Genomic DNA, 41,917 nt, shown 5'->3' with positions numbered 1-41,917 from the left:
CCCCGGCTTCGGCCTCCGCTGGCGACCCCGTCTCGGTCGCGGCGGAGGGTCGCCCGTCGAAACCGGTGCTCCCGCAACGCCGATCGCCCCGCAAGGCCGCGCTCGCCGAGAAGGCTCCGCCGCCCGCCTTGCCATCCGGGAGCCCGCCCGCGCCGCCGCCGTCAGCCGACGAGGCCGGAGCGTTCCTCGCGGCGATTCTGAGCGCCGCACCGGACGCCGCTTGCGCTGGCGACGTCTCTGACACGGGCGACCGCACCCCGCCCCCGGCCCCACTCACTCCCGCAGAGGACACGGAATGACCGGCGATGCCACCGGCACGCTCCACACCGACCACTGGCGTGGGATCGACGCCAACCGCTGGATGGTGGAGGACATCGAGACGACGCAAGGCGTACGGCACGCGTTCGTCTTCACCACCGATGGCTTCGTGACCGCCGTCTCCAGCAGCATGGACCGCGACGGCGCTGAGAAGCTCGCCGCCGCGTGCTCGGCCATGGCGTCGCTGGGCAGGGCGGTCGCCGCGGAACACGGTGCGGGTGGCATTCCCAGCCACGTGGTGTACGAGCTCAACGGCGCCAAGCTGATGTTCCGCGGCGCCGGCGAACGCACCTACCTGGGTGTGATCACCGAGGCCGTGATCGACCCGGCGCTCGTCGCCCACCAGATGACCACGACGGTACGCAAGATCGGCGAGAAGTCGTTGAGCTCCGCCGAGCGCCCGCACTGAGCCGTGGTCGACCCCACGGACTATCTCGGCCCGATTCGACCGTATGTGCTGACTGGTGGCCAGGCGCGCCCCAGCCGCAACACGGTCCGGCCGGAGACCCTGCTGGTGGCGAACGCGGACGCCAGCCTGCCGCCCTCGGCCACGCGTCAGCATCGGTCCCTGGTGCAGCTGTGCCGAGGAATGCTGTCGCTGGCCGAGGCCGCCGCCCATCTGAAGATTCCGGTGAGCGTCGCGGCGGTCATGGTCTCGGACCTGGTCGACACCGGCCATCTCGCCGTGCGCACGGTGGGGGCCGATCCGGATACCCCGAACCACGAGCTTCTCGAAAGGGTCCTGCATGGCCTCCGTAGTCTCTGATCACCGCGGGGCCGATCGTGACGAGGCGGACCGATACGTCTCGCCGACCGTGCGCCAATCGGTCAAGATTCTGGTCTCGGGCCCGTTCGGCGTCGGCAAGACCTCGTTGATCGACTCGGTGAGCGAGATCGTACCGCTGCGTACCGAGGAACAGATGACCCGGCAAAGCCTGGGGGTCGACTCGCTGATGGGCGTCGAGCGCAAGACGTCGACGACGGTCGCCCTGGACTTCGGTCGGATCACCCTCGGGGGCGACATCGTGCTGTATCTCTACGGCACTCCGGGGCAACGACGATTCTGGGACCACTGGGCCGGGCTGGCCGAGGGCGCGATCGGCGCCCTGGTCCTGGTCGACACGCGCAGGCTGGAGGAGAGCTTCGAGGTCTTCGACCAGATGGAACTGAGCGACACGCCCTTCGCCGTGGCGGTGAATGTGTTCCCCGATACGCCGGATATCCCGCTGGACCAGGTCGTCGTCGCGCTGGATCTGCCCACCGATACGCCGATGACGTCCTGCCGGGCCCTGGACAAGGAGTCCTCGATCCAGGCCCTGATCACTCTGGTCGAGCACGCGATGGGATCCGCCCGGCTGGCAGGGGCGCAGCGATGATTTCCACCCGCCATTCGCTGTCCGACTTCACGGGTCTGACTCCGCTGTCGGAGACCACCACCTGCGTCGACCCCCAGGCCGCCTACCGGGTGCTGCGGGAGCGGTGGGGGCAGGTCGCGCCGGTGGAGCTCGAACCCGGTGTACCGGCCTGGCTGGTCATGGGCTATCCCGAGATTCTTCACGTGGTGCGCAACGAGCGCCTGTTCGCCCGCAATCCCCTGCACTGGCGGCTGCTGTCTGACGGCGTCGTTCGCCAGGACTCCGGACTGGGCCCGATGATGTTCCCGCGGGACAACGCCTACTTCGCGGACGGAGTACGGCACCGCCGGCTGCGGGCCCCGCTCGACGAGGGCATCGCGGGCATTGACCAGCACGCCCTCGTGCGCTCGCTGCAGGCGACCTGCCGGGACCTGATCCGCGGGTTCGCGGAACGCGGCGAGGCCGACCTGGTCACCGAGTACGCATCGGTCATTCCCATGCTCGCGGTCTCCAGCCTGTTCGGAATCTCCACCGAGCACGGCCATCAGCTGCGGGCCGGCCTGATCGCCCTGTTCGGCAGCGGCGAGGACTCGCAGGAGGGCAACCGCACCTTCGAACGCATCCTGACCGAGGTCATGCAGTCGCACGCGGCCAGCCCGGCCAAGGACCTCACCACCGCCTTCCTGACGCACCCGAACCTGCACGACAGCGACGAGGTCGTGCAGTCCATCGTTCTGATGATCTCGGCCGGCTACGAGACGACGACCTCGTGGATCGCGCAGACCATCCGGCTGATGCTCACCGATCCTCGGTTCGCCGGGCGCCTGCACGGCGGCCGCCTGGGCGTGGACGACGCGCTCGACGAGGTGCTGTTCCGCGATCCCCCCATGGCCAACATGCCCGCCCGGTACGCGCTCGCCGACACCGAGCTCGCCGGGCAGCCCATCCGCGCGGGCGACGCCCTGATCCTCGGCCTGGGCGCGGCCAACGCCGACGCGCGCATGCACACCGACGACCCCTGGCTGGAGACCGGCAACCGTTCGCACCTGGCGTTCTCCGCCGGCCCGCACACCTGCCCGGCCCTGGATCCCAGCCGTCTGATCACCCGCACAGCCGTCACGACCGCCTTGACAGAACTGCACGACCTCACCCTGGCCATTCGTCCGGAGGAGATCGAGCTGTTGCCCTCGCCGTGGACCCGCTGCCCGGCGAGCCTTCCCGTGCGTTTCGTCGCATCCGACGTGCCCATCGTTGAGCAGGAGGTCTCGCATGGCTGACCCGACCACCGTCCCGCTGGTACCCCTGGACCCCTTCGGCGCCGATCACCACGGCGAACAGCGCCGGCTGCGGGAGGCAGGTCCGGTGGCGCAGGCTGAGCTGCCCGGCGGCATCCGGGTGTGGGTGGTCACCGACCACGCCCTGCTCGCCGAGCTGGTGGCGGACGAGCGGGTGAGCAAGAACTGGCGGAACTGGAGCGCCATCCAGGACGGGACGATCACCGACGACTGGCCGCTGGTCGGCATGATCAAGGTGACCAACATGGTGACCAGCGACGCCGCCGCGCACTCCCGCCTGCGGCGGCCGGTGACCCGGGTGTTCACGCGCGGCCGGGTGGAACAGCTCCGTCCGCGTATCAACCAGATCGTCGCCGAGCTGCTGACCGAGCTCCCCGCCCAGGCCGGCCCCGACGGGTCGGTGGATCTGCGGTCGCAGTACGCCTACCCGGTGCCGATGCAGGTGATCTGCGAGCTGTTGGGCGTCCCGCGGGAGTGGCGCTCCGAGCTGCGCCGGCTTGTCGACAGCATCTTCCGCACGGACACCAGCAGCGAGGAGGCGGTGGCCACCGAGCGGCAGCGCCTGGCCCTGCTCGCCGAGCTGGTGCGGCTGCGTCGCGACGAGCCCGGGGAGGACCTCACCAGCGCGTTGATCACGCTGCGCGAGGAGGACGAGGCGGCGCTGAGCACCGAGGAGCTCATTGACACCATCTGGCTGCTGCTCACCGCCGGTCACGAGACCACGCTGAGCCTCATCACCAACGGCGTACGCGCCCTGCTCACACATCCCGATCAGAAGGCCATCGCCGTCGCCGGTGACGCCACGACCTGGTCCGGTGTGGTCGAGGAGGTGTTGCGCTGGGACGCGCCGATCGGGAATTTCCCCGCCCGCTATCCGCTCGAGGATGTCACGATCGCGGGCGTCACGATCGCGAAGGGCGACGCGATTCTCGCCGCGTACAGCGGTGTCGGGCGGGACCCCCGCCAGTACGGCCCCGACGCCGACCGGTTCGACGTCACCCGCTCCCCCCAACGGCATCTGTCCTTCGGCGGCGGGCCGCACGTGTGCCTGGGAGCCCACCTGGCGCGCCTGGAGGCGGGTATCGCCCTGCCCGCCCTGTTCGCCCGGTACCCGGACCTGCGCCTGGCGGCCGACCCCGCGACCCTGCCGCCGGTTCCGTCGTTCTTCTCCAACAGTGCCGCCGTGCTGCCGGTCCAGCTCGGCCAGGCCGCCGCGACCCCGCCCTCCGCTATCTGAGCGGGGCTCGGGCTCCGAGCGATACTCGGAAGATCGCGTCCTGGACCGGCGCCAGACCAACATCCGCCGCCCGGCCCAGGACGCGACCCCACGGACCCGTTCGTGCAGGCGCCGCGCGGCGACGACAAAGAGCTCGAAACCGCGTGTGTCCTGACCCGCCGGCCACTCACTTCACCCGGCGGGGTGTCCGCGGATCGCCACGGCCGGGGTGCCGGGCGCAGCCCCGGCCCACGGCCCGACGCGTCGGGCCCACTGCGCGCCGCTACCCAGGTCGGCGGCCGTCGCCGGGCGGGCTGGAGCTCGATCGCCGAGGCCGGGGTGTTCCTGGACTCGTCGGGCGGTTTGCTGTGGACGGTCGCTTGGACGACGACTTGTTGACGGTTCCGCGGACGGCTGTGATGCTTGATCCGGCTCGGTCGTCGAGATGGCGGTGGAGCGCTGGGATGTGAGTCACCGGTCCTGCGTCATGGGATCTGCGTCGTCGCTTATGCGTCATCGCTTAATGGCCGGTGGTTGACACCACATCGTTGCGCCGCCCGACCGGTGTCGAGCCATGTCCAAATGGCTCTTTGCGGAAGGTCGGCAGGCGATGAACATCGCTTTCGTGGGTGACGTCCACGGTTGTGTGCTGCATGTGTTGGGTGCGGCGGTACTTCTCCAAGAACGTCGCGGAATCCGGCTCGACGCCGTGATCCAGGTCGGGGATCTGGGCGCCTATTCGTCGGCGGAACGGCTCGACGAGTCCAGCCGCCGTTTCGGGCGGGACCATCCCGCCCAGGGCGACTTCCTCCGACTGCTGGATCCGTCGCCGTCGTTCGCCGAAGGCGTGCGCCTCGCGCTCGAACGGATCCCCTCGGTGCTGTTCGTCAGCGGCAACCACGAGGACCACGACTGGTTGGCCTCGCTGCACGAGGCCGCGGCGGGCGCCGCGGTCGTGCCGGTGGACCCGCTTGCCGCCTACCACCATGTGGCCTGCGGGAACGTGGTGACGGTCGCCGGAGCGCGGGTGGCGTTCCTCGGGCTGATCGAGTCCGCCGGGGAGGTGGATCTGGACGACGGCGCCTGCACCCGGCTGATGGACGCTCGCTCAGGCAGCGTGGACGTCCTGGTCACCCACGACGGCCCGCACGGGATGTCACGCGACCGGCGCGGGAGCGTGCAGGGCTCGCCGAAGCTTTCCCGGCTCATCGAGCACCTGCAGCCGCGGCTGCATGTCGGCGGCCATTATCACCACGCCAACGGCCCGCGCCGCTACGGCCGGACGACCTCCTACGCGCTCGACCAGCTGGTGCGGCCCAAGGCCACCCGGTGGGATCCGGAACCGATCAACCCCGAACAACGGGTGACGGCCGGCAGCATTGGTCTGTTCGACACCGAGACCGGCGACTTCGCCTACATCCGCGACGAGTGGCTGGCCGAGGTGAAGGGAGACGCGCTCGACCTCGCAGACCTCGTCGCCGCCGGCACCCGCTGATCGACCTTCGCCGTCGGTACGACGGCTCCGACCGGCCTGGCCTTCGGGGCGTCCTCGCCGCGGGCCACCCGACCGTGGTGTCGGCAGGAGCCAGCGCCAGGGCCTGCGCGAGTGGACCGGCAGCGCGATGTTGACAGCGGGACCAGCCCGGATTGAAACGAGTTCTCGTCTTGCGCGATCTCCGCGACGAAGGAGAGCTCCGTGAGCACGCCGATTCCCGACGCGCGTGTCCCCGACGTGTTCTCCCCCGCCCGGCTCGGCCGCCGGCGCCGGATTGACAAGAAGGCGCGTGAGCAAGACCTGCTCCATCAGGCTCGGTGGAGGCCCACTCGGGGTCTGACCTTGCCGTCGCCACCGGCGTCACGCCTACGCTCGGCCCGCTGGCCGCGAGCTACGTGCTCCCCATAGCCATCGCCGGCCTTTTGCCGCCCGGTTCGTCGCACCTGTTACCCGCCACGTTCCGCGCCGCCGGCAACGGACCGTCCGCCGCAAAAGCGGACGGTCTACCAGTCTCGATCTTGATCATCGTTGCAGGTCATGACGCCGACGCGACCAGGCCGGCCGAGCTCCGTTGCCATACGAGGCCCGTACCCTGTGGCAACGTCCGTGAGCACAGGCCTCGTGACCTCCCACCCGGAAAGCGGAGGTCAACTCCACCGTTCTCGCAGGTCAACAGGAGTCCGAGACAGGCCGTCACCGAGATCGTGTGACGCCGTTGCCACACTCGTTGCCATATAACGATCAACCGGTGATCGACAAATCCTGCTATTTCCGCAGGTCAAAAGGGTGGGCAGGGGCGGGGTCGAACCGCCGACCTTCCGCTTTTCAGGCCGAACTGACCGTATTTCCAGCGTCCGTGCCCGTGTGTTTTCGTCCGTGGAGCGCCGCCGAAGTACCCACTTGATCGCCAACGTTGCTACACCCGCTGCTACACCTCCGGCCAACGGGCCGCAGATCAAAGCATGGCGACGAACTCCTCGACCGACAGCCCCATGTCACGAATGATCCGACGCAGTGTCCCGACCGGGAGGTCGCGGCCCGGATGAACTGGTACGACTGTGAAGCGACCCTCGGCGTTCCTCATCATGTGGTGACTGCCCTTGATGCGGATCACCTCGAAGCCGAGCTTCTCGAGGACCTTGACGACCTCCCCGCCGGGCAGGACGGGAAGTGGTGGCATCAGGCGACGTCCTGCACGATCGTCAGGACCGGTGGAACGCCGAACTCCTCGATGACCAGACTGACGGCCTCGTAAAGATCCGCAACAGCGTCCTCGGGGGTGTCACCGAGCCCGTGCGCACCACCGCTGGGGAACGACGCATGGGCCGCCCAGGTGCCGTCCTCGGTCTGCTCCAGCTCGTACGGGATCTGGACCATCCGCTTCATGCCGCCGACTGTACGCCGCCAGCCCGCATGGTTCGGGGCCTCCGCGTGCTCCACCGGGCGGCCGTGGCGGACACGTCGACGTTCCCCCAACCATGGAGTCCGTCATGATGATGATCAGGATATCCGCGACAAGTCGTCCACCACCGACCTCACCCAGCATCCCCACCAGCGGATTGCCTGGATTGTCCGGTCGAACGGATCCTGCTCGGTTCCGACTGGCCGCATGCCGAGGGCGTCACCCAGCCCAGGCAGTTCCTCGACGACCTGGCCGCCGGACGCGGTCACCGCGAGCTGCCGGTTGCGCACCCGGTCCTCATACGACGCCATGAACCATGGGATGACCGAGAGCGACCGGCGCCGAAGCCGGATCGATCCACATTCCTGGATGGCCGGCCGGATTGAGCACGTGAAGTGCCCCTTTGCCAGCGACACGCGTCCCGCACGGTGTCCCGACCGGCAACCCTCACGATCAGCGCCGATCCGACAGGCCGGGTGAACCGGTCAATCCTCAAACACGCCGAAGCCCTGCTGGTCCCTCCCTGTCAGACTCGTGTGAGACACCCCAGCGGGTGCAGGTTGGCTACGGAGCGGTTGTGGGGCTTGCGGTTGCGATAGAGCAGTGAGCGCCGCACGGTGAGGTCGGCGGGCGGCAGCGAGCAGGCGACCCAGGTTTCGTCGAGCGCCACCTGGGTCGCGAAGCGCTCGTCGTGGGCGCTGGAGTCGACGAGGAACTCCAGGCGCACGAGGTCGTCGGATCCGAATTCGTCGGTCAGCGGACCGACCAGGTGGTGGTCTCCCCCCGCAGGTCCGCCGTGGTCCTTTCGCGAACAGTAGTCGCACCCTACGACACACACCGCCCCTGGTTTTCGGCCCTCGAGCGGCGGTGACTGCGTGGATGCGGCCGGCCCGCGGAAGCTCGGCTCAGGCTCCGATGCCCTGCACCGGTGCCTCGTCGTCATCTGGGTGCGGTGGTGAGACAGATCCGCGGCGTATCAGTTCGGTGGGCAGGGTGAGGACCATCTCGTCGTCGGTGGCCTCGCGGCCGTCGATGACGTCGAAGAGTAGATTCGCGGCCTGGAACCCCATCTCCCGCGCCGGCTGGCGGACGGTCGTGAGCCCCGGGGAGAGGAGCCCGGCGACGGTGATGTCGTCGAACCCGGCCACGCTGACATCCTCCGGAATGCGCAAGCCGGCCTCGCGGCAGTAGCGGTAGACGCCCATCGCCATGAGGTCGTTGACGCACAGTAGCGCCGTTGGACGGTCGGCGCCGGACTCCGCGAGCAGTTGGGCGGCCGCACGGGTGCCAGACTCCTCACGGTGGTCGCCGACGAAGTGGGGGACGTCCTTCGGCGGGATCCTGAAGCCGGCCAACGCCTCGCGGTAGCCGGCCAGGCGCTGCTCGGAGGTCCACAGCGCCTCCGGCCCGCCGACGATGGCGATCCGGCGGTGGCCCTGTGAGAGGACGTGCTCGGCGATCTGCCGTGCGCCGCTGCGACTGTCGGCGACCACACTGGGGACGTCGAACCCCCGGATGCGCTCGTCGACCATCACCACCGGGCCGGCCTCCGCGAGTGCCAGCGCCAAGTTCAGTGTCATGCCATCGCCGCCCGGCAGGTAGACCAGTCCGTCCAGCGACTGGCTCCGCAGCAGCCGCACGTAGTACTCGGTGGTCCGGTCAATCGCCTCGGGTGCGCAGAGGACCACCAACGCGTCCCGGCTCGCCGCGGCCGACTCGACCCCCTCGGCGACCAGTGCGAAGAACTGGTTGCTGAGGTCGGGAACGATCAGGCCGATGGTTGCCGCGCTCTTGGTGCGGAGCCTGCGTGCCGACTCGTTCGGGGTGTAGCCCAACACGCGCACCGCGTCCAGCACCCGTGCTCGTCGTGCCTTGCCCACCGGGCCACTGTCGTTCAGGACGTAACTGACCGTGCTCAGCGAGACGTTGGCATGCTGCGCGACGTCCTTCATCGTTGGTCGTCGAGGAGGCGAGCTCATATTCACATTGACCTCATCGCTACCGGACCTGTCACCGCTGATGTTCCGACTCACCCAGGCTAGCGGAGCACACACGTCGATCGGGGACATTGAGGACGGGTGGGCCGCGCGGTGCGGTCGATCGCTCCAGCAGCCGGGCCTGCGCTCAGGAGCTCACATCGATGACGACACCGGCGCGGAGCCAGGGGACGCGTCGTGGGGCACGCCGCCGTTGCTCGTCGGCCCGATGGGCAGGTGAAGACGGTCGCTGAGGGGCCTGGGGAATCGGCGCCGCTCCCGACCCTGCGGATGGGTCTCCTCCCGCGCGTCCCACCCGGTCACGATGGTCGGTACGATCTCGAAGTTACGCCGGCCAGCCCACTGCCCGAACTCGACGTAGGCCTCGAGATGCGGATGGCCGACGTAGAAGTACTTCTCGAGCACCAGCTGCGGGATCCTCTCCACAAGCTCGCTCTCGGCCACGGGCCTGACCTCTCCCTGGATCCTCAGCCCGTGGAGCGAGCGGTAGTCATCGCCCTCGTCCACGACGGCCGAGAAGGCGCGACCAGCTTCAAAGTTGTCGCGGTGCGGCGTCGCGTCGTCGACGATGAAGAGCCGCTCGCCGATTGTCACGAACCACACTGGCGTCAGGTGGATGGAGCCGTCGGCGTTGAGCGAGGCGACCCGCATGGTCCGGGCCCGCGCGAGGAACGCCCACTGCTTGGCAGGTCCGAAGCCTGTGGACCGAATCCGGTCGAGTGTCATTCTGCGCCGCCACCCGTCCCTCGGGAGGCGACCAGCTGGGCGCCGTACTCGCGTGCGCTCAGGCCGACGGGCGCAGAGGGGCCGCTCGTCCACAGCATCGTGGTCCGACGTCCGGTCGGCACCCAGCGGTACTGGTATCCGGCAGGCAGGAAGAGGTGCTCGCCGGGCCCGGCCTCGAGAATCACTAGGCGCCCGTCGGCGTCGCTGGCCTCGACGCGGATGACGCCCTCGGTGCAGTACTGTGATTCATCGAACGTCGACGCGAACCACTCGTACGGCTCGGCGTCGGGCTCGATCGTGCAGACACCCTGCCGGAAGTAGCGCGCGTCGTCGCGCTCGCGGCTGATGAAGATCGCGCTCTCAATTCCCGAGCTGTACTTCAGCACCGGGAGGCTGTCGATCTCGGCCTGATCGATGACCCGTGGATAGCGTCGGGAGCCCGGCGCGAACGGGTCGTAGCCGTCATCTCCTCTGGACATCGCTGCTCAGCTCACGTCTCCGAACAGCGACTTCACCTCGAGGAACTCGCGCATGCCGTGCGCTCCGGCCTCCCGGCCGTTGCCCGACTTCTTGTATCCGCCGAACGGAGCGGCCGGACTCGCCGAGGCGCCGTTGATGTGCACCATCCCGGTCCGCATCCGGCGCGCGATCTTGCGGGCGCGCTCGTGATCTGCCGAGGAGACCATGCCAGCGAGGCCGTAGTCGCTGTCGTTGGCGATGGCCACGGCCTCGTCCTCGTCCTCGTAGCCGATGATGGTCAACACCGGCCCGAAGATCTCCTCCCGCGCGATCTGCATCTTGTTCGTGGCGTCGGCGAAGATGGTCGGCTTGGCGTAGTAGCCCGTCTCAAGCCCCTCCGGGCGACCGAGGCCGCCGGTGACCAGAGTGGCACCCTCGTCGATGCCCGACTTGATCAGCGACTGAACCTTGTCGAACTGTGCCTGGGAGACCAGCGGGCCGAGATTGGTCGCCTCGTCCTCGGGCGGCCCGACCACTAGGTCGTCGACGTAGCGCTTCGCGATCGCCGCAGCCTCCTCCATGCGGTCGCGCGGCACGAGGATCCGGGTGCCGGCGTTGCAGGACTGACCGGAGTTGACGTACATCTTCGCGACGTCGCGCAGCAGCACGGTCTCGAGGTCGGCGTCGTCGAGGACGATGTTGGCCGACTTTCCGCCCATCTCCTGCGCGACTCGCTTGAAGGTGTCGGCGGCGCGCCGTGCGATGTCGGCGCCGGCGCGGTTGGAGCCGGTGAACGAGATGATGTCGATGTCGGGGTGCTCGGCCAGCGCCGCGCCGACGACAGGCCCCTCGCCCTGGACCATGTTGAAGACACCGGCGGGGACGCCCGCCTCCTCCAGGACCGAGGCGAAGACCACCGAGCTCAGCGGGGCGACCTCCGAGGGCTTGAGAATGACCGTGCAGCCGACCGCGAGCGCCGGTGCGACCTTGAGCGCAGTCTGGTTGAGCGGCCAGTTCCACGGAGTGATCAGGCCAGCGACGCCGATCGGCTCGTAGCGCAGGGTGGTGCGGTCGAGGGTCTCCTCGAACGCGAAATCCTTCAACGCCGCCAGGGTCGCCTTGAAGTGGCCCAGCCCAGCGGGTGCCTGACGTGCCCGAGCCACCGAGATCGGCGCGCCCATCTCCAGGGTCACCGCGGCGGCGATCTCCTCGATTCGCTGCTCGTAGCGGGCAATGATGCTCTCCAGCAGCGCGATCCGCTCCCCGACACTGGTCTGGGAGAAGCTCTCGAAGGCCCGCCGAGCCGCCGCGACAGCGGCGTCGACGTCCGCAGCGGTGCCGAGCCCGATGGAGGTGACGGCGTCCTCGGTCGCGGGATTGACCACCTCGAGCAGCGTGGTGCCGCCCGGGTCGACCCACTGGCCGTCGATGAACAGGTGCTGGGCGTGCTCGATCACCACGGGAGGGAGGGCGATTGCAGTGGTGTCTGGCTGCATGGGGAGGACTCCGTTCCAGGCTGATGTTCGGGAGGTAGAAACGTATCACGAACGACGCTGCTCGGCAGAACCGCCTTGGAACGACGGACATTCAGACCGAGATCGCAAACGAGGCGACCAGATGTAGAAAGGATTATGCTACACTGGTTCGGCCACACTCTCAGGGAGGACATGCAAATTGCAGACGATCAGGTGCAGCCGCGAGGTCCAAGAGGCGCTCGCCAACGATCGACCCGTGGTTGCACTGGAGTCGGCGGTCTTCCCCGCCTACCCAGGGCCGGCCGGTTGGGAGCTGGTGCGGCAGTCCGAGGACCTGGTCCGTCGTCGCGGTGCGGTCCCGGCGACGCTCGGCATCGCCGGCGGTGAGATCCTCGTCGGCCTGGAGGACGTAGACCACAAGGAGTTCTCCGAGGCCGGCGAACGGGCGCGGAAGGTCGGCGCGCGCGACCTGGCTGCGTGCCTGGTCGACGGCGGCTTCGGCATGACCACGATTGGAGCCACGCTGGCCATCGCCAAGGTGGTCGGCATCCGGTTCGCCGCGGCCAGCGGGCTCGGCGGCGTACATCGCGGGTACGCCGAGCGGCCGGACGTCTCCGCCGACCTCAGCGAGCTGGCGTCGGCCCCTGTGCTGGTGGTGACCAGCGGGGTGAAGTCGTTCCTCGACGTCGAGGCCACCGCGGAGGTCCTCGAGAGCCTGGCAGTCCCGACGCTCGGGTGGCACACCGACACACTCCCGCTGTACTTCACAGGTCACGGGGGGCCGCGGATCTCGGCGCGCGTGGACGAGGTTTCGGAGGTGGCCCGCATCGCGTGGCACCACTGGCACACACTGGGGCGCAACGGTGGGGTGCTGTTGGGTCAGCCTCCCCGCAACGAGCTCGCCGACGTCCAGGACCTCATCACCCAAAGCGTGCGACACGCCGAGGCGGAAGGAGTGACCGGCCCGGCGATCACAGCGTTCGTTCTCGGCGAGCTGAACCGGGCGAGCGGGGGCCGGACCAAGGAGGCCACCAAGCAGTTGATCCTGGGCACCGCCGACCTCGCGGGCCAGGTCGCCAGCGCGTACGCGCAGCTCGCTTCCCGGACTCCCCGATGACCGGCCGGCCCGGGGCGAGGAGGCGAGCGTGACCGGTATGAAGAGAGCCTCGGAGAAGAACCTGCTGCTGTTCACCGGCCGCGGGCATCCCACGCTAGCGCAGGAGGTCGCGCAGTACCTGGGCACCACCATCGTGCCGACATCGGCCTACGAGTTCGCGAACTCCGAGCTCTACGTGCGCTACGAGGAGTCGGTGCGAGGGTGCGACGCGTTCGTCTTCCAGTCTCACGCGGCGCCGATCAACGACTGGATCATGGAGCAGCTGATCATGATCGACGCGTTGAAGCGCGCGAGCGCCAAGCGCATCACGGCAGTGATGCCCTACTACGGATACAGCCGCCAGGACAAGAAGCACCGCGGCCGCGAGCCGATCTCCGCCCGGTTGATCGCCTCGATGTTCAAGGCGGCGGGCGCTGACCGGATCATCACCGTCGATCTGCATGCCGACCAGCTCCAGGGCTTCTTCGACGGGCCTATGGATCATCTCCTCGCCATGCCGGTGCTGGCTGACTACGTCAAGGACCACTATGACTCAACTGCGCTGACCATGGTCTCGCCGGATGCCGGCCGGATCAAGGTGGCGGAGCGGTGGGCGGCGCGGCTGGGGGATGCGCCGCTGGCCTTCATCCACAAGACCCGGCGTACCGACAGACCGAACGAGGTGGTCGCCAACCGTGTGGTCGGCGATGTCCGGGATCGGGTGTGCGTCCTGACCGACGACATCATCGACACCGGTGGCACCATCGTGAAGGCGGCTGAGGCGCTGGCCGAGGATGGGGCCGCAGCTGTGGTCATCGCCGCCACGCACGCCGTTCTATCCGACCCGGCGGTGGACCGGCTGAAGAATTGTCCCGCGACCGAGGTGATCGTCACGAACACGCTGCCCTCGGCGCTCGAGATCTCGATGGACAAGCTCACGGTCCTGACGATCGCCCCGCTCCTCGGCGAAGCGGTCCGTGCCGTCTTCGAGGACGGATCCGTCACGTCGCTGTTCGACGGCTCGCGCTGAGCGACCCGTCGCCGCCCGTTGGGTGTCACTCTTGTGCGGGAGAGGGACGGGTCTCGGCTCTGCGAGAAGGGAAGGATCTGAGGTGGAGGCAAACCAGGAGGGCGGCGCGGTGATCCGTGCCGCACAGGCTCGCGACGAAGCCGAATGGCGCCGCCTCTGGGAGGGCTACAACCGCTTCTACGAGGTGGATATCCCCACGGAGACCACCGCGATGACCTGGCAGCGAATCCTGGACCCGCAGGGTGAGCTGCTGGGCAGGATGGCGGTCAGGGGGTCCGAGGCCGTCGGCTTCAGCGTGAGCGTCACCCACGCCACGAGCTGGGCGACAAGCCGGGCCTGCTATCTGGAGGATCTCTTCGTCGATCCCGGGTCGCGCGGCACCGGCATCGGGCGGAGCCTGATCGTCGATCTGCTCGACCTGACCGCTCGGAGCGGATGGTCCTCCCTGTACTGGCACACCCGGTCGGACAACCCGGCGCGCCGGCTGTACGACGAGTTCGTCCCTGCCGACGACTTCGTGCGCTATCGCGTGCACGTCCCGCTCGCCCCACCGGCCGCCAAGGCGATCGGGCCGAAGACGCGGCCATGCATCTCCTGACAGTGTTCGCCCATCCGATCCGCGAGAGTTACACCGGCGCGGTGATGGACAGTTTCCACGAGCCGTTCCGGGAGTCCGGTCACACAATCGATCTGGTCGACCTGCACGGCGAGGGCTTCGATCCGCGTTTCACCGAGGCCGACCACGCGCACTTCTGGGGCGCGCAGGTGCCCCCCGACGTCGCCGAGATGCAGCTCCGGGTCGAGGCGGCCGATCGTCTCGCCCTGATCTTCCCCGTGTACTGGTGGTCGATGCCGGCGCTGATGAAGGGCTGGATCGACCGGGTCTTCACCGGCGGCTGGGCTCATCGCCGCCAGGACGAGGCCGGCAGCGTCCTGCCAGCGGTGCCCACCTTGCTGCTGGCCGTTGCCGGCTCCACCCAGCGCCGCTACGACAACCGCGGCTATCACGGCGCCATGCGGACCCAAATCGAGATGGGCATCTTCAACTACTGCGGCCTCGTCGACGTCGAGAGCCTCTTCATCTACGACGTCGAAGGAGACGGCAACCAGACCCAGCGCGCAGCGGGGCTTCAGCTCGCCCGGCGTGCCGGGCTCGCCTTCGCGGCCGGGCGAGCCGCGACCACCTCCGCTACCGCGGACTGACCGGCGAAGGTCGATGGCGGGGCTGAGCAGGAGCGGCAGACTAGAATCCGTTCAACTCTGCGCCCTGCGAGCACGTCGAGCCGCGGCGACATCGGTCCTTGCACGGGGCGTTCCCGGTTGCCGTCGATAGGGTTCCGGTCGACAGGCGACCTGGAATCCCTTCTGCCGAGCGGACTTCACGCATCCTCTACGACCACGAACAAGGCTGCGATCGCGCTGCGCACTCGCCCGGCCGCGTCGACGTAACATAACACGCCGTTTACACGTTGCGGCGCTGCGCGTAACCCAGCCGGTGTGTACTGCGCTTCACCCGATAGTGAAAACGTTTCTACTCCTGAGCGGTTCTCCAGGAGGGAGGTTCGAGAGTGACAAGGTTCGACTTCCACAACATCATCACCGACACCGACAGCTACAAGAACTCCCACTACCCGATGTACCCGTCCGGTACTGAGTACGTCTCGGCCTACATCGAGGCTCGAGGTGTCGAGATGCCGGTCAGCATGTTCGTCGGGCCTCAGGCCTTCATCCGTACCTGACCGAGCCGCTGACGCTGGAGCACATCAACGAGGCCGAGGCGATCGCGCGCGAGCAGGGCATGCACTTCAACCGGGACATCTGGCTCGGCGTGCTGCGCGACCACGACGGACCTCACTCGCGACTCAGCTGCGCGCCGTGGATGCCGAGGCCGTCAGACCCTGGCGGTCATTGCAGCCCAAGAACCAGATGGTCGCGATCGCCCCCCGGGAACGACCATCTTCGACTTGTTTCTCCGCTTGAGACCTGGGCTTAGCCCTCGAAATTCTTCCAAGACTGTGTGTCGATCCCCGCAATAGCGACAGCAGGCTTTATCGCTCAACTGAATGCCGAGACGAGAGGATTCATCGAATGCACATATATCTGTCCGAATCCACCTTTAAGGAACAGGTCTCCACAGACGTCTTCCTGCAAGATGTGTTCTTCTCCTTGGCTACTCTTGCGCTGCTCGCCGGCATTCTCGGAATCGGATTGATCGACAGTGGCCTGGCCCGCAGAAAGAACCATCTCGACCAATGGGTCACCAAGATCACAGCGGCACTGGTTTCGGGTATGGCGTTCATGGTCATCGGCTACGCGATCTGGATCTGGCAGTACTACCAGATCGTGCCGGGCGGTAGCTCGTTTCGGCACGCGGTGAGGGACTGGTGGCTGGGTGGAACGTTCGTCACCCACTTCGCCGACGAGATCAATCCGACCCGGCAGGACAGCGTCGACGTCTACCAAGTGTTCCTGCTGTTCTTCGTGACCTACGTGGCGTTCGCCGTTGCCCTGCTGCATGGGGCCGGGACTGAACGCATCAAGTCATCGGCGATGTACGTGATCGGCGCGGTGAGCGGCGGCTTGGTGATTCCGTTCATCTTGTACTTGACGTGGGGTTCAACGAGCCCACTGACCAACCACGGTTTGCACGACTACAGCGGTCTGTTCGGTCTCTACATCTGGGCGGGCTGCACCGCCCTCGTCCTTGCTTGGCGCCTGGGACCGCGCCTGGGCAGCAAGTGGCGTCCGGACTCGCGGACGAGCGGTCCCAAGGCGTCGGACATGCCGTCAGTGGCCAAGGGCATCCTCGTGCTGCTCGTCTGCATCCCGTTCATCGTGCTGGGCTGTGGCTACATGGTGTCGGGCAAGGGGTACTACGGCATCTCGATGACCCACAGCGGGATCGGCCTTGCGTTCATCAACATCATCTGCGGCATGGGCGGCGGCCTGATCGGGGGAATGATCATTTCCTACCGGCAACGGAATTCCTTCTGGATCCTCGCCGGACCCATCGTCGGCTACATCTCGGGCACGGCACTCTTCGACGTGACCAAGCCTTGGATCATGCTGCTGGTCGCACTGCCCGCACCGTTCATCGGTCTGGGCACTTCCCGGTTGCTCGATCGCATCGGAATCGACGAGTCGAAGGTGATCCCTTTGACGCTCGGTACCGGAATCTACGCCGCCCTCATCCCCGGCATCGTTGCCTCAGGCACCAAGACCGGCGGATTCTTCGGTATCACCACCGGCAAGTACGCCTTCCAGCACGCCCACATCACCTTCCTCTGGCAGTTGATCGGTGTGCTCGTCACCGTTGGCATCTCACTCGTTGCAGCGCTGATCCTGTGCTTTATTCTCGAGCGGACGACCGGACTCCGAGTTTCGGAAGAGGCTGAGCTCGTCGGCCTTGACCGCTTCTACTGGAAATGGAGCGCGTTGGACCGATTCAAGGACGACGGAGTCGCGGAGGTGGGGCCGCCAGTGGGGACCCCCTTGGCGGCCGAGAACGGCGCATCGAAGTTGCTGCTCGGCGAGCCCGGCCCACGGTAAAGCGGGACTGCGACAACTTACTGATCGTTCAAATAGCGTTACCAGGAGTACTGATGAGCCAGTTCGATTTCAACAACATCATCACCAACACCGACAGCTACAAGAACTGTCACTACGCCCTCTACCCGCAGGGCACCGAGTACGTGTCCAGCTACATCGAGGCGCGCGGCGGTGAGATTCCCGCGGGAATGTTCGTGGGCCTGCAGGCATTCCTCCGCGAGTACCTGACCAAGCCGGTCACCCTCGAGCACATCAACGAGGCCGAGCTGATCGCCCGCGAACAAGGGATGCACTTCAACCGAGACATCTGGATGGGCATCCTACGAGACCACGACGGATACCTTCCCGTGGAGATCGAAGCTGTCTCGGAGGGCACCGTTCTGCCGATCCGCAACGTGCTCGTGCAGCTGGTGAACACCGACCCCAAGTACCACTGGGTGACCACGTTCATCGAGACGGCACTGATTCGGGCCATCTGGTATCCGATGACCGTCGGCACGATCGCCTGGCGCGCCAAGCAGCAGATCAGAGATGTCGCAGAGGCCACCTCCGACTCTGAGGGGCTGATCCGGAGGGTCCTCCACGACTACGGCGCTCGTGGCGTCAGCTCGCTGGAGTCCGCAGCGCTCGGCGGTCTCGCGAGTCTCGTGTCGTTCAGCCAGTCAGACACGATCGCCGGCATCGTGGCGGCCAAGCGGTACTACAACGCCGCCTACACGTCGAGCTCTGGGCCCAACACGGAGCATGCCGTTCTGTCGTCCTGGGGCCGAGAAAACGAGGCCGACGCCATCCGAAATATGCTGGAAACCTACCGACACGTCGGGGTCGCAATCGTTCTGACAGACACTTACGACCACGAGAATGCAGTCAAGAACATCATCGGCGGAGAGCTCAAGGAGATAGTCCAGAACTTCCCAGGACTTGTCGGTATCCGACCCGACTCGGGCGACCCCGTTCAAGTCACGGCCGACACGGCAGAGTGGCTGATGGAGTCCTTCGGGTACACCGTCAACTCCAAGGGCTTCAAGGTCCTTCCGAGCTTCGTCAAGGTCGTTCAGGGCGATGGCGTCACCAGGCATTCGTTCCCGCGAATCCTCATGGAACTCGAGCGGCGTGGACTGGCGATCGACAACGCTGTGTATGGAATGGGTGGCGGCCTGCTCCAGCAGGTGAACAGGGACACGATGGCGTTCGGAATGAAGGTGAACGCCATCTGTGTCAACGGAGAGTGGCGCGACGTGTCCAAGGCGCCTTCCGGCGACGGTGTCAAGCACTCGAAAGCCGGCCGCCTCGCACTGGTGACGGATGGCGAGGACTTCAAGACGGTACGGCGCGAGTCCGTAGCGCCGGAGGAAAATCTTCTTCAGCCAGTCTTCCGCAACGGAAAACTGCTGAAGATGTGGGAGTTCGACGAGCTGATTGCAAACAGCGAGAAGGAAGTGCCCGAGTCGTATTACCTCGACGCGGTCGCCGAGATCAGGGCTGCCCGCGAGGTGGATTCCGTGACCAATGGCGAGGTGAACTCCGCCGCGAGTGGAGTGAACGCATAGCCGACCAGCCCTTCCCAACGGGAGACCATTTTCAGTTCGCGCACAGGAGGAGTGTAATGATTAGCTACAATCTGGATTCGCAAATTGCGTCGATCCCAAGTGTCGTCGGCAAGACGATCGCAGACGTCAACGTACCGAGACTGGACCCTGACCGCCCGGTGAGCTTCGTTGGCGTGGGCACTTCCCTCCACGCGGCTCGCATTGCATCGGACTGGGTTACGACATTGAGCAACGGCGCCGTGCGAAGCCGTGCCGTGGATGCTCATGACTATGGGACGTGGTCGACGATTCTGCCGAATGAGCAGACCATCGTCATTAGTCACCGTGGAACCAAGACATTCCCGCACGCTTCGCTCGCCCGAGCGCGGGGTGCAGGCGCAGCGACCCTGGCAGTAGTCGGGGAGGCGGCTCCCGAGCAGGCAGCCGACACCACGGTCCGCGCATGCCCGGACGAGACCGCCGGCACTTTCACCGTGTCGTATCTCACGTCGTTGGCGATTCTGGCAAAGCTCGCTGCTTCCCTTGACTCAACCACTCAGGGCCAGTTCGCCAGCGCACTCGTTGACTTGCCCGCAGCCCTCGAGAAGACCTTGAGCATGGGAGATCCCGCAGCCGTAGCGGCCCGCATCTCGAATCTTGAGGCGCTGCTCATTGTCGGGTTCGGGCTCGACTTCGCCACCGCGCAGGAGGCCGCCCTGAAGATTAAGGAGGGCGCTTGGATGTGGACCGAAGGCATGTCTCCGGAGTTCGCTCTGCACGGCACGCCCGCGAGCTATCACCGCGGGATCGCCGGGATCCTCATCGATCCTGCCCACGACGACCGCGGGCGGATGAGCAGGCTCGGCCAAGTTCTGGACGATTTGGGCATGATCACCATCAGAGTGATGCGGGACAGCGACGCGAGTGGACTCGGCTTCGTCACCCCACATCCACTTCTTCAGCCGATGTCGAGCATTCTCCCACTGCAGCGCCTCACAGCTGAGCTTGCGAGGAAGCGTGGCACCGATCCGGACACGATGCATGGCGGGCGCGAACCCTGGCGCAGTGTCATGACCGGCATCCGCCTGTGATAGCGGAGGTGCCGGCGTGAAGAGTGCACTCACTGTCGCCGTAGTTCAGTCTGCCGGAGTGCCCTTCGATGCCAACGCCTCGCTCGAGAGGGCGCGGCGACTTGCGGTCCAGGCAGCCGACGATGGATCGAGGTTCACACTCTTCCCTGAGGCCTTCCTGGGCGGATACCCGCGGGAAATGACCTTTGGTGCCACAGTCGGTCGCCGAAGCGCGGAGGGTCGCGAGTGGTACCGCAGGTACCACCAGGCAGCCATCGAGCTGGACGGCCCTCAAGTCGCCGAATTGGAACGCATCTCGCGCGACACCGACATGACGTTGGCCATCGGAGTGATTGAACGTTCGGGAGGGACCCTCTACTGCACCGCTCTCGTCATCGATCCAGGCGACGGGTTGATCGGCTGGCGACGGAAGCTACTTCCCACGGCGGCCGAGCGTGTCGTGTGGGGCCAGGGCGACCTGTCGCGTCCCCCAGTCGTGCCGACGCGACACGGCCAGGTCGGAGTTGCGATCTGCTGGGAGAACTACATGCCCTTGCTGCGCACTTACATGTACAGCCAGGGAGTGCGTATCTGGTGCGCCCCAACGGCAGACGACCGAGACGGTTGGGAAGCCACGATGAGACACATCGCGCTGGAAGGGCGCTGCTTCGTCTTGAGCTCCAACCAGTTCAGCAGGAGAAGCGACTATCCGGAGGACTATCCGCTCGACGTGCCACCAGGCGAGATCCTCTCCACCGGGGGCAGCATGATCGTGGATCCGTTCGGCCAGGTTCTTGCCGGTCCTGAACGCTCCGGTGAAGCGGTGCTCACCGCAACGCTGGATCTGGACGAGATCCCTCGTAGCCAGCTCGACTTCGATGTGGTCGGCCACTACTCGCGAGGCGATCTCTTCACGTTGAGCGTGTCAACAGAGTCCTACGATCCCGTCGTGGCTGGCGTGCACCCGCTGGACGAAGCTGCGCCCAAAACCAGCCCTGGAGTCCCCACAAGAAGGGGCTTTGCCGCCAGCGACCTGGATCCCTGCACGCGTATCGACTAGCCGTCAGCCACACGAGGAAAGCGCGGCGGGAAGTCAAGATTCGGAGGATCGCATGACCAGGGCTCGACGCTCGGTGGCAGGCGGACGGTCGAAGCGCCGACCAGCTGTTACCGAAGATCAGGAGCTTCTCGACTCCGACCACAACAATGGTGCCTGGATCCACACCGATCCCTGGCGCGTTCTGCGTATTCAGGCAGAGTTCGTCGACGGGTTCGGAGCTTTGGCAGAGCTCGGTCCAGCCATCTCGGTCTTCGGGTCGGCTCGCACAGATCCAGACGACCCGTACTTTCAACTCGGCCAGAGCGTGGCGACGGGTTTGGTGAACGCGGGATTCGCCGTCATCACTGGTGGCGGTCCCGGCATCATGGAAGCTGCCAACAAGGGCGCATTCAAAGCCGGCGGCGTGAGCGTGGGACTTGACGTCGAGCTGCCGCAGGAGACAGGTCTCAACGACTTCGTGAATCTAGGCATCAACTTCCGATACTTCTTTGTCCGAAAGACGATGTTCGTGAAGTACTCCCAGGGCTTCGTGGTTCTGCCCGGCGGGTATGGAACGCTCGACGAGCTGTTTGAGGCCCTCACGCTGGTTCAGACGGGAAAGGTCTCCGCTTCTCCTGTCGTTCTGATGGGTGTCGCCTATTGGGCTGGATTGTTCGACTGGCTACACGAGCGCGTGGCGGCGGACGGGAACATCGCCCTTACCGACGTCAATCTCATGACCCTGACCGACGACGTCGGCGTCGCTGTCCAGATCATGGCCGACGCTCAGTCTGCCTCCTCCCTGTGAACGAATGAGAAGGCCCACCATGCATGGCGATCCCCTCCAAGCAGTGATCTTTGACTTTGATGGGGTCTTGATGGACACCGAGACGACTCTGCTTCAGAGCTGGGCCTCCGAGTGGGCAGCATGGGGCCTCGAAATAGACCCGGACAGCTTCTTCGCGAACCACGGCGGCGACATCACGGAGGAACGCTTCACCAAGCTCGCAAACGCGGTCGGACCCCGATTCAACGCGGAAATCAGCAACAAGCGGCGTCTGACCCTGCGCAAGACACTCAACGCCGATCTGGGACTGAACGCTGGCATTCGTGAATGGCTGGCCGAAGCTTCGGACCTGGGCCTCAGGCTCGCCGTTGCCTCGTCGTCACCCAGGGCGTGGCTTGTCGAGCATCTCGGCAGAGTGGATGTCTTGGACAAATTCGAGGTGCTCGCATGCGGCGACGAGGTCGACCTGCCGAAACCAAGCCGGACGATCTATCAGCTCTGCCTCCGTCGCCTGGGGATTTCCGCCGCTGCTGCGATAGCGATCGAAGACACCCCCCATGGCGTGAGATCCGCTCAGGCCGCTGGGCTGCGCTGCATTGCAATTCCAAATCCATACGTTGACGTGAGCAGCGTCGCCCATGCTGATCTGGTCATGCGATCCGCAGTGGATCGTCCCCTTACGCGCGCTCTCGAGCTGGTCCCCGGGTTTACCAGCAACTCACACGAAGGCATGAGCTCCGACTACCGAGGCGAGCTCGCTGGTTGACGCGCTGATACCGGCGTGATTACCAGGCACGGACCGACAGGCTCCTTCGTCACGAGTACGCGCCCTGCCCCGCCCTGGGAATCGGTTTAGCGGCCACCGATCCTGACTGCCTCCTCCGCGAACCAGCGCAGAAACACTGCACCACAGGTCAGTTCGCCATGACTGTCTGGCAATGCGCGCCCAAGTTCAAGACTCATCAAGGCCGCGAGCTCGTTTCGGCGCGCGATGACGAGTCGATAGGCGTCGTACAGGATCGAGGAACGCACGCGTGCGCGCGTCGTCGCCCACGTGTCACTGACCGAGATGGCGTTCTCCAACGCTGCCACGGCGTCCAACGACTCTCCCTTTCACTGGAAACCATTGGCTATTCACGGCCTCCACAATCTCTCCAATCTCCCCAGCAATCTGCCGACTCCTCGCTCTCTTTCCAGCGGCACGCATGCTACGAAGGACGTAGATGGGTCGCCCGCGTTCGGGTGGCCCACGCGGCATTTCTAGGGGTTCGTTGGTTCTCGACGGACGTCGTTGAGGTGGTGGTCGGCGTGCATGGCGGTGTGAAGTTCTACCGAGAAGCAGCGAAGTCTGCCCGGGCCTATGTCGAGCGTGACCGCTCACGGGCGGACGACTACTACCTCGGTGAGGGTACGGGCGTCGCGCAGCGGCTCACGGCGACCCCGGACGGTGTCGAGCATGCGGGGCCGATGGACGGCGACGCCTCCCATCCGGGGCAAGGTCGAGGTCCTGCTGGCCCAGACCAACCTGGTTGCCGAGCCAGGGGCGCGGATCGAGCTGGCCGAGGACATCACGGCTCGGGCCGCCGCGCGCTGTGTTCGGCTGCTCGCCTCACCGGACGTGCCCGAGCATGTCCGGGCCCTGACCTCCCCGCAGGTCCTCGCGGTCGAGGGCGACCTCGTGCGTCGCCTCGCCCGCCGCGCCGAGACGCCCGCCAGGCGTGTCCGGCTTCAAGGCCGAGGGTTAGTGCGGATCGACCCGACCCAGGCGGCCGTCGTGGGCACGTTGGCGGTTGACGGCACGTTGGTGGTGGTGGAGGGTGCGGCGGGTGCCGGGAAGACCACAGCGCTGAGGGCGACCCAAGAGCTGCTGGCACGGCAGGGGCACCGGCTGTTGGTGGTGACGCCGACGTTGAAGGCGGCCGAGGTCGCCGCCGCGGAGACAGGCGCCGACGGCCGCTCCGCGGCTTGGATGGTCCACCAGCACGGCTGGCGCTGGGACGACGACGGGCACTGGGCACGACGACCTGACGCCACCACCGCACCGGCCACCTGCCTGCGTCCCGGGGATCTGCTGCTGGTCGACGAGGCGGGAATGCTGGACCAGGACACCACCCGCGCCTTGCTCACGATCGCCGACGAGGCCGGCGCTCGGGTCGCGCTGGTCGGGGACCGGCACCAGCTTCCGGCGGTCGGACGCGGCGGCGTCCTTGACCACGCCCTCGCGTGGGCCCATCCCACGGCGGTCGTCACTCTGGAGACGGTGCACCGGTTCTCCGACCCCGGCTATGCGGCGCTGTCCCTGCGCATGCGCACCGGCGAGGATCCTGCCGCAGTGTTCGACGCGTTGCATCGCCGCGGGTCGCTCGTCGTCCACCCCAGCGACGTTGAGCGCACCGCCGCCCTCGCCGAGGCGGGAGCGGCCGGCGACCTCGTCGTCGCCGGAACCCGCGAGCACGTGGCCAGCCTCAACGCCGCGATCCGCGACCAGCGCCAAGCCGACCCGGCCACAGGCGACCCGGCGGATTCGGCCGATTCGATGGTGACCGCACGCGGCGAACGGATCGTGCTCGGCGACCGCGTCGCCACCCGCCGCAACGACCCCGACCTCGGGGTCGCGAAGCGGCCGACCTGGACTGTCACCGGCATCGACGACGACGGCAGCCTGACCCTGCGCGGTCGGAGCCGTGACTGGATGCTCCCGGTGGAGTACGCGACCAGGTTCGTCGAGCTCGCCTACGCCACCACCGTCCACGGGGCACATGGAGAGACCGTCGACCGAGCGCACGTCGCCATCGGGGACACCGCCGGCGCCGCGGCGGCCTACGTCGCCATGACCCGAGGGCGACACGGCAACACCGAGTCCGCGACACGCGACTGCCACTTACGTTTGTCGGAGTGCGGGGGGCTGTCCAGTGGTCGTGGCGCATGGCGCCGCCGAGATCGCCGGTGACGGTCTTATGTGTTCCGCTGCAGGCGATGTCCGACTGGGTGACCGGGCGGTGTACAGACAGCTGACTGCACAGCATGACATGATCATATCCGCGAAGGCAATCGACGATCGAGCCGGCGCTATTACGGCCCTGCATGCGATGGCAGCTCTCATGGATCTGGGCGTGCCGTGTGCGGTCACGCTGTCCGACGGCGAGCACAACCTTCCGGATGGGCTATTTCAGTCGGACTGTTCCGCACATCCTTAGACAGTTGAACAGCAGCGCCTTGGTCATATTCATCGACGGGATCTTCGGTAGTCGTTCAGATCGGTCTGAGTTCTCGTTTCCCCCTCCGAAGCACTCGTTGTACCACATTCAGGGGACGGCCGCGGGTACCCTGTGCCCCCGAGACTGTTCGCCCGGCTGCGTGATGACGTGATTCCGGGGGCTCGCTCCAAGGGTATCGACGTCCTGGTGTCAGCTGCTTACCACAGCCGGGGCGACGACTGGGGAATGGTGACGAATCCATCTACGGGGTGAACCATGAGGCATTCTTCGTCAGTTTTGGCGGAACTGGCCGAGTCCCCCGGCAGATGCGTCATATCGATGTCAGATCGCTGTGCAACTGCGCCCGTCTCACGGCCTATGCCGTCGAAGCGCTGGCGGACGGCAAGTCGGCCGCTGAGGTAGGATAAATCTGTAATAACACTACCGGCCGCCTGGCCGCCGCGCTCGCGATGAATTATGAGAGGTGCTCTTGTGACCCTGAACGTCGCGGTTCTGACGTCGCACCAGGGCTCGAACCTTCGCGCGCTACGCGCGACTTCCAACCAGGAGAGTTCCGGGTTTAAAATAGTGCTCGCGATCTGCAACAACGCCGGGGCGGCGGCACTCGCGTTCGCTAAGGACACAGAAATTCCGGCACTGCATCTATCTCGGAGGACCCATCCGAATCCGGGCGCACTCGACGCCGCGATGTGCTCCGCCTTGGAGGATGCCGACGTCGGACTGGTCGTCACAGCCGGGTATCTGAGGAAACTTGAGGCGCGGACACTAGCGCGATTCGATGGTAAGATCATTAATGTTCACCCAGCTCCGCTTCCCGAGTTCGGCGGGCAGGGGATGTTCGGGTCGGCGGTACACGAGGCGATACTTGCATCTGGAGTCCGGGTCAGCGGCCCCACTATTCACGTAGTCAATGCCGAATACGACGCCGGTCCTGTCATCGCCCACGCCGATGTTCCAGTTCTGGCAGACGACACGGTAGACAGTCTCTCCGCGCGTGTTCTCGAGATGGAACACCGGCTACTTCCAGCTGTGGTCGGTAGAATCGCGGCTGGAGAGCCGTTCTCGCTCGAGGCCCCCTGGAGTCTTCAGGAGGAGACGGTGCACGGGGCCCGGTCTCGGTGACGGATGTGCTGCGGCGTGCCTCGATGGCTGTGGTTCGTGCGAGCGAGCGCGGACGGGTAAACCGGGCGACGGCGCGAGCACTTGAAGCTGGTCACAGGCCTGTGTCCGGCTCAGCGCCCACTGACGACGCGGCGAGCCAGCGAAGCGAAGCCGCAGTGTCCGTTGCTACCGAAATACTGCAGCTTGTGGCAAGCCAGCCCCTCCCTGTCAGACTCGTGTGAGACACCCCAGTGGGTGCGGGTTGGCTACGGAGGGGTGATCGGAGATCCTTGTGTGGGCGGGCGGCTATGCCGTGATCGCACGCCCTTTGTCCCTCCAGACCGCGGGTGCCGTCGTCGCCAGGCCCGGCGAGGACGACGACAAGGGCGGGCACACCCTCGACCGCCTGCTCCCACCGCGCATCGCGCGGGCAGGCCAGGGGGCCCCGAGATGAGGCGTCGCCGGAGGCGGATCCGTTCCCATTCCCATCCGGCAGGTCCGGATCGTGCGGCCGGTCGATCACGACCAGCACCGGGCGTTCCCTCGTGATGCTCGCGACACGCTCGGCGTCCATCTCGCCCTGTGCAGCCTCGCCCAGGACGGCGTCGGCCAGGAGAACGGCAGCTCCCTGACCGGCCACCTCCCGGGCGAACTCGGCAACCAGCCGGCTCGCGCCCATGCCGGTTCGCTCTCGATGACCACCACCGCGCCGTCGTCGTCGAGCGCCCGCCGCCAGGCCTCGCGTAGCCAGCCCATCTCCACGTCCCGGCCGATCAACGGGTTCCGGTCAGCGCCCAGGCTGGCCGGAAGCGGCTGCGGCCGCGTCGGGTAGCGCGGCGGGCAGGGCTGCTCCGCCAGGATCGCGGACTCTAGCGCGCGCAGTTCGGGTCCCGGCTCCACGCCAACCTCGCGAACGAGGTGGGCGCGGGCCTCGCGATAGACATCTAGCGCCTCCGCCTGCCGGCCCGACTCGTGCAGGGCGACCATCAGCCTGGCCCAGAACCGCTCCCGCAGCGGATACTCGGCGACCAGGCGCCGGAGCTCGCCGACCAGCTCCGCGGCCCGGCCGATCGCGATCTCCGCGTCCAGTCGGTCGGCCGTGGCCGCGAGCCGCAGCTCCGCCAGTCGGTTCCGTTCCACCAGCACGAACTCGGCGTCGCCCACGTCCTCGTAGGCAGCGCCTCGCCACAGGCGCGACGCCCGTCGCAGTCGCGTCAGCGCCAGCTCGGGCGCGCCCGCCGCCAGCACTGGTCGGGCCTGTTCGAGAAGCTCCTCGAACAGCGTCACGTCGAGGCGCCGCGGATCGACCCGAAGGCTGTATCCCGGCGCGGAGGTGACGAGGACCTCCCAGTTCGACCGACGGCCGGGCTCCAGCACCTGGCGCAGCCTGGATACGTGACCCTGCAGGGTCTTGGCCGCCGTCGGCGGCGGGGCGCTGCCCCATAACCCCTCTACCAGCCGCGATGTTGTTCTGAAGCGGACGGTCTGCCTGAAGCGTCTGTGCAGGTCAGCAAGGGTGTACGGGTGACCGTCCGCCGCCTGTTTGCGGTCGGCGTTGCTACACCCGTTGCTACATAACGATCTACGAAAGACGCTAAACGATCTCTGTTGCGGGGCAAAACACCTGGCCAGAGATGGTGGGCAGGGGCGGGGTCGAACCGCCGACCTTCCGCTTTTCAGGCGGACGCTCGTACCGACTGAGCTACCTGCCCCAGCGTGTTGCGGGGTCGTAGGACAGAGGGCTTCTCCGGCCATACGAACGCGGTCCCGACGGGATTCGAACCCGCGACCTCCGCCTTGACAGGGCGGCGTGAACTCCAGACTTCACCACGGGACCATGCGCTACAGCGATCTTCAGTTGTGATGCCGGCCGGGTCCGTGGAGGCAGCCCGTCAGGATCTGGAGGTCATGCTACACGACAGGAGGACCGGCCGAGCGGGCGGTGGAGATGGATTCTTGCCCAACGCTCAGGGTGTCCAGACACTCGCGTCCCACTACCCACACACGACAGGCCGCCGTCACCTTCCGTCCAAGGCGACGCCGCCACCTTGGGCGAGGTCCGCGAGGTGGCGGCCGGAAGACCGGCCGCACGCCAATAGAGTGTCATCTGGTTCCGTCCGGGTGGCGGCGGCCGGCGGGTGCTGGCGGGTGGGTGGCGCGCCAGACGGGCGGAGGGACGCATCTTTGACGTCCTCGCCGGCAGGTCGACCGAATACGGGAAGCGCCTCCCGACACGAGCACCCAGGGGCGATCCGCAACGAATATCCTAGGTGTGCTGACCATTCGCGGCGACCGGCCGTGCAATATGTCCGATCTGTTCGGGCAGGGTGCTCAGAGGGCGCGTGCACGGGGCTCGCGTCGCGTGATCTCAGGCAGGCTCGTGTCCTGGGGAGGAGACTGATGCAGACGCCCTCCGCGGACCGAAGTGGGGCTGCCCGACCGCCATCGGCAATCAGTGTCAGAAATTCCGGCCCGTTGGCGGGCTTCGGCGACAAGCTCGCGACCCAGGTGGCCCGGCGGATCGAGGACGACATCATCGGCGCGGGCTGGCCGGTCGGCGCCGTGCTCGGCTCCGAGCAGGCGCTGATCGAGCGGTACGGGGTCAGCCGCGCGGTCTTCCGCGAGGCGGTGCGGATCGTCGAGCACCACCAGGTGGCGACGACGCGGCGCGGGCCGGCCGGCGGGCTCGTGGTGCGCGCCCCGGATGAGGCGGCGGTCGCCACCGCGCTCGGCGTCTACCTGGAGCGGGTCGGGGTGACGATCGAGTCGATCCTGCGCGCCCGCCACATCGTCGAGTCGCTGGCCGCCGCCCTCGCCCCGGCTCGCATCACCGAGGACGGCATCCGCGACCTGCGCGACATAATCAGCCGCCAGGCAGACGAGGATCCGACCGAGCTCGGTGCCCACCATCACCTGCACCACGCCATCGCGGCGGCCACCGGGAATCCGGTGCTCGTCCTGTTCGTCGACGTCCTCGACTCGCTGACCCGGCGCTACGCCGCCAACGACTACGACGCCAGCCGCCAGGCGCTGTCGCCGCAGCGGCGGGCGGAGATCCTCGGCGAGGTGAACCGCGACCACGCGGCGATCGCCGAGGCCGTGATCGGCGGGGACGCCGCCCGCTCCGAGCACCTCGCGACCGAGCATCTGCGGTCCATGCACCAGTGGATGGCCTCGCGGTCGGCCGGTGGTCCCGCCCGGCCGGTCCGCTCCTCCGGGCCGGGCCTGCGCTCGGTCGGGGCCGGCGCCGGCGACATGGCGCCCGGCAAGCTCGCCGAGACGGTCGCCGGGCGTATCCATGACGACGTCAGCCGCGCGGGTCTCGTGGCCGGTTCCGTCATCGGCTCGGAGAGCGAGCTACTGGTCCGCTACGGGGTGAGCCGGTCGGTGCTTCGCGAGGCCGTCCGCCTGCTCGAATACCACTCGGTGGCCCGGATGCGTCGCGGCCCCGGCGGCGGCCTGGTCGTTGGCCAGCCGGACCCGGCCGCGACGATCGAGGCGACCGCCCTCTACCTGGAATACAGCCGCGCCAGCGCCGAGGACCTGCGGATCGTGCGCGACGCCCTGGAGATCGGCTGCGTCGACATCCTGGTGGAGATCCGGGACGCGGCGCTGGTCGAGCGGCTCTCGATCATGCTCGCCGCCGGCGGCGACCCGTCGGCGGCCGCCATCAGCACGCGCCACGGGCACCACTGCCACCTCGAGCTGGCCCGGCTTACCGGCAACGAGGCGCTGCTGTCCTTCGTCCATGTACTCACGGAGATCTGGCCACGGCATCTCGAACCACCCGCGGCCCCGGTCCCCTGGTCGCCCCATGGGGCGGTCCGCCGTGCTTCGGCCGCCCAGGGCGAAGGCTCGGTGACCCTCCGGAGTCCGGCCGCGAACGGGAATTCCGCGGTGCGCGGACGCCCGGTCGGCCAGGGCGGCCAGGGCGGCCCGGCCGAGCGGAGCGGGCACGACGCGCGCAACGAGCAGGGCGCGCACAACGGGCAAGGCGCGCACAACGGGCAGGGCGGCCCGGCTGGCCGGGGCGTCTCCACCGGGCAGCGAGGCGCGGCGGTGCATGACGTGCGGGCCGCCCATCGCGGGATCCTCGAGGCCATCATCGACGGCGATCTGGGGCTTGCCCGGCACCGGATGCGCCGCCACCTGGAGGCGCCGCTCGACCCCGCCGCCCCGGCCCGGCACGGCGATCGATCCGCTTCTCTGGGCACGTGACCCGCGCCGCCGCTTCCGCCCATGTCCATCCTGGATGTGCCGGAATGGGCGGGTGGCCGCGGCCGACAGGCGCCGTTCGGATGCGCGGCGCAACCATGAGCGGGTCGTCCAGGCCGCGGTCGATGTCTTCGCCGAGCTCGGGCTGGCGGCGACAGTGCCGGACGTGGCCGCCCGCGCCGGCGTCGGCAAGGCGACGGTCTACCGCAACTTCCCCAGCCGCGAGGATCTGCTGTCCGCGGTGGTCGCGTATCAGCTTCGCTGGTTCAGGAACCTCGCCACCTCGACGCTGGCCGATCCCGATCCGAGGTGCGGCTTCGAGCGGCTGATCGACGGCTGGTTCGAGCGGATCATGTCGAACCAGCTCGCCCAGGACTTCCTGCGCCCGGACGCCCTGCCCGGAATGCGGGACTGCGGCGCGGAGGTGACGGAGATCGTCGATCAGGTCGTGGTGCGGGCGCAGAAGGCGGGAATGGCGCGGGTCGCGTCCGCCCGGGCGACCTGCGCACGATGATCAGCGGCTGCGCCCGGCGGCTGGCCGAGACGGGCCAGCGCGACGCCGAATCCCGCCACCGGTCACTCAGCTCATCCTCGACGCCTTCCGCCGGCCCGCCGACCAGGGCGACCATCGCTCGGGGCCGAGGGACTGACATTCCGATCAGATCGGATCCTCGTCACGCGGGCGCGCCCGCGGCCACGGCCCGCCGGGTCGGCGTGGCATCGTCGGTTCCGGCACACGGCGCATGGGACGGTCCACGAGGGGTGAGCGGCGCTGATCACGGAACTGACAGCGGTGCGACACGGGCAGAGCGAGTCGAACGTCGCCTTCCCGGCGGCGCGGGCGGCGGGACTTCTGGACGCGGGCATCGGCAGCCGGGACGCGGACGTCAGGCTGACGGCCCTCGGCCGGGCTCAGGCGTCCGCGCTCGGCCGCGCGCTGGCCGCCGAGCCACCGATCGTGGCCCCGCCGGAGGTCGTCGTCTGCTCCCCCTATCTGCGCGCCCGGCACACCTATGAGATCGCCGCCGAGGCCGCCGCCAACGCCGGCCGGACGCTGCCCGCGCCGCGTTTCGACGACCGGCTCGTCGACCGGCTGCTGGGCGAGCTGGAGATGCTGACCCAGCGCGCCATCGAGACCCTCTTCCCCGCGGAGCTGTCGCGCTGGCGCTCCACGGGGACGTGGCTGTACCGGCCGCCCGGTGGCGAGAACTTCCCCGACATGGCCGACCGGCTCGGCTCCCTGCTGGCCGACCTGCACGCGGAGCATGCCGGCCGGCGCGTGCTCGTCGTCGCCCACGACGCGGTCGTCGTCGTGCTGCGCCAGCTCGTCGAGGGGCTGTCCTGGGCCGATCTGGACCGAATCAGTGCCGCTGGCGGCGTGCGCAACGCCGGCATCACCCGCTTCGCCCGGGACGGCGACCGACTCGCGCTCGCCGAGTTCAACTCGGTGTCCCACCTGGCCGGCGTCCGCGCCGACCCGCCGGGCTGAGCCGACTGTCAGCGCAGTTCGCGACGCCAGACGACGCGGAGACCGGACCAGTTCTCGTCGAGCGCGGCGACCTTGTTGTCGACCAGGCCGCGGGGCAGCGCGACCTCGCGCACGAGGTTCTCGGTGACGTCGCTGCGGTGCCCGGCCGCCTTCCTCGGCCAGGCGATCCACAGGGCGCCCGCCGGCCGGATCGGCTCCGCGAAGGCCGCGACGGCTGCGTGCACGTCCACCGGCTCCCGGCAGAAGGCCACGCACACGTCCACGGCTGTGGCCGCGTCGGCGGGTAGCGCGTCGGACGTGGGCAGCGGCAGGAGGACTGGACGGACGTCGCCGGGGAGCTCCGGGACGGTCCAACCGGGGGGTGCGGCGGCGAGCACGAGTCGGTGGCCCGGCTTCACGCCGAGTTTGCGAGCCAGCGGCGTCCGGGAGTAGCCAGCACCCGTAAGCCTGGCAGCCGCTTCCCGGCCAGAGGCCGGGAAGCGGTCGCGAGCCGCGTCACCGCCGCGCGGGGACGAAGTGATCATTCGAGCACGGTATCGTGGCCCTCAGGTCGAGAGGCGCTGCAACGGGCCCAGGTCCGCCACGCTCGGCCCGTACCACTCCGAAAGGGCGCCTCCCACGACAGGGAGGTGTCGCATGGCCGGTGCCACGTCCGTCCAGGAAGGGTCCGTCGGCGAGGGGTCGACGATCCGGTCGGGTACGCGGGACAGCGCCGAGGAGCTGCGGGAGCTGCTGTCCCAGCGGGTGGTCGTCCTCGACGGGGCCTGGGGCACCATGCTGCAGAACGCGGGGCTCACCCCGGCCGACTACCAGCTCGACTCGCTGCGGGATCACCCGAAGGACGTCACCGGCGACCCGGACCTGCTCAACCTCACCCGGCCCGACGTCATCCTCGACGTCCACCGCCAGTATCTTGCCGCCGGCGCCGACATCACCACCACCAACACGTTCACCGCGACCAGCATCGGCCAGGCCGACTACGGTCTGGAGTCGCTGGTCCGGGAGATGAACCTGCGCGGCGCGCGGCTCGCCCGGCAGGCCGCGGACGAGGCCGGCGGACGGTTCGTCGCGGGCTCCATCGGCCCGCTCAACGTCACGCTGTCGCTGTCGCCACGGGTCGAGGACCCGGCGTACCGGGCGGTGACCTTCGAGCAGGTCCGCGCCGCGTACGCCGAGCAGATCCAGGCGCTCGCCGACGGCGGCGTCGACCTGCTGCTCATCGAGACGATCTTCGACACGCTGAACGCCAAGGCCGCGATCGCCGCCGCCCGCGAGGTCGCCCCCCACCTGCCGCTGTGGATCTCGGTGACGATCGTCGACCTGTCCGGGCGGACGCTGTCCGGGCAGACGGTCGAGGCGTTCTGGACGTCGATCGCGCACGCGCACCCCCTGGTCGTCGGGGTGAACTGCTCGCTCGGCGCGGAGGAGATGCGCCCGCACATCGAGGCGCTGGCCCGCCTCGCGGACACCCACACCGCCTGCCACCCCAATGCCGGGCTGCCCAACGCGTTCGGCGGCTACGACCAGACCCCCGAGGAGGCCGGCCGGCTGATCGGCGAGTTCGCCGCAGAGGGCCTGGTCAACATCGCCGGTGGCTGCTGCGGGACGACACCCGCCCACATCGCCCGCATCGCCGCCGCCGTCGGTGGCCTGCCGCCCCGCCAGGTCCCGGCGCCGCCGGCGCGGACCAGGTTCAGCGGCCTGGAGACGTTCGAGATCGGCGCGGACACCGGCTTCGTCATGATCGGCGAGCGGACGAACGTCACCGGTTCGGCCCGGTTCCGCCGGCTCGTCGAGGCCGACGACTACCAGGCCGCGATCGACGTCGCCCTCGAGCAGGTGCGCGGCGGGGCGAACCTGCTCGACGTCAACATGGACGCCGACCTGCTCGACAGCGAGCGGGCGATGACGACCTTCCTCAACCTGCTCGCCACCGAGCCGGAGGTCGCCCGCATCCCGATCATGGTCGACAGCTCGCGGTGGAGCGTGCTGGAGGCGGGGCTGCGCTGCGTGCAGGGCAAGGGCGTGGTCAACTCGATCAGCCTCAAGGAGGGCGAGGAGGTCTTCCTCGGGCAAGCCCGGCAGATCCAGTCGTTCGGCGCCGGCGTCGTCGTCATGGCGTTCGACGAGCAGGGCCAGGCCGACACCACCGAGCGCAAGGTGGCGATCTGCGGCCGCGCCTACGACCTGCTCACCCAGCGGATCGGCTTCGCGCCCGAGGACATCATCTTCGACCCGAACGTGCTGGCGGTCGCCACCGGCATCGCCGAGCACAACGGCTACGCCAAGGCGTTCATCGACGCGCTGCCGCTGATCAAGCAGCGCTGCCCGGGCGTGCGGATCAGCGGCGGCATCTCGAACCTGTCGTTCTCCTTCCGCGGCAACGACGTCGTCCGCGAGGCGATGCACTCGGCGTTCCTGCTGCACGCGGTGCGCGCCGGCCTCGACATGGGCATCGTCAACGCCGGGCAGCTCGCCGTCTACGAGGACATCCCGGCCGAGCTGCTCGAACTCGTCGAGGACGTGCTGTTCGACCGGCGTGAGGACGCCACCGACCGGCTCGTCGCCTTCGCCGACACGGTCCGCGGCGCGGGCACCCAGCGGGTCGTCGACCTGTCCTGGCGCGAGGCGCCGGTCGCGGCGCGGCTCTCGCACGCGCTGGTGCACGGCATCGTCGACTTCATCGAGGACGACACGGAGGAGGCGCGGGCGAGCGCCGCCCGGCCCCTCGACGTCATCGAGGGTCCGCTCATGGACGGCATGAAGATCGTCGGCGATCTGTTCGGCTCGGGCAAGATGTTCCTGCCGCAGGTCGTGAAGAGCGCCCGCGTGATGAAGCGCTCCGTCGCCTACCTGGAGCCGTTCATGGAGGCGGAGAAGGCGCTGCTCGCCGAGCAGGCCGCCGCCGCCGCTGCCGCCCGGGCGGCCGATCCCGACGCCACCGAGGCAGAGGCGGACGCGGACATCGCGGCGGCGGACGCGGCGGCGTCGGGCCCGCGGGGCAACGGCAAGATCGTGCTCGCCACCGTGAAAGGCGACGTGCACGACATCGGCAAGAACATCGTCGGGGTCGTGCTCGGTTGCAACAACTACGAGGTCATCGACCTCGGCGTCATGGTCCCGGCCAAGGTCATCCTGGACACCGCGATCGCCGAGAAGGCGGACGCGATCGGCCTGTCCGGCCTGATCACGCCGTCGCTCGATGAGATGGTCGCGGTCGCCGCCGAGATGCAGCGCCGCGGGCTGCGGCTGCCGCTGCTGATCGGCGGGGCGACCACGTCACGCCAGCACACCGCCGTGCGCATCGCGCCCGCCTACGAGGCGGTCACCGTCCACGTGCTGGACGCCTCCCGCGTGGTCGGGGTGGTCTCGGACCTGCTCGATCCGGTGCGGGCCGAGCAGCTCGACGTGCGCAACCGCGAGGAGCAGGAGCGGCTGCGCGAGCAGCACGAGAACCGGCGGTCACAGCCGCTGCTCAGCCTGGAGCAGGCCCGGGAGAACCGGGAGCGGGTCGACTTCGGCGACCTGCCGGTGCCCGCGTTCACCGGCCGGCGCGCGGTCACGCCCGACCTGGCGGCGCTGCGCGAGATGATCGACTGGCAGTTCTTCTTCCTGGCCTGGGAGCTCAAGGGCAAGTTCCCGGCGATCCTCGACCAGCCGGTCGCCCGCGAGCTGTACGACGAGGCGAACGTGCTGCTCGACCAGATCATCAAGGACGGCAGCCTGCAGGCGAAGGGCGCATACGGGTTCTGGCCCGCCGCCGCCGAGGGCGACGACCTGGTGCTCGAGGCCGGGGACGCGGTGCCCGGCACGGTCGGTGGCCGGCTGCGGCTGCCGATGCTGCGCCAGCAGACGCAGAAGCCCACCGGCCGGCCCAACCGCGGCCTCGCCGACTACGTGGCGCCCACCGGCGACCACCTGGGCGCCTTCGCGGTGGCCATCCACGGTGCGGACGTACTGGCCACCGGTTTCGAGGAGAACCAGGACGACTACCGGTCGATCATGGTGAAGGCGCTGGCCGACCGGCTCGCCGAGGCGTTCGCCGAGTACGTCCACCTCGCCGCGCGGCGGGACTGGTTCGAGCCGGACGCCGAACCGAGCCTCGAGGATCTGCACGCCGAGCGCTTCCGCGGCATCCGGCCGGCCTTCGGCTATCCCGCGAGCCCCGACCACAGCGAGAAGAAGGCCCTGTTCGATCTGCTCGACGCCGGTTCGGCCGGCCTCGGGCTGACCGAGTCGTTCGCGATGACCCCGGCCTCCGCGGTCAGCGGGCTGATCTTCGGCCACCCGGACTCGACGTACTTCACCGTCGGCCGGATCGGCCGGGACCAGGTCGAGGACTACGCCCGCCGGCGCGGCCTCGAGGTCGCCGAGATCGAGCGCTGGCTACGCCCGAACCTCGCCTACGACCCGGACTGACCCTCCCCGGCGCCGCGCGCCGGGCGGGTCACGGGCCCTTCCCGCGCCCGGCGGAGGTGAGCTGCGCGGCATCGGGGCATCGGGACGATCCCGGGCGGGCATTCCCGAACGGTGCGCCGTCCCGTCGACCCTGCCGTGCGCCCGGGATCGGCCGCGTCCGCGCCGCGGCCCGCGGGCGACAACCTCAACGTGGACACGGCCGGGGCTGGCGGCGGTCCGGGCAGGACGCCTGGCGGCCCGAGCAGGGTGAGCGAGGGCTCAGGCAGGGCGGCCGGCGGTGGGCCCGGTGGAGCCCTCGGGCGCCGGGCGCGGATCGGGATCGCCCTCGCGCTGGTCACCGCGATGCTGTGCTGGCCGGGTGCGATCGCCGTCCTGACGACGAACCTCACGGTGCAGCGGGCCGCCTACTACCGGCAGGCCGTCGACGAAACGGATCTCTACCGCCGGCTCTACGACCAGGTCCTCGCCGATCCGGCGGTCGCGGGCGTGACCCGCGACCTGCTCGCCGGGCTGCCCGTTCCGCCCGCGTTCGTCGTCGACAACCTGCGGATCGTCGCCCCCGAGCCGGCGGTACGCGGCGCGGTGGACACCCTGAGCGGCCAGATCGCCGGCTACCTCGGTGGAACGCGCCCCGAGCTCACGCTCAGCGTCGACCTGCGCCCGCTGTTCGTCGCCATCGCGAAACTGGCGACCATCTACCTGGCGGGCGAACTGTCCGGAACGCCGACCTTCCAGGTCCACGACGTCGCGTCCGTCACCCAGGTCCTGATCGCCGGCCTCGACCAGATGGCCCAGGGGCGCCGGCCGGCAGGCATCCCCGCCACCGATCTCACCGACCGGCAGGCGGCCCGGGTCGGCGCGGTCCTGCTCGCCCGCCTGCCCCCCGCGGACCGTGGCCGTGTCCACGACCAGGTTCTCGGGCTGCTGCGACAGGGAAAACTCGCGGCCGCGCTGGCCGTGGTGGGGCCGTTGCTGTTCTCCGGTGACGAGGCGGCCCTCGCCGACCTGCGCCGACGGGTGGCCGGCGATCAGCTCGACCTCGGCGCGCCGCTGGCCCGCGCGCACGAGTCGGCCGGCACCGGCCTGCTGCGTGCGCTGCACGGCCTGGGCCGCGCCGGTTCCCTGACGGTGAGCGTGCTGCTGGCGACGCTCGCGGTCGTGGTCGTGCTGCTCGCCACCCGGGCCGCTCGGCGCGGGCGCGCGGACGCCCTGCTGCTGGTCGCCGCCACGATGCTGGCCGGAGGGCTGCTGGCGCTGCTTGCCGGGCTGGCGCTGCCGCGGGTGGTCGGCGATCCGGCGGCGGGTGTCCTCGACGCCTATCCAACGGTGCCGCCGCGGTTGCGCGAGCTGGTCGGCGACCTGCAGGGCAGTCTCGTCGGCGGCATTCGCGCCGTCTGGACGGAACTGGCCGCCGCGGTGATGATCGTGGGCGGCGTCGCCGGCCTCGGCGCGCTGCTCGTCCGGGGGGTGCCGCGGCCGATCGCCCGGCGGCGCGTGCTCGGCTTCACCATGGCCGCCGCCGTGCTGTTCAGCTGCGGGTGGCTGGCGACGCCCGCCCGGCTGCGCGGCGCCGAGGCCGCGAGCTGCAACGGCAGCCGTGCGCTGTGCACGCTGCGCTACGACCAGGCGGTGTACGCGGCCAGCCACAACGCCATGGCGTCGAGCGCGGCCGACTTCGTCGGCGCCACCCAGGACCCCGATCTCGTCGGCCAGCTCGACACCGGCGTGCGGGCCCTGCTGCTCGACGTGCAGCACTGGACGACACCGACGCAGGTGCGGACGTTCCTGGCGGGTCTGAGCCCGCGGGAACGCGAGGCGCTCGCGCCGCTGGCCCGCGGCGCCCGCTCCGCGCGGCCCGGGCTCTGGCTGTGCCACAGCGTCTGCCAGTTCGGCTCGCTGAACCTGGACGTGGCGCTGCGGTCCGTCGGCGACTGGCTGGAACGCAACCCGTCCGAGGTCGTGACGCTGATGCTGCAGGACTCCGTGCCTCCCGGCGAGGTGATCGCGGCGTTCCGCCGGGTGGGGCTGACCCGGCATCTCCTCACGCCACCGACGAACCCGCACGGCCGGTGGCCGACGCTGGGGCACCTGGTCGCCACGGACCGGCGGCTCGTGGTCTTCGCCGAGAACGCCGACGTGCCCGGCACCTGGTATCGCCGGTTCTTCCGGTATGGCGCGGACACGCCCTTCGACGTGCCGACCGCATCCGCGTTCACCTGCCGCGTCGGCCGCGGCTCACCGCACGCCCCGATGCTGCTGGTCAACCACTGGATCGAGGGCGACGGCCCCGGACGGACCTACGCCGACGCCGTGAACCGGGCGCCGTCCCTGCTGGCCCACCTACGCCAGTGCCCCAGGACGCGGGCCGCCCCGACCTTCCTCGCGACCGACTTCACCACCATCGGCGATCTCGTCCCGACCGTCGCCGCCCTGAACGCGCGGCGCACCCACCAGGGACACTGAGGCGCGCCGACTCCGAACGGGCCGTGCTGGTTCGGACGCCGTGCTGGTTCGGACGCCGTGCTGGTGTGGACGCTCTGTGCCGGTCCGGACGCTGTGCCGGTTTGTCGGGACGGCTCCGGGTATCCAGACGGCGTGTCTTCCGGCCACCCCGCGCGGCGCGATCCGATGGCTGGGGCGCTGCGACACAGGGGCCGGGCACCGGGCCGGGGCGGCCCCGACGGGCCCACGACCGGCGCCCGCTCATGGCTGACGGTCGCGGTGGTGGCGGCGCTGCTGGTCGCGGCGATCCTCGCCGTCCGTGGCCCGCGTCCCGGCGGCGGCCCGGGGCCGGCCCTGGTCGTCGGCGACTCGGTGGTGGCGGTCGCGTCGCGGGCGGCGGACACGGCGCCGGTGCGTCTCGTCGGTTATCCCGGCCTGGCCCCCGACGTGTACGCCGGCACCACCTCGCCGTTACTCCCGGACGACTTCGCGGCCGCCGGCCGGCCACGCACCGTGATCCTGAACTGGAACGGCAACAATCCGCGCCTGCTGATCGGCACCGCGCTCGTCGCCGACTACCGGGCCGAACTCACCGCGCAGATCCGCTGGTACCTGGCGCACGGGGTGCGGCGGATCGTGCTGGCGGCGGCGCTGCCGTCGTCGTTCAACAGCGACGGCCGGCAGGTCGACTGGACCTCGCCGGACTCCGCGCGCGGCGGCTGGATGCTCGGCAGCGCGCGGCTCAACGACCTCTACCGCCAGCTCGCCGCCTCGTTCCCGGACGAGGTGCGCTACTCGGACCGCGCCGCGCGGTCGATCCACCCGGCGATGACGTTCACCACCACACTGGACGGCCACCGCTGCATCGCGGACTTCGTCCACCCCACGCCGTACTGCGCGGCCCGCTACGCCCGCGCGCTGGCCGCCCTGGCCGGCGGCGGCTGACCGGCGACGGCGGCGGCCTCACCGCCGACCAGCGGGCCATACGCGTCAGGGCGACGGGTCGTCAGGAACGGGAACAGCGTGAGCCAGTCCCGCCGCTGGTCGAGATCGAGATCGGCGACCAGCACGGCCGGGCGGTCGCGCGGCGCCCGGACCAGCACGCGCCCGTACGGGTCGCTGATGAACGAGCTGCCATAGAACGTGAGCGCCCCCTCGGTGCCGATGCGGTTCACGGCGACCATGAACAGGCCGTTCGCGATCCCGTTGGCGACGATCACACGGTGCCACAGCGGCTCGGTGTCGAAACCGGGATGGTCCGGTTCCGAACCGATCGCGGTCGGGTAGACGAGCACGTCGGCGCCGGCCAGCGAGTAGGCCCGGGCGAGCTCCGGGAACCACTGGTCCCAGCAGGTGGGGAAGCCGAGCCGCCCCTGCTCCAGCGCGACGACCGGGAAACTGCCCGGCCCCGCCGGCCCGGGGCGGAAGTAGCGGTCCTCGTGGTAGCCCGCGGTGACCGGAATGTGTAGCTTGCGGGTCCGGGCGAGCAGCGTGCCGTCCGGTCCGACGACGATCGCGGTGTTGAACCCGAGGCCATCGGGCCCCTCACCGTCCCGCGCCTCACCGTGCGGCCCCTCACCGTCGGCCCGCCCGCCCTCGGGCCGTTCGTAGAGCGACATGTGCACGGCGATGCCGAGTTCGCCGGCGAGACTGGCGGCGAGCCGGCGGGTGGGGCCGTCGTCGACGCTCTCGGCGAGCGCGGCGGGCACCCCGGCGCCGGCGGGTGGCGGCGTGTCCGCGAAGTACCGCGACAGCGTCAGCTCCTGGAAGCAGACCAGCCGGGCGCCGAGCCGCGCCGCTTCGACGGCACCATCGCGCAGCGCGGCGACGTGCTCGGCCGGATCCGGATGCCAGCGGTGCTGCACGGCGGCGATGCGCAGTGGCGCACGTGTCGGCGGCGAGACCCGGGCGGGCGATCCCGGGGCGCCGACGCTGGTGATCGTCAGCATGCTCCGATGGTCTCACGCCCGCGGCGGCGGCGTCGGAGCCGTACGTGACCGGTCGTGTGCGCCGGGCCTGCGATGATGGCGGGATGAGCACCCTGCCCGCCGGCCGCCGGATGCCGGCGGAGTGGGAGCCGCACCGCCGGACCTGGATGGCCTTCCCGCCGCCGAACGCCACCTTCGGCGCCGAGGGCTCGCCCGGTCTCGAGGCCGCGCGCGCCGCCTGGGCCGAGGTGGCCACCACGATCAGCCGTTACGAGCCGGTCATCCTGCTCGCCGGCCCGGGCCGGGCCGCCGCGGCCGCGCGCCGGCTGGTGCCACCCGCGGTGACCGTCGTCGAGCAGCCCCTCGACGACGCGTGGGCCCGCGACACCGGCCCGACGTTCACCGTCGACGGCGGCGACCGGCTGGGCGCGGTCGACTGGGTGTTCAACGGCTGGGGCGCCCAGGACTGGGCGTGCTGGGACGCCGACCGCGCGCTCGCGGGCGCCGTCGCGGCACGGGCGGGCGCACGGGTGCGCTCCTCGACGCTGACCAACGAGGGCGGCGGCCTCGCCGTGGACGGTGCCGGAACGGTGCTGCTCACCGAGACCGTGCAGCTCGACCCGCACCGCAACCCGGGCTGGGACCGGGCCCGGGTGGAGGCCGAACTGCACGCCCAGCTCGGCACGACCCGGGCCGTGTGGCTGCCGCGGGGCCTCACCCGCGACTACGACCGGTACGGCACCCGCGGCCACGTCGACATGGTCGCGGCGTTCGTCCGGCCCGGCCTCGTCGCGGCGCACGCCCAGCCCGACCCGGATCATCCTGATCATGTGCCCATGAAGGAGCTCGCCGCGGTGCTGCGGGCTGGCCGGGACGCCACCGGGCGGCCGCTGGAGGTCGTGGAGATCGCCGCGCCCACGGTGCTGGAGGTCGACGGGGGGGCGGCCGGCTACTCGTACCTGAACCACTACGTCGGCAACGGGTTCGTCGTCGCCGGCGTCTTCGACGACCCGCGGGACGTCGAGGCCCTCGGCCTGCTTGCCAGGCTGTATCCGGGACGGCGGATCGAGCCGGTGGACGCCCGGGTGCTCTTCGCGAACGGCGGCGGGGTGCACTGCGTCACCCAGCAGCAGCCGGCGATCACGCCGTAGCGATGTCACTTATTGACAGACGTATCGGAAATCGTTTTCATCAGAGGCGTAGCCCGCCGCCGACGAGGAGACGAGTCCGTGCCTGCCCCGCCACACCGCCCCCCGTGCCCCCGGTC

38 protein-coding genes and 3 tRNA genes are annotated in these 41,917 nt (G+C 69.0%); 26 read left to right on the top strand and 15 right to left on the bottom strand.

Features of this window, described 5'->3' with window-relative positions:
• Positions 1-295 precede the first annotated feature (295 nt).
• The 6 genes from C1A33_RS21385 (at position 296) to C1A33_RS21360 (ending at position 5,679) form a co-directional block, all read left to right on the top strand.
• Positions 296-727, top strand: coding sequence for a roadblock/LC7 domain-containing protein (locus tag C1A33_RS21385; RefSeq protein WP_101833189.1), 432 nt, complete (start codon positions 296-298; stop codon positions 725-727).
• 3 nt (positions 728-730) lie between these two features.
• On the top strand, positions 731-1,084 hold the full coding sequence (locus tag C1A33_RS21380) for a DUF742 domain-containing protein (RefSeq protein ID WP_101833188.1): 354 nt from the start codon (positions 731-733) through the stop codon (positions 1,082-1,084).
• A complete protein-coding gene (locus C1A33_RS21375; RefSeq protein WP_101833187.1) occupies positions 1,065-1,694 on the top strand; it encodes a GTP-binding protein in 630 nt (209 codons plus the stop codon). The genes C1A33_RS21380 and C1A33_RS21375 overlap by 20 nt, the downstream gene beginning before the upstream one ends.
• On the top strand, positions 1,691-2,950 hold the full coding sequence (locus tag C1A33_RS21370; RefSeq protein ID WP_101833186.1) for a cytochrome P450: 1,260 nt from the start codon (positions 1,691-1,693) through the stop codon (positions 2,948-2,950). The genes C1A33_RS21375 and C1A33_RS21370 overlap by 4 nt, the downstream gene beginning before the upstream one ends.
• Positions 2,943-4,205 (top strand): cytochrome P450 family protein, encoded by a 1,263-nt coding sequence (locus tag C1A33_RS21365; protein ID WP_101833185.1) that lies wholly within the window; start codon positions 2,943-2,945, stop codon positions 4,203-4,205. The genes C1A33_RS21370 and C1A33_RS21365 overlap by 8 nt, the downstream gene beginning before the upstream one ends.
• A gap of 589 nt (positions 4,206-4,794) precedes the next feature.
• The gene (locus tag C1A33_RS21360; protein ID WP_101833184.1) at positions 4,795-5,679 is read left to right on the top strand and encodes a metallophosphoesterase family protein; all 885 of its coding nucleotides are present in this window, start codon (positions 4,795-4,797) and stop codon (positions 5,677-5,679) included.
• A 787-nt stretch (positions 5,680-6,466) separates the two neighbouring features.
• On the opposite strand, the gene C1A33_RS35125 is transcribed toward C1A33_RS21360, so the two are convergent.
• From C1A33_RS35125 to C1A33_RS21320, 9 genes are all read right to left on the bottom strand, one after another.
• A tRNA-Ser gene (locus C1A33_RS35125) sits at positions 6,467-6,541 on the bottom strand.
• Between the two features lie 93 nt (positions 6,542-6,634).
• Complete coding sequence (locus tag C1A33_RS21355) at positions 6,635-6,859, bottom strand: type II toxin-antitoxin system HicA family toxin (protein WP_101833183.1); 225 nt, start codon at positions 6,857-6,859, stop codon at positions 6,635-6,637.
• Complete coding sequence (locus tag C1A33_RS21350) at positions 6,859-7,065, bottom strand: type II toxin-antitoxin system HicB family antitoxin (RefSeq protein ID WP_041938635.1); 207 nt, start codon at positions 7,063-7,065, stop codon at positions 6,859-6,861. Before C1A33_RS21350 ends, C1A33_RS21355 begins: the two co-directional genes overlap by 1 nt.
• A gap of 114 nt (positions 7,066-7,179) precedes the next feature.
• Entirely contained in the window at positions 7,180-7,392 is a 213-nt protein-coding gene (locus C1A33_RS21345) for a hypothetical protein (protein WP_101833182.1), read from the bottom strand.
• A gap of 215 nt (positions 7,393-7,607) precedes the next feature.
• Entirely contained in the window at positions 7,608-7,919 is a 312-nt protein-coding gene (locus C1A33_RS21340) for a hypothetical protein (protein ID WP_101833181.1), read from the bottom strand.
• Positions 7,920-7,986: 67 nt separating this feature from the next.
• Positions 7,987-9,033: a LacI family DNA-binding transcriptional regulator gene (locus tag C1A33_RS21335; protein WP_101833180.1), complete on the bottom strand. Its 1,047-nt coding sequence runs from the start codon at positions 9,031-9,033 to the stop codon at positions 7,987-7,989.
• A gap of 180 nt (positions 9,034-9,213) precedes the next feature.
• Positions 9,214-9,804: a pyridoxamine 5'-phosphate oxidase family protein gene (locus C1A33_RS21330; protein WP_101833179.1), complete on the bottom strand. Its 591-nt coding sequence runs from the start codon at positions 9,802-9,804 to the stop codon at positions 9,214-9,216.
• Positions 9,801-10,283: a cupin domain-containing protein gene (locus tag C1A33_RS21325; protein ID WP_207770420.1), complete on the bottom strand. Its 483-nt coding sequence runs from the start codon at positions 10,281-10,283 to the stop codon at positions 9,801-9,803. Before C1A33_RS21325 ends, C1A33_RS21330 begins: the two co-directional genes overlap by 4 nt.
• A gap of 6 nt (positions 10,284-10,289) precedes the next feature.
• Positions 10,290-11,759, bottom strand: coding sequence for an aldehyde dehydrogenase family protein (locus tag C1A33_RS21320; protein WP_207770419.1), 1,470 nt, complete (start codon positions 11,757-11,759; stop codon positions 10,290-10,292).
• Positions 11,760-11,937: 178 nt separating this feature from the next.
• On the opposite strand from C1A33_RS21320, the gene C1A33_RS21315 reads away from it, so the two are divergent.
• The 11 genes from C1A33_RS21315 to C1A33_RS21270 all read left to right on the top strand — a co-directional run bounded on the left by C1A33_RS21315 (position 11,938) and on the right by C1A33_RS21270 (position 22,604).
• Positions 11,938-12,855: a pseudouridine-5'-phosphate glycosidase gene (locus tag C1A33_RS21315; protein ID WP_101833178.1), complete on the top strand. Its 918-nt coding sequence runs from the start codon at positions 11,938-11,940 to the stop codon at positions 12,853-12,855.
• Between the two features lie 37 nt (positions 12,856-12,892).
• Complete coding sequence (locus tag C1A33_RS21310; protein ID WP_101833177.1) at positions 12,893-13,864, top strand: ribose-phosphate diphosphokinase; 972 nt, start codon at positions 12,893-12,895, stop codon at positions 13,862-13,864.
• Between the two features lie 82 nt (positions 13,865-13,946).
• A complete protein-coding gene (locus tag C1A33_RS21305; protein WP_207770418.1) occupies positions 13,947-14,462 on the top strand; it encodes a GNAT family N-acetyltransferase in 516 nt (171 codons plus the stop codon).
• Positions 14,450-15,067 carry an NAD(P)H-dependent oxidoreductase gene (locus tag C1A33_RS21300; protein WP_101833176.1) on the top strand — a complete coding sequence of 206 codons (618 nt, stop codon included), beginning with the start codon at positions 14,450-14,452 and terminating at the stop codon, positions 15,065-15,067. The genes C1A33_RS21305 and C1A33_RS21300 overlap by 13 nt, the downstream gene beginning before the upstream one ends.
• A 365-nt stretch (positions 15,068-15,432) precedes the next feature.
• Entirely contained in the window at positions 15,433-15,603 is a 171-nt protein-coding gene (locus C1A33_RS35890) for a nicotinamide phosphoribosyltransferase domain-containing protein (protein ID WP_207770417.1), read from the top strand.
• Between the two features lie 349 nt (positions 15,604-15,952).
• Positions 15,953-17,413, top strand: a complete 1,461-nt coding sequence (locus tag C1A33_RS21295; protein WP_101833175.1) for an ammonium transporter family protein — start codon at positions 15,953-15,955, stop codon at positions 17,411-17,413.
• Between the two features lie 53 nt (positions 17,414-17,466).
• A complete protein-coding gene (locus tag C1A33_RS21290) occupies positions 17,467-18,963 on the top strand; it encodes a nicotinate phosphoribosyltransferase (protein ID WP_101833174.1) in 1,497 nt (498 codons plus the stop codon).
• A 56-nt stretch (positions 18,964-19,019) separates the two neighbouring features.
• Positions 19,020-20,033 carry an SIS domain-containing protein gene (locus tag C1A33_RS34295; RefSeq protein WP_133150767.1) on the top strand — a complete coding sequence of 338 codons (1,014 nt, stop codon included), beginning with the start codon at positions 19,020-19,022 and terminating at the stop codon, positions 20,031-20,033.
• A 16-nt stretch (positions 20,034-20,049) separates the two neighbouring features.
• On the top strand, positions 20,050-21,072 hold the full coding sequence (locus tag C1A33_RS21280; protein ID WP_101833172.1) for a carbon-nitrogen hydrolase family protein: 1,023 nt from the start codon (positions 20,050-20,052) through the stop codon (positions 21,070-21,072).
• Between the two features lie 52 nt (positions 21,073-21,124).
• A complete protein-coding gene (locus C1A33_RS21275) occupies positions 21,125-21,859 on the top strand; it encodes an LOG family protein (protein WP_101833171.1) in 735 nt (244 codons plus the stop codon).
• 19 nt (positions 21,860-21,878) lie between these two features.
• On the top strand, positions 21,879-22,604 hold the full coding sequence (locus tag C1A33_RS21270) for an HAD family hydrolase (protein ID WP_207770416.1): 726 nt from the start codon (positions 21,879-21,881) through the stop codon (positions 22,602-22,604).
• A gap of 86 nt (positions 22,605-22,690) precedes the next feature.
• Here the strand turns inward: C1A33_RS21270 and C1A33_RS21265 are convergent, their stop codons facing one another.
• A complete protein-coding gene (locus tag C1A33_RS21265; protein ID WP_243407791.1) occupies positions 22,691-22,930 on the bottom strand; it encodes an aldehyde dehydrogenase family protein in 240 nt (79 codons plus the stop codon).
• A 364-nt stretch (positions 22,931-23,294) separates the two neighbouring features.
• Here C1A33_RS21265 and C1A33_RS21260 point away from each other — a divergent pair, with 364 nt between their 5' ends.
• Positions 23,295-24,788 (top strand): ATP-dependent DNA helicase, encoded by a 1,494-nt coding sequence (locus tag C1A33_RS21260; protein ID WP_207770414.1) that lies wholly within the window; start codon positions 23,295-23,297, stop codon positions 24,786-24,788.
• Between the two features lie 739 nt (positions 24,789-25,527).
• Positions 25,528-26,178, top strand: a complete 651-nt coding sequence (purN, locus tag C1A33_RS21255; protein WP_243407789.1) for a phosphoribosylglycinamide formyltransferase — start codon at positions 25,528-25,530, stop codon at positions 26,176-26,178.
• A 498-nt stretch (positions 26,179-26,676) separates the two neighbouring features.
• Here purN and C1A33_RS21250 read toward each other — a convergent pair whose 3' ends face one another.
• From C1A33_RS21250 to C1A33_RS21240, 3 genes are all read right to left on the bottom strand, one after another.
• Entirely contained in the window at positions 26,677-27,534 is an 858-nt protein-coding gene (locus C1A33_RS21250; protein ID WP_165818514.1) for an AfsR/SARP family transcriptional regulator, read from the bottom strand.
• A 258-nt stretch (positions 27,535-27,792) separates the two neighbouring features.
• Positions 27,793-27,869 (bottom strand) — tRNA-Phe (locus C1A33_RS21245).
• A 50-nt stretch (positions 27,870-27,919) separates the two neighbouring features.
• Positions 27,920-27,994 (bottom strand) — tRNA-Asp (locus C1A33_RS21240).
• Positions 27,995-28,632: 638 nt separating this feature from the next.
• Between C1A33_RS21240 and C1A33_RS21235 the strand changes: the two genes are divergently transcribed.
• The 3 genes from C1A33_RS21235 to C1A33_RS21225 all read left to right on the top strand — a co-directional run bounded on the left by C1A33_RS21235 (position 28,633) and on the right by C1A33_RS21225 (position 31,861).
• Complete coding sequence (locus C1A33_RS21235) at positions 28,633-30,375, top strand: FadR/GntR family transcriptional regulator (protein ID WP_243407788.1); 1,743 nt, start codon at positions 28,633-28,635, stop codon at positions 30,373-30,375.
• Between the two features lie 52 nt (positions 30,376-30,427).
• Positions 30,428-30,886: a TetR/AcrR family transcriptional regulator gene (locus C1A33_RS21230; protein ID WP_243407787.1), complete on the top strand. Its 459-nt coding sequence runs from the start codon at positions 30,428-30,430 to the stop codon at positions 30,884-30,886.
• Positions 30,887-31,165: 279 nt separating this feature from the next.
• Positions 31,166-31,861: a histidine phosphatase family protein gene (locus C1A33_RS21225; protein ID WP_243407786.1), complete on the top strand. Its 696-nt coding sequence runs from the start codon at positions 31,166-31,168 to the stop codon at positions 31,859-31,861.
• A gap of 8 nt (positions 31,862-31,869) precedes the next feature.
• Here C1A33_RS21225 and C1A33_RS21220 read toward each other — a convergent pair whose 3' ends face one another.
• Positions 31,870-32,385, bottom strand: coding sequence for a DUF3052 family protein (locus C1A33_RS21220; protein ID WP_101833164.1), 516 nt, complete (start codon positions 32,383-32,385; stop codon positions 31,870-31,872).
• A 112-nt stretch (positions 32,386-32,497) separates the two neighbouring features.
• Between C1A33_RS21220 and metH the strand changes: the two genes are divergently transcribed.
• The 3 genes from metH to C1A33_RS21205 all read left to right on the top strand — a co-directional run bounded on the left by metH (position 32,498) and on the right by C1A33_RS21205 (position 39,667).
• Entirely contained in the window at positions 32,498-36,280 is a 3,783-nt protein-coding gene (gene metH, locus C1A33_RS21215) for a methionine synthase (RefSeq protein ID WP_101833163.1), read from the top strand.
• Positions 36,281-36,526: 246 nt separating this feature from the next.
• On the top strand, positions 36,527-38,743 hold the full coding sequence (locus tag C1A33_RS21210) for a phosphoinositide-specific phospholipase C-related protein (RefSeq protein ID WP_243407785.1): 2,217 nt from the start codon (positions 36,527-36,529) through the stop codon (positions 38,741-38,743).
• A gap of 165 nt (positions 38,744-38,908) precedes the next feature.
• A complete protein-coding gene (locus tag C1A33_RS21205; RefSeq protein ID WP_243407784.1) occupies positions 38,909-39,667 on the top strand; it encodes a hypothetical protein in 759 nt (252 codons plus the stop codon).
• Here the strand turns inward: C1A33_RS21205 and C1A33_RS21200 are convergent.
• Positions 39,628-40,671: a nitrilase-related carbon-nitrogen hydrolase gene (locus C1A33_RS21200; protein ID WP_101833162.1), complete on the bottom strand. Its 1,044-nt coding sequence runs from the start codon at positions 40,669-40,671 to the stop codon at positions 39,628-39,630. The genes C1A33_RS21205 and C1A33_RS21200 overlap by 40 nt on opposite strands.
• 83 nt (positions 40,672-40,754) lie before the next feature.
• Here C1A33_RS21200 and C1A33_RS21195 point away from each other — a divergent pair, with 83 nt between their 5' ends.
• Complete coding sequence (locus C1A33_RS21195) at positions 40,755-41,801, top strand: agmatine deiminase family protein (protein WP_101833161.1); 1,047 nt, start codon at positions 40,755-40,757, stop codon at positions 41,799-41,801.
• Positions 41,802-41,917: the final 116 nt, after the last annotated feature.

This window comes from Frankia canadensis (assembly GCF_900197875.1).
GTDB lineage: Bacteria > Actinomycetota > Actinomycetes > Frankiales > Frankiaceae > Frankia > Frankia canadensis.
The sequence above is the reverse complement of the archived record's forward strand: the minus strand, read 5'-3'. Positions and strand labels throughout refer to the sequence as shown.

Coding starts and splice junctions, on each gene's coding strand:
- C1A33_RS21385 (WP_101833189.1), top strand. CDS start 296: ATGACCGGCGATGCCACCGGCACGCTCCACACCGACCACTGGCGTGGG.
- C1A33_RS21330 (WP_101833179.1), bottom strand. CDS start 9,804: ATGACACTCGACCGGATTCGGTCCACAGGCTTCGGACCTGCCAAGCAG.
- C1A33_RS21270 (WP_207770416.1), top strand. CDS start 21,879: ATGCATGGCGATCCCCTCCAAGCAGTGATCTTTGACTTTGATGGGGTC.
- metH (WP_101833163.1), top strand. CDS start 32,498: ATGGCCGGTGCCACGTCCGTCCAGGAAGGGTCCGTCGGCGAGGGGTCG.
- C1A33_RS21200 (WP_101833162.1), bottom strand. CDS start 40,671: ATGCTGACGATCACCAGCGTCGGCGCCCCGGGATCGCCCGCCCGGGTC.
- C1A33_RS21290 (WP_101833174.1), top strand. CDS start 17,467: ATGAGCCAGTTCGATTTCAACAACATCATCACCAACACCGACAGCTAC.
- C1A33_RS21275 (WP_101833171.1), top strand. CDS start 21,125: ATGACCAGGGCTCGACGCTCGGTGGCAGGCGGACGGTCGAAGCGCCGA.
- C1A33_RS21360 (WP_101833184.1), top strand. CDS start 4,795: ATGAACATCGCTTTCGTGGGTGACGTCCACGGTTGTGTGCTGCATGTG.
- C1A33_RS21335 (WP_101833180.1), bottom strand. CDS start 9,033: ATGAAGGACGTCGCGCAGCATGCCAACGTCTCGCTGAGCACGGTCAGT.
- C1A33_RS21220 (WP_101833164.1), bottom strand. CDS start 32,385: ATGATCACTTCGTCCCCGCGCGGCGGTGACGCGGCTCGCGACCGCTTC.
- C1A33_RS21350 (WP_041938635.1), bottom strand. CDS start 7,065: ATGAAGCGGATGGTCCAGATCCCGTACGAGCTGGAGCAGACCGAGGAC.
- C1A33_RS21205 (WP_243407784.1), top strand. CDS start 38,909: ATGGCTGGGGCGCTGCGACACAGGGGCCGGGCACCGGGCCGGGGCGGC.
- C1A33_RS21320 (WP_207770419.1), bottom strand. CDS start 11,759: ATGCAGCCAGACACCACTGCAATCGCCCTCCCTCCCGTGGTGATCGAG.
- C1A33_RS21370 (WP_101833186.1), top strand. CDS start 1,691: ATGATTTCCACCCGCCATTCGCTGTCCGACTTCACGGGTCTGACTCCG.
- C1A33_RS21365 (WP_101833185.1), top strand. CDS start 2,943: ATGGCTGACCCGACCACCGTCCCGCTGGTACCCCTGGACCCCTTCGGC.
- C1A33_RS21195 (WP_101833161.1), top strand. CDS start 40,755: ATGAGCACCCTGCCCGCCGGCCGCCGGATGCCGGCGGAGTGGGAGCCG.
- C1A33_RS21300 (WP_101833176.1), top strand. CDS start 14,450: ATGCATCTCCTGACAGTGTTCGCCCATCCGATCCGCGAGAGTTACACC.
- C1A33_RS21325 (WP_207770420.1), bottom strand. CDS start 10,283: ATGTCCAGAGGAGATGACGGCTACGACCCGTTCGCGCCGGGCTCCCGA.
- C1A33_RS21310 (WP_101833177.1), top strand. CDS start 12,893: ATGAAGAGAGCCTCGGAGAAGAACCTGCTGCTGTTCACCGGCCGCGGG.
- C1A33_RS21375 (WP_101833187.1), top strand. CDS start 1,065: ATGGCCTCCGTAGTCTCTGATCACCGCGGGGCCGATCGTGACGAGGCG.
- C1A33_RS21355 (WP_101833183.1), bottom strand. CDS start 6,859: ATGCCACCACTTCCCGTCCTGCCCGGCGGGGAGGTCGTCAAGGTCCTC.
- C1A33_RS21345 (WP_101833182.1), bottom strand. CDS start 7,392: ATGGCGTCGTATGAGGACCGGGTGCGCAACCGGCAGCTCGCGGTGACC.
- C1A33_RS21260 (WP_207770414.1), top strand. CDS start 23,295: ATGCGGGGCCGATGGACGGCGACGCCTCCCATCCGGGGCAAGGTCGAG.
- C1A33_RS34295 (WP_133150767.1), top strand. CDS start 19,020: ATGATTAGCTACAATCTGGATTCGCAAATTGCGTCGATCCCAAGTGTC.
- C1A33_RS21295 (WP_101833175.1), top strand. CDS start 15,953: ATGCACATATATCTGTCCGAATCCACCTTTAAGGAACAGGTCTCCACA.